At 72.6% G+C, this 57,671-nt stretch carries 42 protein-coding genes (1 of these 42 running past the window's edge); 23 read left to right on the top strand and 19 right to left on the bottom strand.

What is annotated here, in order from left to right; genetic code table 11:
• Window positions 1–91 precede the first annotated feature (91 nt).
• The gene (locus tag AB0I16_RS22605) at window positions 92–751 is read right to left on the bottom strand and encodes an ATP-dependent endonuclease (RefSeq protein WP_363251280.1); all 660 of its coding nucleotides are present in this window, start codon (window positions 749–751) and stop codon (window positions 92–94) included.
• A gap of 78 nt (window positions 752–829) precedes the next feature.
• Here AB0I16_RS22605 and AB0I16_RS22610 point away from each other — a divergent pair, with 78 nt between their 5' ends.
• The 4 genes from AB0I16_RS22610 to AB0I16_RS22625 all read left to right on the top strand — a co-directional run bounded on the left by AB0I16_RS22610 (window position 830) and on the right by AB0I16_RS22625 (window position 5,893).
• The gene (locus tag AB0I16_RS22610; protein WP_363251281.1) at window positions 830–1,459 is read left to right on the top strand and encodes an alpha-ketoglutarate-dependent dioxygenase AlkB; all 630 of its coding nucleotides are present in this window, start codon (window positions 830–832) and stop codon (window positions 1,457–1,459) included.
• Between the two features lie 78 nt (window positions 1,460–1,537).
• Window positions 1,538–2,320 (top strand): GAF and ANTAR domain-containing protein, encoded by a 783-nt coding sequence (locus tag AB0I16_RS22615; protein WP_363251282.1) that lies wholly within the window; start codon window positions 1,538–1,540, stop codon window positions 2,318–2,320.
• Between the two features lie 74 nt (window positions 2,321–2,394).
• Window positions 2,395–3,624 (top strand): cytochrome P450, encoded by a 1,230-nt coding sequence (locus AB0I16_RS22620; RefSeq protein ID WP_363251283.1) that lies wholly within the window; start codon window positions 2,395–2,397, stop codon window positions 3,622–3,624.
• Between the two features lie 136 nt (window positions 3,625–3,760).
• Window positions 3,761–5,893, top strand: a complete 2,133-nt coding sequence (locus AB0I16_RS22625) for a SpoIIE family protein phosphatase (protein ID WP_363251284.1) — start codon at window positions 3,761–3,763, stop codon at window positions 5,891–5,893.
• A 25-nt stretch (window positions 5,894–5,918) separates the two neighbouring features.
• Here AB0I16_RS22625 and AB0I16_RS22630 read toward each other — a convergent pair whose 3' ends face one another.
• Window positions 5,919–6,422, bottom strand: coding sequence for a MarR family transcriptional regulator (locus tag AB0I16_RS22630; RefSeq protein WP_363251285.1), 504 nt, complete (start codon window positions 6,420–6,422; stop codon window positions 5,919–5,921).
• Window positions 6,423–6,536: 114 nt separating this feature from the next.
• On the opposite strand from AB0I16_RS22630, the gene AB0I16_RS22635 reads away from it, so the two are divergent.
• Window positions 6,537–6,959, top strand: a complete 423-nt coding sequence (locus AB0I16_RS22635) for a Rid family hydrolase (protein WP_363251287.1) — start codon at window positions 6,537–6,539, stop codon at window positions 6,957–6,959.
• A gap of 102 nt (window positions 6,960–7,061) precedes the next feature.
• Here the strand turns inward: AB0I16_RS22635 and AB0I16_RS22640 are convergent, their stop codons facing one another.
• On the bottom strand, window positions 7,062–7,514 hold the full coding sequence (locus tag AB0I16_RS22640) for a MarR family transcriptional regulator (RefSeq protein WP_363251288.1): 453 nt from the start codon (window positions 7,512–7,514) through the stop codon (window positions 7,062–7,064).
• A gap of 165 nt (window positions 7,515–7,679) precedes the next feature.
• On the opposite strand from AB0I16_RS22640, the gene AB0I16_RS22645 reads away from it, so the two are divergent.
• Window positions 7,680–9,137 carry an MFS transporter gene (locus AB0I16_RS22645; RefSeq protein ID WP_363251289.1) on the top strand — a complete coding sequence of 486 codons (1,458 nt, stop codon included), beginning with the start codon at window positions 7,680–7,682 and terminating at the stop codon, window positions 9,135–9,137.
• Window positions 9,138–9,155: 18 nt separating this feature from the next.
• Here the strand turns inward: AB0I16_RS22645 and AB0I16_RS22650 are convergent, their stop codons facing one another.
• From AB0I16_RS22650 to AB0I16_RS22675, 6 genes are all read right to left on the bottom strand, one after another.
• The gene (locus tag AB0I16_RS22650) at window positions 9,156–9,557 is read right to left on the bottom strand and encodes a VOC family protein (RefSeq protein ID WP_363251290.1); all 402 of its coding nucleotides are present in this window, start codon (window positions 9,555–9,557) and stop codon (window positions 9,156–9,158) included.
• A 194-nt stretch (window positions 9,558–9,751) separates the two neighbouring features.
• Window positions 9,752–10,495, bottom strand: a complete 744-nt coding sequence (locus AB0I16_RS22655; RefSeq protein ID WP_363251291.1) for a phosphodiesterase — start codon at window positions 10,493–10,495, stop codon at window positions 9,752–9,754.
• Between the two features lie 63 nt (window positions 10,496–10,558).
• On the bottom strand, window positions 10,559–11,161 hold the full coding sequence (locus AB0I16_RS22660) for a hemerythrin domain-containing protein (RefSeq protein ID WP_363251292.1): 603 nt from the start codon (window positions 11,159–11,161) through the stop codon (window positions 10,559–10,561).
• 9 nt (window positions 11,162–11,170) lie between these two features.
• Window positions 11,171–12,370: a hypothetical protein gene (locus tag AB0I16_RS22665; protein WP_363251293.1), complete on the bottom strand. Its 1,200-nt coding sequence runs from the start codon at window positions 12,368–12,370 to the stop codon at window positions 11,171–11,173.
• Between the two features lie 214 nt (window positions 12,371–12,584).
• Window positions 12,585–13,169: a DUF1360 domain-containing protein gene (locus AB0I16_RS22670; protein ID WP_363251294.1), complete on the bottom strand. Its 585-nt coding sequence runs from the start codon at window positions 13,167–13,169 to the stop codon at window positions 12,585–12,587.
• 98 nt (window positions 13,170–13,267) lie between these two features.
• Window positions 13,268–14,680, bottom strand: a complete 1,413-nt coding sequence (locus tag AB0I16_RS22675) for an aminopeptidase P family protein (protein ID WP_363251295.1) — start codon at window positions 14,678–14,680, stop codon at window positions 13,268–13,270.
• 248 nt (window positions 14,681–14,928) lie between these two features.
• Between AB0I16_RS22675 and AB0I16_RS22680 the strand changes: the two genes are divergently transcribed.
• Complete coding sequence (locus tag AB0I16_RS22680; RefSeq protein WP_363251296.1) at window positions 14,929–15,912, top strand: LuxR family transcriptional regulator; 984 nt, start codon at window positions 14,929–14,931, stop codon at window positions 15,910–15,912.
• Between the two features lie 69 nt (window positions 15,913–15,981).
• Here the strand turns inward: AB0I16_RS22680 and AB0I16_RS22685 are convergent, their stop codons facing one another.
• Complete coding sequence (locus AB0I16_RS22685) at window positions 15,982–16,236, bottom strand: DUF6332 family protein (protein WP_363251297.1); 255 nt, start codon at window positions 16,234–16,236, stop codon at window positions 15,982–15,984.
• A 10-nt stretch (window positions 16,237–16,246) separates the two neighbouring features.
• Entirely contained in the window at window positions 16,247–17,122 is an 876-nt protein-coding gene (locus tag AB0I16_RS22690) for a restriction endonuclease (RefSeq protein ID WP_363251298.1), read from the bottom strand.
• A gap of 422 nt (window positions 17,123–17,544) precedes the next feature.
• Here AB0I16_RS22690 and AB0I16_RS22695 point away from each other — a divergent pair, with 422 nt between their 5' ends.
• Complete coding sequence (locus AB0I16_RS22695) at window positions 17,545–19,242, top strand: carbohydrate-binding module family 20 domain-containing protein (protein ID WP_363251299.1); 1,698 nt, start codon at window positions 17,545–17,547, stop codon at window positions 19,240–19,242.
• 80 nt (window positions 19,243–19,322) lie between these two features.
• Here the strand turns inward: AB0I16_RS22695 and AB0I16_RS22700 are convergent, their stop codons facing one another.
• Window positions 19,323–20,189, bottom strand: coding sequence for an alpha/beta fold hydrolase (locus AB0I16_RS22700; protein WP_363251300.1), 867 nt, complete (start codon window positions 20,187–20,189; stop codon window positions 19,323–19,325).
• 84 nt (window positions 20,190–20,273) lie between these two features.
• Here AB0I16_RS22700 and AB0I16_RS22705 point away from each other — a divergent pair, with 84 nt between their 5' ends.
• Complete coding sequence (locus tag AB0I16_RS22705; RefSeq protein WP_363251301.1) at window positions 20,274–20,726, top strand: MarR family transcriptional regulator; 453 nt, start codon at window positions 20,274–20,276, stop codon at window positions 20,724–20,726.
• Window positions 20,727–20,866: 140 nt separating this feature from the next.
• Window positions 20,867–22,246 (top strand): DEAD/DEAH box helicase, encoded by a 1,380-nt coding sequence (locus AB0I16_RS22710; RefSeq protein WP_363251302.1) that lies wholly within the window; start codon window positions 20,867–20,869, stop codon window positions 22,244–22,246.
• A 31-nt stretch (window positions 22,247–22,277) separates the two neighbouring features.
• On the opposite strand, the gene AB0I16_RS22715 is transcribed toward AB0I16_RS22710, so the two are convergent.
• Window positions 22,278–23,657 (bottom strand): MDR family MFS transporter, encoded by a 1,380-nt coding sequence (locus tag AB0I16_RS22715; protein ID WP_363251378.1) that lies wholly within the window; start codon window positions 23,655–23,657, stop codon window positions 22,278–22,280.
• Window positions 23,658–23,902: 245 nt separating this feature from the next.
• Between AB0I16_RS22715 and AB0I16_RS22720 the strand changes: the two genes are divergently transcribed.
• Genes AB0I16_RS22720 through AB0I16_RS22740 form a run of 5 tightly spaced genes read left to right on the top strand, consistent with a single transcriptional unit; the run spans window position 23,903 to window position 44,473 of the window.
• Window positions 23,903–28,921 (top strand): amino acid adenylation domain-containing protein, encoded by a 5,019-nt coding sequence (locus tag AB0I16_RS22720; RefSeq protein ID WP_363251303.1) that lies wholly within the window; start codon window positions 23,903–23,905, stop codon window positions 28,919–28,921.
• A 3-nt stretch (window positions 28,922–28,924) separates the two neighbouring features.
• A complete protein-coding gene (locus tag AB0I16_RS22725; protein ID WP_363251304.1) occupies window positions 28,925–33,979 on the top strand; it encodes a MupA/Atu3671 family FMN-dependent luciferase-like monooxygenase in 5,055 nt (1,684 codons plus the stop codon).
• Between the two features lie 23 nt (window positions 33,980–34,002).
• Window positions 34,003–37,164, top strand: a complete 3,162-nt coding sequence (locus AB0I16_RS22730) for a beta-ketoacyl synthase N-terminal-like domain-containing protein (RefSeq protein WP_363251305.1) — start codon at window positions 34,003–34,005, stop codon at window positions 37,162–37,164.
• The gene (locus AB0I16_RS22735; RefSeq protein WP_363251306.1) at window positions 37,161–39,779 is read left to right on the top strand and encodes a MupA/Atu3671 family FMN-dependent luciferase-like monooxygenase; all 2,619 of its coding nucleotides are present in this window, start codon (window positions 37,161–37,163) and stop codon (window positions 39,777–39,779) included. The genes AB0I16_RS22730 and AB0I16_RS22735 overlap by 4 nt, the downstream gene beginning before the upstream one ends.
• Before the next feature lie 11 nt (window positions 39,780–39,790).
• The gene (locus tag AB0I16_RS22740) at window positions 39,791–44,473 is read left to right on the top strand and encodes an amino acid adenylation domain-containing protein (protein WP_363251307.1); all 4,683 of its coding nucleotides are present in this window, start codon (window positions 39,791–39,793) and stop codon (window positions 44,471–44,473) included.
• A gap of 64 nt (window positions 44,474–44,537) precedes the next feature.
• Here the strand turns inward: AB0I16_RS22740 and AB0I16_RS22745 are convergent, their stop codons facing one another.
• Window positions 44,538–45,341: an alpha/beta fold hydrolase gene (locus tag AB0I16_RS22745; protein WP_363251308.1), complete on the bottom strand. Its 804-nt coding sequence runs from the start codon at window positions 45,339–45,341 to the stop codon at window positions 44,538–44,540.
• Between the two features lies 1 nt (window position 45,342).
• Window positions 45,343–45,546: an MbtH family NRPS accessory protein gene (locus AB0I16_RS22750; RefSeq protein WP_363251309.1), complete on the bottom strand. Its 204-nt coding sequence runs from the start codon at window positions 45,544–45,546 to the stop codon at window positions 45,343–45,345.
• Between the two features lie 224 nt (window positions 45,547–45,770).
• Here AB0I16_RS22750 and AB0I16_RS22755 point away from each other — a divergent pair, with 224 nt between their 5' ends.
• The 6 genes from AB0I16_RS22755 (at window position 45,771) to AB0I16_RS22780 (ending at window position 51,725) form a co-directional block, all read left to right on the top strand.
• Window positions 45,771–46,874: a DUF6421 family protein gene (locus tag AB0I16_RS22755; protein WP_363251310.1), complete on the top strand. Its 1,104-nt coding sequence runs from the start codon at window positions 45,771–45,773 to the stop codon at window positions 46,872–46,874.
• Window positions 46,875–46,877: 3 nt separating this feature from the next.
• Window positions 46,878–47,387 carry a flavin reductase family protein gene (locus tag AB0I16_RS22760; RefSeq protein WP_363251311.1) on the top strand — a complete coding sequence of 170 codons (510 nt, stop codon included), beginning with the start codon at window positions 46,878–46,880 and terminating at the stop codon, window positions 47,385–47,387.
• A gap of 70 nt (window positions 47,388–47,457) precedes the next feature.
• Complete coding sequence (locus AB0I16_RS22765) at window positions 47,458–48,678, top strand: cytochrome P450 (protein WP_363251312.1); 1,221 nt, start codon at window positions 47,458–47,460, stop codon at window positions 48,676–48,678.
• Window positions 48,679–48,784: 106 nt separating this feature from the next.
• Window positions 48,785–49,309, top strand: coding sequence for a response regulator (locus AB0I16_RS22770; protein WP_363251313.1), 525 nt, complete (start codon window positions 48,785–48,787; stop codon window positions 49,307–49,309).
• A 99-nt stretch (window positions 49,310–49,408) separates the two neighbouring features.
• Entirely contained in the window at window positions 49,409–50,452 is a 1,044-nt protein-coding gene (locus tag AB0I16_RS22775; RefSeq protein WP_363251314.1) for an aldo/keto reductase, read from the top strand.
• 583 nt (window positions 50,453–51,035) lie between these two features.
• Window positions 51,036–51,725, top strand: coding sequence for a hypothetical protein (locus AB0I16_RS22780; protein WP_363251315.1), 690 nt, complete (start codon window positions 51,036–51,038; stop codon window positions 51,723–51,725).
• 70 nt (window positions 51,726–51,795) lie between these two features.
• Here AB0I16_RS22780 and AB0I16_RS22785 read toward each other — a convergent pair whose 3' ends face one another.
• The gene (locus tag AB0I16_RS22785) at window positions 51,796–52,281 is read right to left on the bottom strand and encodes a GNAT family N-acetyltransferase (RefSeq protein WP_363251316.1); all 486 of its coding nucleotides are present in this window, start codon (window positions 52,279–52,281) and stop codon (window positions 51,796–51,798) included.
• A 240-nt stretch (window positions 52,282–52,521) separates the two neighbouring features.
• On the opposite strand from AB0I16_RS22785, the gene AB0I16_RS22790 reads away from it, so the two are divergent.
• A complete protein-coding gene (locus AB0I16_RS22790) occupies window positions 52,522–52,896 on the top strand; it encodes a hypothetical protein (protein WP_363251317.1) in 375 nt (124 codons plus the stop codon).
• Between the two features lie 45 nt (window positions 52,897–52,941).
• Here the strand turns inward: AB0I16_RS22790 and AB0I16_RS22795 are convergent, their stop codons facing one another.
• The 3 genes from AB0I16_RS22795 to AB0I16_RS22805 all read right to left on the bottom strand — a co-directional run bounded on the left by AB0I16_RS22795 (window position 52,942) and on the right by AB0I16_RS22805 (window position 56,930).
• Window positions 52,942–54,834, bottom strand: a complete 1,893-nt coding sequence (locus AB0I16_RS22795; protein ID WP_363251318.1) for an ATP-binding cassette domain-containing protein — start codon at window positions 54,832–54,834, stop codon at window positions 52,942–52,944.
• 347 nt (window positions 54,835–55,181) lie between these two features.
• Window positions 55,182–55,451 carry a twin-arginine translocase TatA/TatE family subunit gene (locus AB0I16_RS22800; RefSeq protein WP_363251319.1) on the bottom strand — a complete coding sequence of 90 codons (270 nt, stop codon included), beginning with the start codon at window positions 55,449–55,451 and terminating at the stop codon, window positions 55,182–55,184.
• A 438-nt stretch (window positions 55,452–55,889) separates the two neighbouring features.
• A complete protein-coding gene (locus AB0I16_RS22805; protein ID WP_363251320.1) occupies window positions 55,890–56,930 on the bottom strand; it encodes a sporulation protein in 1,041 nt (346 codons plus the stop codon).
• 369 nt (window positions 56,931–57,299) lie between these two features.
• Here AB0I16_RS22805 and AB0I16_RS22810 point away from each other — a divergent pair, with 369 nt between their 5' ends.
• On the top strand, window positions 57,300–57,671 hold the 5' end (the start) of the coding sequence (locus AB0I16_RS22810) for a hemolysin family protein (protein ID WP_363251321.1). It continues 990 nt past the right edge of the window; only the first 372 of its 1,362 coding nucleotides appear in the window; its start codon is at window positions 57,300–57,302; the stop codon falls past the right edge of the window.

The following is a 57,671-nucleotide window of genomic DNA, read 5'->3' on the forward strand; positions in this document are numbered from 1 at the left end:
ACATGACCGGGGACGCCGCACGCCGATCGCACGCACCGACCGCCGCTGCGCCCGCGCTCCGCGCGGACGACGGGGGTTCAAAGACAGGCTCTCAGACGTACGCGAGGAGGCCGTCCAGTGGGCGCGGCACGCGGCCGAGGTCGAGGTGGTCGACGAAGGCGCGCGCGTACAGCGCCTTGCGGCCGCTCCTGGTGCCCATGAAGCGCCGCAGTTGCTGCGGGAGGCCGCGGTCGCGCTGCGCGGGCTGCTTCTGGAAGGTGCGGAAGGAGCGCAGGTCGCCCTGTTCGCCGAGGATGCCGACGACGGTCTCGGCGCTCAGGCTGCGGATCAGCTCGTCCTCCAGGTCCGCCTCGCACACGAAGAAGCCGAGCGTCTCCAGGTCGGCGCGGGTGTGCTGCGGTCCCGCCCCCGTGCGTTCGAGGACGCGCCGGAAGTAGTGCGCCTCCCCCGCGTCGCACAGCCCCGCCACCGGGACGTCGAGCCCTCCGGGCCCGCACAGGGCGAGGAATCGTCCGATGCTCATCGCGCCGCCCAGCGGGAGGATCGAGACGCCCTCCGCGTCGAGGCTGCGTCCGCGGCGTTCCGCGAGCGCCTCCAGGGCCACGAGGTCGCTGTCCCCCTCGACGAGGACGACCCTGCGCACGCCGGCGTCGGCCGCCCGCGCCCGAGCCGCTTCGGCGGCGGACGCGCCGCCCTCCCCGCCGGCCGCCCACGCCACGGCGGCCCTTCGAAAACTCGTCGTCGCCTTCACGCGCCCAATATCGCAGCGCCGCCAGTCGCCCGGCACTCGAATTAGCTCGTACGTTCGATTGCGCGTTACGCTGGGCCCATGGCATCGCACCAGCTCCAGGGGTCGCTCTTCGATCAGAGCGACGACGTGCACCTGCGCCCGCTGACCGAGGCCCGCAGGACGGTACTCGGCGACGGTGCGTGGATCGACCTGCTGCCCGGCTGGCTGAGCGGCGCCCACGTGCTGTTCGAGCGGCTGGCCGTGGAGGTCCCGTGGAAGGCCGAACGCCGGCAGATGTACGAGCGGGTCGTGGACGTACCGCGCCTCCTGGCCTTCTACGGCGCGGGCGAACCGCTGCCCCACCCCGTCCTCGACGAGGCACGGCGGGCGCTCTCCGACCACTACGCCGAAGAGCTCGGCGAGGCCTTCACGACGGCGGGCCTGTGCCACTACCGCGACGGACGCGACAGCGTGGCCTGGCACGGCGACCGCATCGGCAGGGGCGCCCGCGAGGACACCATGGTCGCCATCCTCTCCGTGGGGGCGCCACGTGATCTGCTGCTCCGGCCCCGCCACGGGGGCGAGGGCGTCCGCCGCCCACTCGGCCACGGCGACCTGATCGTCATGGGCGGCTCCTGCCAGCGGACCTGGGAACACGCCGTCCCCAAGTCGACGCGGGCCACCGGGGGCCGCATCAGCATCCAGTTCCGACCCAACGGAGTTCGCTGACCCGTCACTCGGGCGCGCAAGCCGTGGACATAGGTTTCTGGTCAAAATTTATCCGCCCGCGGTCAACGGGTGCGGGCGGTGACCCCCGCGACTATCGTCGAGGTCGGTCTGGCTCGGCGGGAGGTCCGCACTGTGACCCTGCAGGACGAGGAACTCGCCGCGCTCTTCGCCCGGTTGATGAGGGTGGCCAGTCTCGACCCCCTCGACACACGAAGGTTGTTGGCGACGTGCGCGGAGAGCGGGCGACGCGTGTACGGCGCGCGGGGCGCGATCGTGCAGTACGCACCGCTGAGTTCCCCCGACATCACCACCGAGGGCACCGGCAGCGCCCTGCGCACCCTGGCGTCGGACGCCGTGTCGTGGAAGGAAGGACCCGGGTGTGACGCCCGTTCCACGGGTGCCGCCCTGATCGACGTGGACGTCACCACGCGTCCGGCCCGGGTGCGCTGGCCGGCCTGGACGCCGCGCGCGCTGGCGCTCGGCTTCAACCGGGTGACCGCGCTGCCCCTCAAGAGTTCGGACGGCATCCCGTTCGGCGCGCTGGTCCTGCTCGGCCCGCCCGCGGTGACCACGGACGGGAAGGCTCTCGCGCTGGCCCGCAGCCTGGCGGAGACGGCCGCTCACGCGCTCGCCCTGCAACGGCGGGCGTTCGAGAGCCGTGTCCTCGCCACCCAGTTGCAGACGGCGCTGAGCAGCCGGGTCGTCATCGAGCAGGCCAAGGGCATGCTCGCGGTCCGGCAGGGCCTCACCCTCGACGACGCCTTCGACCGGCTGCGCCGCCACGCCCGCGCCCACCGGCGCAAGGTGGCGGACGTGGCGCACGAGGTCACCGAGGGACGCGACGACATCCCGTCCCGCTGAGCGGGTTCCCCTCCGCTCCGTTCCCCGACCGCTCGATCGCTCGTGCCCCGTGAGTCCGCGAAGGGACCCGTACCGTGACGACCACGCCCACCACCCCGATCGTGCTCGACCCCACCGGCGCCCGCACGCACGACGAACACCTGCGGCTGCGTGCCCACGGGCCCGCCGTCCGCGTCGACGTCCTCGGCGTCACCGCCTGGTCCGTCACCGACCCCGGGCTGCTCAAGGAGTTGCTGAGGAGCCCGCAGGTCTCCAAGGACGCCCGCGCCCACTGGCCGGGGCTCGCCGAGGCCGAAGGGACGTGGCCGCTCGCCCTGTGGGTGACGGTGAACAACATGTTCACCGCCTTCGGCGCCGACCACCGCCGGCTGCGGCGGATGATCGCCCCGGCGTTCAGCGCGCGCCGCGTCGCCGCGCTGCGGGACGACATCACCGCCATCGTCACCGGTCTGCTCGACGACCTGGCGGCCCTGCCCGCCGAGGACCCCGTCGACCTGCGGGAGTCCTTCGCCTACCCGCTGCCGATAGCCGTCATCTGCCGGCTGATGGGCGTACCCGTCGAGCAGGCCCGCGGATTCCGCGGCCTCGTCGACGGCGTCTTCGACACCACCCTGACCGCCGCCGAGTCCGCGGCCAACACGGCCGCCCTGTACGAGGCGCTCGGCGACCTCATCGCCACCAGGCGCACCACTCCCGGCGACGACATGACCTCCCTCCTCATCGCCACCCGCGACGAGGAGGGGGACGGCGGCAGCCTCTCGGAGGCGGAGCTGCGCGACACCCTGCTGCTGATGATCTCCGCCGGTTACGAGACCACCGTCAACGTCATCGACCAGGCCGTCGCCCAGACCCTGGCCCACCCCGAGCAGCTGGCCCGCGTCCGGTCGGGTGAGGCCGGCTGGGACGATGTCGTCGAGGAGACGCTGCGCCTCGAACCGGCGATCAAACACCTCCCCCTGCGCTTCGCCGTCACCGACATCGAGCTGCCCGACGGGCAGGTCATCGCGGCGGGCGAGGCGATCCTGCCCTCCTACGCCGCGGCCAACCGGCACCCCGGCCGGCACGGGGACACCGCCGACGACTTCGACGTGACCCGCCCCGACAAGGAGCACCTCGCGTTCGGGCACGGCGTCCACTTCTGCCTCGGCGCGCCGCTGGCCCGCCTGGAGGTCGCCACGGCCCTGCGGATGCTCTTCGAGCGGTTCCCCCGGATCGAGCTCGCCGTGCCCGCCGCGGAGCTCGAACCGTACGGCTCGCTGATCAGCAACGGTCACCGGTCCCTCCCCGTCCGCCTCCGGCGGTAGGGACCGCCGAGCCGGTCCGGGCGCCGTCGCCCTGCCTCCGCCGCGTCCCGGGCGTACTGTCGAGAGATGAGTGACGGGTGAATCACCGTCGCAGCCGCCCATGGCCGCTGCCCGGTCGGCTGGAGGACATCGCGCGATGCTCGGTCACGGGGTTGACGACGGGGGTGCCGGTGCGCTGGACGCGGCGCTGGCCGACACCGTGCGCCGTACGGGGGCCTCGGCCGGGGGCGTCTACCTCCTGGACGAGGGCGCGCCCGTGCTCGGCCTCGTGGTGCTCTCCGGGATGCCGGAGGAGGTGGCGTGGCCGTGGCGGCGGGTGCCGCTCGACGCGGACGTGCCGGTGAGCGAGGCGGTGCGCGACGACCGGCTGGTCTGGGTGGGGTCGCAGGACGACATGGCCCGCGCCTATCCGCGCGCCGCGGCGAGCCTGCCGTACCGGTTCGCGCTGGCCGCCGCCCCGCTGCCGGGCGGCTCGCGGTGCCTGGGCGCGCTGTTCCTGCTGTGGCCCGCGAGTCACCCCGCCGAGGCCACCCGCCGCGAGCGGGGCCACATCAGCTCGGCCGCCCGGCGCATCGCCCGGGTCCTCGGCGACGCCTCCGTCCTGCCGCCGGTGCCCGAGCATCCGCGGCACATCCCGGTGGCCGCGGTCAGCCGTCCGCGCGGCGGTCAGCGGCTCCGGGCCGCGGCCGACTACATCGACCGGCTGCCCGAGGCGGCCATCGGCCTCGACCTGGAGGGCCGGATCACCTATCTGACCCCGGCCGCGGCGGAGCTGCTCGGGCTGGACGCCGGCCGGCTGATCGGCACCCGGCCCTGGCAGTCGCTGCCCTGGATGGACAACCGGGTCGTGGAGGACCACTACCGCACCGCCGTCATCAGCCGCGACCCGGTCACCTTCACCACTCTGCGGCCCCCGGACACCTGGCTGCGCTTCCAGCTCTACCCGGACGCCAGCGGCATCAGCGCCCGCGTCACCCGTGCGGGAACGCCGGAGGGCGACGTGCCCGAGCGCGCCGGTACGTACGCGGCGCGCGGCCCGGTGGCGGCGCCGCCCGCGCCGTCGGGGCGGCTGTACCAGCTGGTCCACCTGGCCGCCGCCCTCACCGAGACGGTGGCCGTACGCGATGTCGTCGACCTGGTGGCCGACCAGATCCTGCCCGCCTTCGGCGCCGACGGCCTGGTGCTGTCCGCCGCCGACGCGGGACGGCTGAAGATCACCGGGCACCACGGGTACGACCGGGCGACGATCGACCGGCTCGACGGCCTCCGCCTCGACACCGACGTCACTCCCGCGGGTGAGGTCCTGGCGAGCGGAGTCCCGTCCTTCTTCACCAGCCCCGACGAGCTGGCACGCCGCTTCCCGAAGGCGCCGCGGCTCAGTGACAAGCAGGCGTGGGCGTTCCTGCCGCTGGTCGTCTCCGGCCGGCCCGTCGGCTGCTGCATCCTCTCCTACGACCGGCCCCACGAGTTCAGCGCGGACGAGCGCGCCGTCCTCACCTCACTGGCCGGTCTGGTCGCGCAGGCCCTGGACCGCGCCCGCCTGTACGACGCCACCCGCGATCTCGCGCACGGACTCCAGCAGGCCCTGCTGCCGCGCAACCTGCCCGCCCTGCCGGGTCTCGACGCCGCCGCCCGCTATCTGCCCGCCAGCCGCGGCATGGACATCGGCGGCGACTTCTACGACGTCATCCGCATCGACGCCACCACCGCCGCGGCCGTGATCGGCGACGTCCAGGGGCACAACGTCTCCGCCGCGGCCCTCATGGGCCAGGTGCGCACCGCCATCCACGCCACCGTGGGCGCCCCGCCCGACCAGGTCCTCGCCCGCACCAACCGGGTCCTCTCGGAGCTGGAGACGGACCTGCTGGTCTCCTGTCTCTACGCGCACATCGACCTCGTGCGCCGGGAGGCCGTCGTGGCGAGCGCGGGTCATCCGCCGCCGCTCCTGCACCGCCCCGGCGGGCCGCCGGGCGTCATGGAGATCGAACCCGGCCCGCTGCTCGGCGTCGAGACCGCCTCTCGCTACCCCGCCACCGTCCTGCCGCTGACGCCGGGGACGACCTTCGCCCTGTACACCGACGGCCTGGTGGAGATCCCGGGCGCGGACCCGGACCGGGCCGCGCTGGGTCTGTCCAACTGCCTCGCGGAGTACAGCGGGCAGGACCTCGACCACCTCATCGACATCCTCCTGCGCCACGCCCGGCCCACCCCGCACTACACCGACGACATCGCCGTACTGCTGCTGCGCACGGCGCCGCCCCCGGCGTGAACGGCCGTTGCCGGGGCGGTCCGTATCAGGACGTCAGGTCGTCCGGCCGTACGCGCAGCTTCGCCGCGATGCGGGCCAGGGCCCTTCGGTCGGCCGCGGTGAGCGGGGTGAGGACGAGGTCGCGGACCGCCCGTACATGGGTGGGGGCGGTCTCGACGACCACTTCGTACCCCTCGTCGGTGAGGGCGGCCAGGGTGTACCGGCCGTCGTCGGGGTCGGGTGAGCGCTCGACCCAGCCGCGCTGCTCGAACCGCTTCACGACGTTCGACAGGCGGGAGAGGGAACCGCTGGCGAGGTAGGCCAGTTCACTCATCCGCAGGCGGCGCCCCGGGGCCTCCGAGATGTGGCTGAGGGTCAGGTACTCGAAGAGGGAGAGCCCGCTCTGCTGTTGCAGCGGCGCTTCGAGCTTGCCTGGCAGCAGCAGGACCAGCGAGATGAGTCCGGTCCAGGCTTCCTTCTCGTCCGCGTCCAGCCACAGTGCGTCGTCGGATGCGTCCTGACCTGGGTTCGAGTCGGCGGATTTGGCCATGGGGTCACCCTATCGAAAATCGATGACTTCACGCATGAAGCGAATTAGGGTAGGTTTCACTTCAAGCGTGAAGTGCTTTTACTTCACGTGTGAACCCCCAACGCAGGGAGCGCCATGAACGAGCCCCAGTTTTCCGTCACGCCCGGCTACGGCGACACGCTGCACGACCGGTTGCACTACAGCCAGGCCGTCCGCGTCGGCGACCGCGTCGAGATCTCGGGACAGGGAGGCTGGGACGAGGCGTTCACCTTTCCCGAGTCCCTGGAGGAGGAGATCGTCCGGGCCTTCGACAACGTCGAGAAGACCCTCGCCACGGCCGGGGCGGGCTGGCAGGACGTCATCGGCGTGCACTCGTACCACATTCCCGACTCCCCCGACTGGATCGGCGAGCTGCCCACCCGCGTCATGACGGAGCAGATGCGCGCGCGCATGGGTGAGCGCGCACCCATCTGGACGCAGATCGGCGTTCCGGCGCTCGGGGCGCCGGGGATGCGGGTGGAGATCAGGGTGACCGCCGTTGTCGGCCACGCGGGCTGAGCCCCTCGCCCTCTTCTCCCACTGTCCGGCCGTGGCGGTCCTCCGCCACGGCCGGTCGGCGTTCACACGGAGCGCAGGGAGGTCACACGGGACGTACGGAGGTCAGGAGCGCGGCCAGGGATGGCCGCTCAGCCGCTCCACGCTCGTGTTGAACCGCTGGAGGTAGCGGGCGAAGGTCTCCACGTCGTCGGCCGGCCAGTCCTCGAAGACCCGGTCGAGCTCCTTGATGTGCGCCTCCCGCTCGGCGTCCAGCCGCCGAGCGCCCTCCTCGGTGAGCCGGAACTTGCGGGCCATGCCGCCCGCGGGGTCGGGGATGCGTTCGAGCAGTCCGGACCGCACCGCGCCCGCCGTCTGCCGGTTGAGCGTGGAGGCGTCGAGCGTGAACGCCTCGCTGAGCTGTCCGATCGTCATCGGCCCCTGCACCCGGATGCGGCTGAGCAGGATGTACGTACTGCGTTCCAGGCGACCCTGCCGCTGGCGCAGCTTGGCGGTGCTCAACTGGTGCCGCCCGAGCACCATGTGCTCGAACTCGACCAGGTGCGATGGCTTCTCCATGTGCTGCGTCCTCCTACCGCGACCGTATCGCACCACGTGGCGGCGCCCACGCCCCCGCCCGGCGCACCGCCGCCCGTGCGTGTGCTCGATGCATGGCATGTGCCCCATGCACAGAGTATGTATAGTGCACATCCTTGCTCAGTGAACGAATCGAGGAGTGTCCCTATGGAAGCCCAGCAGTCGGGCGGCAGGACCGGCGGCATAGTCGCCACCCTGGCGCTCGCCGGTACGGTCGCCGCGATCATGCAGACGCTGGTGACGCCGCTCATCGCCGAGCTGCCGCAGATCCTGGACACGTCGTCCTCGAACGCCGCGTGGGTCATCACCGTGACCCTGCTCGTCGCGGGCGTCTGTGTGCCCGTCACCGGACGCCTGGGCGACCTGGTGGGCAAGCGCCGCATGATGCTGGTCTGCGTCGTGCCGCTGATCGTCGGCTCGGTGGTCTGCGCGCTCTCCTCGTCCGTCGTCCCGATGATCGTCGGACGCGGTCTGCAGGGCATGGGCATGGGCATGGTGCCGCTCGGCATCGCGCTCCTGCGGGACGTCGTGGCGCCCGAGAAGCTCAGCTCCTCCATCGCGCTCGTGAGCGCCTCCATGGGCATCGGCGGCGCCATCGGCCTGCCGATCGCCGCCGCCGTCGCGCAGTACGCCGACTGGCGCGTGCTGTTCTGGGGCTCGGCCGCCCTCGCACTGGCCATCGGCTTCCTGATCTTCGCCGTCGTGCCGGACGTCCCGGCCGCCGCGAAGGGCCAGCGCTTCGACGCCCCCGGAGCGGTCGGGCTCGCCATCGGCCTCGTCTCACTGCTGCTCGCCATCTCCAAGGGCGCCGACTGGGGCTGGGCCTCCGGCACCACGCTCGGCCTGTTCGCCCTGGCCGCCGTGGCGCTGGCCGTCTGGGGCCTCTGGGAGATGCGCACCCGCGACCCGCTGATCGACCTGCGCACCACCGTCCGGCCGCGCGTGCTGCTCACCAACGCCGCGTCCGTCCTCATCGGCGTCGGCATGTACGCCTTCATGCTGATCGCGCCGCAGCTCCTCCAGTTCCCCGAGGCCACCGGCTACGGCCTCGGCCAGTCGATGCTGGCGGCCGGTCTGTGGATCGCGCCCGGCGGCGTCATGATGATGCTGATCTCGCCGCTGGGCGGAAAGCTGATCAACACGCGCGGTCCGAAGCTCGCGCTGGTCTGCGGCGCCCTCGTGATCGCCGTCGGGTACGGGGCCGCGCTGCCGCTCATGGGCACCGCCTGGGGCATCATGGTCGCCGGCATCGTGATCAACAGCGGTGTCGCCCTCGCCTACGGCGCCATGCCCGCGCTCATCATGAGCTCGGTGCCGGTCGCGGAGACGGCTGCCGCCAACGGCTTCAACACCCTGATGCGCTCGCTCGGCACGACGATCGGCTCCGCCGTCATCGGCGTCGTCCTCGCCCAGATGACCATCGGCATGGGCGGCGTCACGATCCCCTCCGAGGACGGCTTCCGCACGGGCCTGCTGATCGGCTGCGGTGTCGCCCTCCTTTCCGCGGCCGTCGCGGCCCTCATCCCCGCGCTGCGCGAGGCAGACGGCGACGAAACTGCCGACGGGGCGCCCGCCGCGGCCGACCGGGCGGCGACCCGGGCCTGACCCGCGCCGCCCCGCCGGTCACTGCTCCGGCCGGCTCCCGCTGGGCGCGTGGCTCAGGTCGACGACGCAGAAGAGGTTGCCGTCCGGATCGGCCAGGACGACGAAGTCGGGGTCGGGCGGATACAGGTCCCACTCCACGGCCCGTGCGCCGAGCCCGATGAGCCGGCGGACCTCCGTCCGCTGCTCCTGCGCCGAGTCCGTGAAGAGGTCCAGGTGCAGCCGCGGGCGCTCCTGTGCGGGCGAGTCGCTGCGCATCAGCGCGAGGGCCCTGCCCGACCCGTCGGCATGGTCGAGCGTGCGCCAGGTCTCGCTCTCCCACTCCGGTGTCGCCATCAGGTCGAGTGCCGCCGTCCAGAAGGTCACCGCCCGGGCGACCGTGACACCGATGACGGGAATGCCGAGCCTCAGAGCCTGTGTCATAACCCCGGCCGGGCGTGCGACGCCTGGCACGCACTCCCCCACGCCTGAAGGGCGCGGGGGGACCCCCATGCGGTGTTGCCGAAACGCCCACGTGGCTCCGCCACGAGGACGCTCCGGCGCCTTGCGATCGCACGCACCAGACGCCGCACGCTGATCCGGCCGGGGTTATGACACAGGCTCTCAGCATGGTGACCTCACTTCCCCCGTACTTCTTCTGTCGCGCGCCTCCCCGCCCGGGAGGCGGCGTAGGCGGCCTCCCTCACTCCGCTGAACCTGTCCGTGGGGCGCAGGCCCGGAAGGCAGTGCTGATACGGGTCGTAGGAGAGGGTCTCGCCCGGCGGCAGGTCGAGGGGCGGCCCTGTCGTGAGCGTGCCCAGGTGCCACCACGCCCCGCCGGGCAGCGCGGCACAGAGGTGGAACGCCAGCGGCGCCCGCTCCAGCGCCGCCCGCAGCGCGGTCAGACCGCTGGGCACGTGGGGCGATGCGCCGGACGGGTGGGCGATCAGCAGCCCCTGGCGTGTGCCGATGCGATACGCGAGGAGCGTCGAGTACGGGCCGCTCGTCGCGTCCAGGCGCGGCAACGGCAGATGCCTGGTCACCCGGCCGCCGCCGCTGGTGGTCAGCAGCACGTCCAGGGGCCGGCCGGGTCCCCCCGCGTCGTGGACGCGCAGGGCGAGACCCAGCGCGTCCGGCAGCCGCCCGGGCAGCCCTGCGGCCCGTGACCAGCGCAGCAGGACCCGGTGGTCGCCGGGTTCGTCGAGCCAGGGCTCACCCCACGCGCCACCGGCCGGGCGCACGGCGAGGGTTGCCTCGGCGTGGACTCCGAAGGGGTGCAGCGCCGGGGCCCCGCGCCGGCGGGCGGCGGTGCGGGCCGCCCGCGCCACGAGCCCGGCGCCCGTGCGCGGACGTGCCGCTGGTGTCGTGGGCTCGGGACCCAACGCGCTGTCCTCCCTTCGGCCGAGGTACGCAGGTGCGTACCTCGGCATGGCGTCGCCCGTCGTTCAGCCGTCCTTGTTCGTGCCGTTCATGGCCTTGCGGACGGCGTCCTTGGTGCGGTCCATCAGCGCGGCGACGGGCCCGAGGGCCATGTTGGCCGCGCCCGACTGCACCCCGGGGTGGGGCCGGGTGGGGGCCATGGCCTCCGCGGCCTTGACCGCCTTGGCCATCGCCGCCAGGTTCGCGCTGTCGGTGCTGCGCCGGATGTGGGTGAACTCGTAGCGCTCCTCGGCGCGCGCGTGCTCCTGGACGTCCTTGCGGAGCTTGAGGAGCTGGGGCATGAACTTGGGGTCGTCGGTGTCGAAGTCGTCCAGTTCGGCCAGGGTCTCCTTGGCCGCCTTCTCCTCGGCGAGCCGGTCGTCCACGACGTCCTTGCCGCCCTTGAGCGTGCGCCGGGAGAACGGGTGGACGACCTCTTCCTCGGCCGTCTCGTGGACTGCGAGCAGCCGCACCAGACGGCGGAACGCCTCGCGGCGCTCCTCGCCGCTCGCGGCCTCCACCTCGTCGAAGAGGTTGCGGATGTCGCCGTGCTGACGCATCAGCAGCGACACCACGTCGGTGTCGGGCGCCATGTCGTCCCCTGCGTGCGGGGTCCGCAGCTCAGTCATCTGCCCGCCTCACTTCTCGCGCTGGGTGGGGTCGGGGTGCTCGCCCTCGGTCTGCACGCGGTACTCACGGCCGAACATGGCGTCGTGCTTGGCCATGACCCGGTCGCTCGGGGGCGCCTCGCCGCCGTGGATCTGCTCCTGCATCCGCTCGAACCGCTCGTGCGCCTCGCGCACGTAGCCCGCGCCCAGGGTGGTCAGGTCCATCTGGGTGTCGAGCAGCTCGCGCAGGTAGCCCTTGTTCGGCTCGAAGGTGAGGACGTTGGGCAGCGCGGGGGCGAGGACGGACGCGGGGTCGCGGCCGTCGTGCTTGCGCATCAGGTCACAGGCGATGTGCAGGTGCTCAAGCTCCATGTTCAGGTGCAGCTCCCAGATGGCCTTCACCCTCGGGTCGCTCTCCTGCTCCATGAAGGAGTAGTACAGGTAGCACTCGTTGTACTCGTGGTTGACCAGCTGCTCCCACCACGTCTCACCCGGGTCGACCAGCGACTCGTAGTGGGTGACGTGCTCTTCCTCGATGAGCCCGATCTCCTGGTACAGCTGGCGGGCGATCGGCTCCATGTAGGTGGGGCCGGTGTTCATGTAGAAGTTCATCGTCTGCTGCTCGGCCGACATGATCGTCAGTGCGTGCAGCTTGGACAGCGGGTTGGTCTCGTCCTTGGCGTACGGGTCGCGGACGTTGTCGACCGGGTCGCGGTGGTGGAACCGGGTGGGCCTGCCGGGCATGACCTCGGTGAGGCCGTCGACGATGGACTCCGCCTTGCGGTGCTCGATCATCTCGTACAGGTTCGCGTACCGGTACAGGTGGTCGAAGTCCTCAAGGACGCCGAACTGGTAGGCCTGCTTGAGGTACGGGTCCGGCTCCATCCGCGCCACCCACGCCGTCAGGTCCACGGCGACCTGCTCGTAGGCGATCGTCGTCTCCAGGACCGACGACACTCCCGGCAGCAGCCAGTTGACCACCTTCTGCTGCTGCGCCTCGATGTAGCGGGTGCGGGCAAGCAGCCGCTTGACCTCGGGGTCGACCGTGTTACGGGCGAGCTGGTGGCTGAACATGATCGCCTCGACCTCGATGCCGTTCATCGTGATGACGCGGCAGCGGGTGTACGGGTCGCAGTGGTCCGGGTCGATCGGGGCGACGTTCAGCTCACGCCAGTTGCGCAGCTGCTTGTCCAGCGGGATGCCACGCTGTTCGAGCGGGTTGAAGGTCACGGCAGTTCTCCTCGGTGAGAAACAGACGTCATCTCGACGAAGGACGACGAGTGGGCGGAGTACCCCGGCGGTCGCGTTCCATGTCCGCCGAGGCCGCGGGGCACCGAGAAGCCATGTTTCCCCCGCCCGGGGGTCCCCGCCATCGCACGCGACCCCCGCTCGGCAGGGGCACCCGGGTGGCGTAAGGCCGGGCGGGTTTTCCCGCCGGACGTACTCATTCGCCGTTCTTCTGTACGAGGCAGTCGTAACCGAGCTGCATCGCGTCGGCGGCCGCGAGTGCGGTCAGGCCGCCGGTCACGGTCCGCGTGGCGCCCGGCCACAGCAGGCGGGCACCCGTGATGGTGGTCGTCAGCCAGACGCTCAGGCAGAACGGGCAGGTGATGAGCTCCCCCACGGTCGACCTGACGAGGCCGCCGCGGGGGCTCTCGCTGACCTCCGCCGGTCCCGTCGCCGACTCGTAGCGCGTGAAGGGCGCCCTGAGCGGGCTGGTGACCGAGCCCTTGCTGAGCAGCCGGCTCAGCCGGAACGTGGCGGCCGCCGCGCACACGATGTCCCATGGCTCGGGACGCTCGGGGAGCTTCGCCCCGCGCAGGCCGACCGCCGCGCCCCACGCGGCCGTGTAGACGCCGAACGCGGCCACGGCGCCCGCGTGCCCGCCGAGGTGGCGCCGCTCTCCCGGGGAGTAGGCCCCGCCGATGCGCCGGAACACCTTCTTCACCCGCTGCCCGCGGGTGTCCTCCTCGCGCTCTTCTTCACGCTCTTCTTCGCGCTCTTCCTCGCGCTCGTCGCCGTGCTCCACGGTCGCCTCCGCTGGTTCGCCGCCGGTCCTGTCCGGTCGTGGACAACAGGTAACCGTTCGGCACCAGCGGAAACGCCTCGGCAGGGCATCCGGGGGCCTCAGCCGGCGAAGCGGGCCATCCACGCCTCGACGTCGTCCGCCGAACGGGGCAGGCCCGCCGACAGGTTCTCGTGACCGTCGGCGGTGACCAGCAGGTCGTCCTCGATGCGGACGCCGATGCCACGCCACTCCTCGGGGACGGTCAGGTCGTCCGGCTGGAAGTACAGGCCGGGCTCGACGGTGAGCACCATGCCGGGCTCCAGCGCGGCGTCGACGTACTCCTCGTTCCGTGCCTGTGCGCAGTCGTGGACGTCGAGGCCGAGCATGTGCCCGGTGCCCGCCATGGTGAAGCGACGCTGCAGGCCGAGTGCGTACGCGCGCTCCGCCGGGCCCTCGATGAAACCCCACTCCACCAGGCGTGCCGCCAGATGGCGCTGGGACGCCTCGTGGAAGTCACGGTAGGCCGCCCCCGGCTTCACGGCGGCCATGCCGGCCTCCTGCGCCTCGTACACCGCCTCGTAGACCCTGCGCTGCACGGGGGTGAACGTGCCGCTGATCGGGAGGGTGCGCGTGACGTCCGCTGTGTAGAGCGAGCGCGCCTCGACCCCGGCGTCGAGCAGGAGCAGCTCGCCGGGGCGCACCGGGCCGTCGTTCTCCGTCCAGTGCATGATCGTGGCGTGGTCGCCCGCCGCGCAGATCGAGCCGTAGCCGACGGCGTTGCCCTCCAGTCGCGCGCGGCGGAAGAACGTGCCCTCGATCCACCGCTCCGACGTCGCGACCGCCCGCGAGAGGTCGCCGACGACGTCGGTGAAGCCGCGCACGGTGGCGTCCACGGCCTTGCGCAGTTCGCCGATCTCCCAGTCGTCCTTGACGAGGCGCAGGTCGCTCAGCGCCTCCTCCAGCTCGTCGTCGCGCTCCTCGTCGGAGGTGACCGCGGCCTCCAGGGCGGCGTCGACGCCGCGCACGATCCGGGTCGGCCCGTCGAAACCGGCGGCCAGGTCGGCCGCGGCCGTGCGGACGTCGCGGCAGGGCAGGCCGAGCACGAGCTGTGACTCGGCGAGCGAGCGGCGCCTGCCCATCCACAGCTCCGCCGTGGGGCCGGTCCAGAACTCGTCGTCGTCCCTGCCGTCCCGCGGGAGCTGGTAGCAGTAGGCGTCGTGGCCGCCGTCCGCGCGGGGCTCCAGGACGAGGGCTCCGTCACGGGCCTGGTCGCTGGTCATGTGCACGTAGCCGGAGTAGGCCCGGAACGGATACGTGTCGTCGTTCGAGCGGACCTTGAGGTTGCCGGAGGGGATCACCAGGCGTTCGCCGGGGAAGCGGGCGGAGAGCGCGGCGCGGCGCCGGGCGGCGTACGGGGCCTGCTCGTCCGGGGTCAGGTCGTGCCGTTCGGTGTCCGCCCAGCCGGTCCGCATGAGGGCGGACAGCTCTTCGGATATGCCCGGGTAGAGCCGGTTCTTGCGGCCTTTCGCCATGGCGTACGCCTTTCTCTGGATCTTTCGGGCTTCTCCGGCTCCGCTTGGTTCGCCGGCTTCGCTGGGTTCGCCGGCTTCTCCGGGGCCTTCACTCGCGGTCCCCGCGGGCTGCGCACGGGGGCTCGCTGCCGCCCTCCGGAGCAGCGGCCGGATCGGAACGTACTCTGCGCCGCGGGCGTCCGGGGCCGGATCGTGCCACTGGCACGGATCGGCCACGGTCCCGGTCGGACGCCGCCGATAATGCCGCCATGACGAACGTGAGACTCGGCGAGGCCCTGCGGCTGCTCGGGCTCGGACCCGCCGCGGCCCGCGTCTACCTCGCCCTGCTGGAGCGGGCTCCGGCCCCGTTGAGTGCGATCGGCTCCGCGGCGGGACTCGCCGGCACGGAACTCGGCTCGGCCTACGAGGAGTTGGTGGACGCCGGTCTCGCCGGCGGCGTCGAGCGGGGCGGGGACGCGGTGGCCCCGGTACCGCCCGCCGCCGGTCTCGAAGTCCTCACCCGGCGGCGGGCCGCCGAGGTCGAGGAGTCGCGCGTAGCGGTCGGCGGCGCCTTCGACGCGTTCCGGCGGCAGCGGCTCGCCGCCTACGACGACCACCTCGTCGAGGTCGTCACCGGCGACGCCGTGGGCCCCAGGATTCGCCAGGCCTGGGCCAGTGCCCGCGAGCAGATCAGGCAGTTCGAGTCGCCGCCCTACTTCCCCCTGCCCGGCGCCACGGAGGACGCGCTCGCCACGCTCGCCAGGGGCGTGACGCAGCGCGTCGTGTACTCGCGGGAGTCCCTCGCGCACCCGGGCCACCTGACCGAGGTCATCGAGCCGTGCGTCAACGCGGGCGAGCAGGCCAGGGTGCTGCCCTCGGTGCCGGTCAAACTCGTCGTCATCGACGAGGCGTACGCACTCGTGTCCCTGTCGATCAAGGAGAGCGACGTGCACAACACCATGCTGGTCGTGCAGCCGTGCGGTCTGCTCTCGGCGCTCATCGCCCTGTTCGAGCAGTCCTGGGCCAACGCCCTGCCGTTCCACGGCCGCACCGCGGCCCCCGGCGGGCTGCCGCCGGCCGACCGCCGGCTGCTGTGGCTCCTCGCCGGAGGAGCCACCGACGAGGTCATCGCCCGGGAGCTGGGGATCAGCCGCCGCACGCTCTTCCGGCGCCTCCAGGTCCTGATGGCCCGGCTCGGCGCGGCGAACCGCTTCCAGATGGCGTTGCAGGCGCAGCGCTGCGGGTGGCTCTGAGCGGGGCGGGGGGCCGGTCCCGGGTGCCCCGGGGGCGTCGGAGCGTCGGGGCGTTCGCCGGGCCGGGCGTCAACGGCCCTGCCGCCGCCAGGCGTCGAAGCTGAGCAGGACCCGCACCAGGCGCCAGATCCCGGCGGCCACCCCCAGCACGGCACCCGCCGTGAGCACCGCCCTGCCCGCGGGCTCCGAGGCCCCGATGAGCACGGCGGGGACCAGTGAGAGGCCGAACACCGCCACGGCCAGCAGAGCCGCCGTCACCAGCGCGAAGACGATCTCCACCGTCATCGCGTCCTTCTCCCACCGCGACTCCCGCCCCTCATCCATGGGGTCAGTCTCACACGTCGGCTTCGACGAACGCCCGCTCCCACGGGCTCGGCCCCGTGCCGTCGCGCCAGGCGTCGAGCTCGGCCCCGTTCACGCACACGATGCCGCACTGCTCCGCGTACTCCAGGGCGGGGACGGTGAAGTCGCTCGTCGTGACGAGGACCGCGACATCGGCCTCGTGGACGGTGAAGCACGTGCCGCCGAAGCGCTGCAGATCCTGTGAACCGACCTTGTTGGTGTCGCCGTAGCGCTTGCACTGGATGATGATCCGCCGCCCGTCGGGGGTGACGGCCACGACGTCCGCCCCCAAGTCGCACGCGCCGCCCACGACCTCCACGTCCAGGCACGCGTCGCGGACGCACAGTTCGGCCACGGCCTGCTCGAAGCCGTCGGGGTCGAGGTCGGTGTAGTCGTCGGGGAAGGCGACGACGGTCGCCTCCTCCGTCCCGGGCACGGGCACGCCCGGCGCCGCCTGCGTCACGCCGGCCACGACGCCCTGCTCCACCGGGGCCGCCGGGGTCACCCGGGCCGTCTGGGCCGGGATCACGGGTGCGGCCGGCGGCACCCGCTCGCCCGCCGTCAGGTCGTCGAGGCTGTCGGAGGCCCGTTCGGCCGCCTCCTCCAGCACCTCGGCGGCCCGGCGCGCGCATCTCGCGGCGGAGAACCGGCGCCACCTCGCCCGGCACAAGTGCGCTGCCGCGACGGCCACCACGAGGAGCGAGACGGCCCACAGCGGGCGGCTCTCGACGATGTGCGCCGCGGTGCGCGCCAGGAACACCACCGCGCACAGGATGACCGCGAGCAGCACGAAGAACAGGGTGGTCACACGGAGGTCGAAGCGCCGCTCGCGGTTCATGCGTCGGACCGGGCGCGTGGGTGCGGTCATGGCCACTCTCTCTTCTCCGGACGACGGATGTCGGCGACGTGGAGCACGGGACAACGAAGATCACTTGGTCCTCCGAGTGCCCGAGATCGACGTCGGCAAAAGAGGTGCGTGGCCGTGAGACCGCCCGCCGCGGTCCGTCTCCCCGCCCGGGGCCAGGGCCGCGGACGCTGCCGGGAGGCGTTGAACCTACCAAGACTGCAAGCCCTTGCGTAAGTGGTTGCACAGAGAACTTCGCGATATTTCCGGGGTGTTAAGTCGTGACGCCGGAAGGGTTGACCTTGAATGAAGCGCCCCGTACGTTCTGGTCCCCGAAAGCTGCTGTCTTCTTGCAGCAAGTAACTGCAAGTTCCGCACCGGCACGGCGCGTTGCCACGCGGGGCCACCCCACGCCAGTTCCCCCTTCCCCACCCCCAGGAGAAACGATGGCTAGACGGTTCCTCGCCGCCTCTGTCGCCATGACGGCCGCGTCGGCGGCCCTCATCGCCCTGCCCCAGTCGGCCCAGGCCGCACCGCCCGGCGCCAAGGACGTCACCGCCGTGATGTTCGAGTGGCAGTTCGCCTCGGTCGCCAAAGCGTGTACCGACCGGCTCGGGCCCGACGGCTACGGATACGTGCAGGTCTCCCCACCCCAGGAGCGCCTGCGAGGCGAAGCCTGGTGGACCGCGTACCAGCCGGTCAGCTACAAGATCGACACGCGTCTGGGCAACCGTGACCAGTTCCGCGACATGGTCAAGACCTGCCACAGCGCCGGTGTGAAGGTGGTCGCCGACACGGTCATCAACCACATGGCCAACGCCCAGGGCACCGGGTCGGCCGGCACCGACTTCACCAAGTACAACTACCCCGGCCTCTACAGCGGCAACGACTTCGACGACTGCATGCGGGAGATCAAGAACTACCGCGACCGCTGGGAGAGCCAGCACTGCGAACTCGGCGGCCTCCCCGACCTCGACACCGGCGAGGAGTACGTCCGGGGCAAGATCGCGAACTACATGAACGACCTGCTCTCCCTCGGCGTCGACGGCTTCCGCGTCGACGCCGCCAAGCACATGGCGGTCGACGACCTCAAGGCCATCCGCTCCAAGCTCACGAACCAGAACGCCTACATCAAGCAGGAGACCCTCTACGGCGAGGGTGAGGACGTCTCGCCCAGCGAGTACCAGTCCGTCGGCGACGCCCAGGAGGTCCGCTACGGCTGGAACCTGAAGCGCGTCTTCAAGGACGAGAAGCTCGCCAACCTGAAGAACTACGGCGAGGGCTGGGGCTACATGCCCGGCGGCAAGTCCAGCGTCTTCGTCACCAACCACGACACCGAGCGCCACGGCCAGACGCTCAACTACAAGGACGGCGCCGACTACACCCTGGCCCACGTCTTCATGCTCGCCTGGCCCTACGGCTCACCCGACGTCCACTCCGGCTACGAGTTCTCCAGCGCGGACGCCGGCTCCCCCAACGGCGGCAAGGTCGACGCCTGCTTCTCCGGCGGCTGGAAGTGCCAGCACGCCTGGCGCGAGATCTCGTCCATGGTGAAGTTCCGCAACACCGCCGGCCGCGCGGGCGTCACCAACTGGTGGGACAACGGCGGCGACGCCATCGCCTTCGGCCGCGGCGACAAGGCGTTCGTGGCCATCAACCACGAAGGCTCCTCCCTGAACCGCACCTTCCAGACCTCGCTGCCCTCCGGCACCTACTGCGACGTGCAGAGCGGCAAGGCCGTCACGGTCAACGGCTCCGGACAGTTCACCGCGAACATCGGTGCCAACGCCGCCGTCGCCCTGCACGTCGGCGCGCGCAACTGCAAGGACGACGGCGGTGAGCCCCAGCCCGGTGACACCGGCGCCTCCTTCAAGGTCAACGCCACCACCCAGTGGGGTCAGAACATCTACGTCACCGGCAACCGGCCCGAACTGGGCAACTGGAACCCCGCCAACGCCAAGAAGCTCGACCCGTCCGCCTACCCCGTCTGGAACCTGGACGTCGACCTGCCCAAGGGCACCGCGTTCGAGTACAAGTACCTCCGCAAGGACGCAGCCGGCAAGGTCACCTGGGAGGGCGGCGCCAACCGCACCGCGACCGTCGACAACAACCGCATCTCCCTGAACGACACCTGGCGGAACTGACCTCCCCGACCGCACCGCACCTCCCCGACCGCATCTCCGGAGACCGCCCGGCGCCCACCGCGCCGGGCGGTCTCCGCTCGCTACGACGAGCGAGGGGCGATGAACCCACCGACGCGTGCGTTGACCCGCTCGGCGGCCAGATGCTGCAACCCGTGGTGGCCCACGCCCGGCAGGGTCTCGGTCTCCGCGCGCGGCAGCAGCTCCGCGGCCGTGGCCGCCACCCGGGCGGCGCGGTGCGGGCGGCTGCGGGCCGCGAGCAGGATCAGCACGGGGATGTCGAGCGCGCGCAGGGCGTCGGCGTCGGGGCGCGGCCCGGTGACCGGCCGGGCCTTCTCGAAGCCGGCCGCCGCCTCCTGGAGGCGCAGCCAGGCCGGGTCGAGCGGCGCGCCACCGCTCTCCCAGCGCAGGAAGGAGCGCACGCGCGCGGGGCTCGGCGCGAGCAGCATCGGCAGGGCCCGCAGGAGGTAACCCGGCCGGTAGCCGGAGAAGCAGCCGGTGGGGTCCAGCAGGGCGAGGCGCCGCACGCGGGGCGAGGCCAGGGCGTGGTGCAGGGCGATCCAGGCGCCGTAGGAGTGGCCCGCGAGGGCGACCCGTGCGATGCCGAGGCCGTCGAGGAGGGCGTCCAGCCAGCCGTTGAGGTCGGCGACGCGGGTGATCCGCCGCTCGGCGTCCGGCACACCGCGCCCGGCGTCGCCGATGAGGTCGGCGGCCAGCACGCGGTGGGTGCGGGCCCACACCGGGGCGTTGGCGAACCAGGAGGCCGAGGTGTCACCGCCGCCGGGCAGCAGGAGCAGCGGCGGGGCGTCGGGCGCGCCGAGGCCGTTGACGCGGGTGACGCCGTAGGGGGTGGGGACGTCGAGGCGGTCCACCCGCGGGCGGCCCCCGGCCTCCGGCTCCCATCGGCCGAGGAGTCCGTCGTAGGCCGCGAAGAACGTTTCGTACGCCATCAGGCGCCCCCATCCAGCACGTTTCCCGATATCTCTCGTACAGCGATACTCTCGCTGAGCGAGATACTAGGGGAAGAGGTCGGCATGGACACCGGCGGGACCGCGATGGACATCGTCCATCTGCTGCGCGAGACGACGACCGAACTGGCGCTCACGCACGGCGAGTTCGCCCGCGCCAACGGACTGCACACCACCGACGTACGCGCCCTGGTGTGCCTGCTCGACGGCGAGCGCACGGGGACCCCGCTCACCCCCGGCGAGCTGGGCACGCGGCTCGGTCTGAACTCGGCGGGCACCACAGCGGTCATCGACCGCCTGGAGCGCGCCGGATACGTGGGGCGCCTGCGGGACGCCCGGGACCGTCGCCGCGTCCGCCTCCAGGTGAGCGAGCAGGCCGTCGCTCTCGGCCGGCGGCACTTCGGTCCGCTGATCGCACGGGCCCTGGACCTGCTGGAGGGTTTCGAGGAGAGCGAGGTGCTCGCCGTACGGAGATTCCTGTGCGGCATGCGGGACGCGGCGCGGAGCAGCCGCTCGTAGGGGAGAAGGCGGTGGGCGTTCTCCTGTGTTAGCGTCAACCGTTTGCACGGGTGTGGCGGCCGGCGTTCTCGGGCCGTGCGGGTCCCGTCGTCCGTCTACCGGGCCTTCCTCGGTACGTACCGCCTGCGGGAGGCTCCCCCATGACCGATTCGGACCACTCCGAGACCCCCTCGGCGACGCCGCGGGGCGGCTCCTTCGCCGGTCTCGGGCTGCCGCCCGCCGTGCTGCGCGCGCTGGGCGAGCAGGGTGTCAGGACGCCCTTCCCGATCCAGGCGGCCACGGTGCCCGACGCCCTCGCGGGGCGTGACGTGCTGGGGCGCGGGCGCACCGGTTCCGGCAAGACGCTCGCCTTCGGGCTGCCGCTGCTCACACGGACCGCCGGGCGGCGCGCGGAGGCCAAGCAGCCCCTCGCCCTGGTCCTCGTGCCCACCCGGGAGCTGGCCCAGCAGGTCACCGAGGCCCTGGCCCCGTACGCGGAGGCGCTGGGCCTGCGGATGGCCGCGGTCGTCGGCGGCATGTCGATCGGGCGGCAGGTCGCCGCGCTGCGCGACGGCGCGGAGGTCGTCGTCGCCACGCCTGGCCGGCTGCACGACCTCATCGAGCGCAAGGCATGCCGACTGGGGCACGTGCGGACCACGGTCCTCGACGAGGCCGACCAGATGTGCGACATGGGCTTCCTGCCGCAGGTCACCGAGGCGCTGGACCAGGTGCGGCCGGAGGGTCAGCGGATGCTGTTCTCCGCGACCCTGGACCGTGACGTCGACGATCTCGTCTCGCGCTATCTGAAGGACCCGGTCGTGCACTCGGTCGACCCGTCCGCGGGCGCGGTGACGACGATGGAGCACCACGTGCTGGTCGTCCACGGGCCCGACCGGTACGCCGTCACCACGGAGATCGCCGCTCGCGACGGCCGCGTCCTGCTGTTCCTCGACACCCGGCACGGGGTCGACCTGCTCACCCGGCATCTGCGCGCCGGCGGGGTGCACGCCGCCGCGCTGCACAGCGGCAAGTCGCAGCCGCAGCGCACGAAGACGCTCGCGCAGTTCAGGGACGGTCACCTCACCGTGCTGGTGGCGACGAACGTGGCCGCCCGCGGTCTGCACGTCGACGACCTCGACCTGGTCGTCAACGTCGATCCGCCCACCGATCCCAAGGACTATCTGCACCGTGCGGGCCGCACCGCCCGCGCGGGCGAGTCCGGCGCCGTCGTCACGCTGGTCCTCTCGGGGCAGCGCCGCGAGATGAGCCGGCTCCTGGCCGAGGCGGGCGTCGAGGCGAAGGTCACCAAGGTGCGCTCGGGCGAGCAGGAGCTGAGCCGGATCACCGGGGCCAAGGCTCCTTCCGGTGTGCCGCTCGACGGGCCCGCGGCGCCCCGGGCGAAGAACACCAACGCGCCCTTCCGCGGCCTCGGCACCAGCAAGGACGCCTCCCGCGGCACCGGCGGCAAGTCCCGCAAGTCCGGTGAGGCGCGCAAGCTCGCCGAGGCCCGCAAGGCGGCCCGCGTCCGCCGCGGCTCCTGAGGGACCGCCCCTGCGGGCCCCGGCGCGCCGGTCAGTCGTCGGCCGCGGGGGCCTTGGCGTCGGCGGGTTTCGGGGCGTCCGCGGTGGCCGCGGGGTGGCCCTTGGGCAGCGTCAGGGTGAGGACGAGCGCGAGGACGACGAGACCGGCCACCCACCAGAAGGTGTGGCTGAAGTCCGCGGGCCCTGCGCTGTTCTGCTCCCCCGCCCGGCTCGTGAGGACCACGGCGAACAGCGCGGTGCCGAGTGAGCCGCCCACGCGCTGGAGGATGTTGATGGCGGTGGTGGCGCGCGGGATCGACGCCTTCGGCAGCCCGCCCTGGAAGACGGCGGCCATCAGCGGGCCCACGCAGAGCCCGACCCCCGCGCCGCGCACGGCGAGCGCGGCGAGCAGCAGCCACATCGGCGGGTCGGACGGCAGCTGGGTGTAGACCAGGGTCCCGAGCGCCAGCAGGCCGAGGCCGCCCAGCATCGCGGGCCGCGGGCCCAGCTTGTCGGCGAGCGAGCCGCCCAGGAAGAGCATCAGGAGCATGCCGATGCCCTGGGGCGCCACTTCGAGGCCGGCCTCCAGCGCGGTGTCTCCCCTGGCCTGCTGGAAGTAGAGCGGGAAGAGGTAGACCGCGCCGAAGAAGAAGCCTCCGTACACCAGCATGATCCCGGAGAGCGTCCTGAACCAGCGGGTGTTGAACAGCCGCAGGTCGATGACCGGCGGGTGCGGCGTGGTGCGGGCGTGCACCACGTACCCCGCGAGCAGCACGGCGCCCGCCGCGACGGGGACGAGTACCGCGGTCGCGCCGTCGGCCACCCGGGAGACGCCGAAGACGAGCAGGGCGAGGCCGGGTGAGAGCAGCAGCAGTCCCCTGAGATCGAGGCGGGCCGTGCGCTGCGGCTCGTCGCGCGGGAGCATCTTGGCGGCGAGGCCGCCCGCGATCAGGCAGATGGGCAGGTTGAGGTAGAAGATCCAGCGCCAGGTCGACGTCTCGACGAGGACGCCGCCCAGGGTCGGGCCGATGACCGAGGCGAACTGGGTGGGGATGGTGACCAGCGCCATGATCCGGCCCACCCTGGCGGTGCCCGCGGCGCGGGCCAGGACCGCCTGGGCGATCGGCACGATCATGCCGCCGCCGAACCCCTGAAGGACCCTGGAGACAATCAGCGAAGGCGCTGACCAAGCAATTCCGCACAGCAGTGAGGCGCCCAGGAAAATCCCCATGGCCGTCAGCCACATGGTCCGGGCGCCGAAACGGTCGACCGCCCACCCGGTGACAGGGATAACCGTGGCGATTCCCAGCAGATATCCCGTGATAATCCACTGGATCGTGTCAATCGGAGTGTTGAATTCCGAACGAATATCGTTCAGCGCCAGCGACACGATGGTCGCGTCCAGAGCCGCCGCGAACGTACCCGCGGCCATGAGGGCACCCAGGACAAGGAGCGGCCGATCTAGTCGTGTTTCCTCTTGTTCGGAAGTGTCCGCACTGGTCACACGCGTCCTCCTGGGTCGGATGTACGGCAATGGAGCTGGTACTCCGCCCCGTCTCGCCCGAGATCATGCATTGTTCGCGCCAGGAAGTCCAGATCTTGATCTTGCGAAGTCGCCCTGAAAACATCTGCGTTCAAACACCGACTGCTTCATGACCCCACGATCGGACGGATGTTATGTATCGGGCTCAACTGCCCACTCTCGCGGGGCTTTTCGAGAAACACGCCGATTTCGCACCAGAACGGACGGCTCTCGCCTTCGATACGCAGGAGTGGACTTACGCGGAGCTCGATGTCCGCGCGAATCGACTGGCGGCATATCTGCTCGGTCGGGGAGTCCGGGCAGGCGCTTTCGTCGGTGTGTGCACCGACCGGCGGTCCGACATGGTGGCGGCCACCCTCGCCGCGCTGAAGTGCGGGGCGGTCGTCGTCCCGCTGGACGTGTCGTACCCCGCGGAACGCCTCGCCTGGATGGCCGAGGACGCCGGGCTCGACCTGGTCGTCACCCGCAGGCCGCACGACAAGCTGCTGCCGCTCATGAGCGCCCCGGTGGTGCGCCTGGACGACGATGCCGAACAGATCGCGGCGTGCGGCGCGGAACGGCCCGGCCTTCAGTCGGCGGCGCAGCCCGCCTGCATGATGTACACCTCCGGTTCCACGGGGCGCCCCAAGGGAGTGCTCACCACCCAGAAGGCCGTCATCAGGCTGGTCGTGGACACCTGCTACCTGCGGCTCGGCCCCGAGGACCGGGTCGGCTTCGGCGGCAACCTCTCCTTCGACGCCAGCGTCCTGGAGATCTGGATGGGGCTGCTCAACGGCGCCGCCCTGGTGGCCATCGACCGGGAGGTGATGATCTCCCCGCGCCATCTGCGGCAGTTCGTCGAGGACCAGCGGCTCAGCACGGTGTTCGTCACCACCTCCCTGTTCAACGAGGTGGTCCGCAACGAGCCCGCGGCCTTCGCCACCGTGCCCCAGCTCGTGATCGGCGGCGAGGCGGCCGACCCCGGCAGCGTCCGGGCCGCCCGTGAGCACCTGCCGCCCGGCGGCCGGCTGCTGAGCGGCTACGGCCCCACCGAGGCGAGCACCTTCTCCGCCGTCTACGACACGGCCGCGCTGCCGCCCGACGCCGACGCCGTCCCCATCGGCACCGCCATCGACCAGACGCTGCTCTACGTGCTCGACGAGCGGCTGCGGCCCGTGCCCGACGGCACACCGGGCGAGCTGTACATCGGCGGCACCGGTGTCTCCTACGGCTACTGGCGCCGCCCCGACCGCACCGCGGGCTCCTTCCTGCCGGACCCCTTCGCGGGCGGCGGGGCGCGGATGTACCGCAGCGGGGACCGGGTGACCCGGCGCCCCGACGGCGTCATGGAGTTCGGCGGTCGGCTCGACGGCCAGGTGAAGATCCGCGGTTTCCGGATCGAACTGGGCGAGGTCGAGGAGGCCCTGCGCGCCCACCCCTGCGTGGTCGCGGCCGTCGCCACGGTGCGCGAGGACCGGCCCGGTGACAAGCGCCTCGTGGGCTACGTGGTCCCCGCGGGCGACGCGGCCGGACAGGACGAGGAACTGACGTCACGGATACGGGAGTTCGTCCGCGAGCGGCTGCCCGCCCAGCTGGTGCCCAGCGCCCTGGTCGTCCTCGACCGCGTCCCCCTCACCCCCAACGGCAAGGCCGACCGCGCCGCGCTGCCCGCCCCCGCCGCCCACGCCGCGGCCGAAGGACCGCGGGCCGAGCGCGACTCCACCGAGGAGTCGATCGCCGGGATCTGGGCCGACGCCCTGGGCGTCGACGACGTCGCCACCGACCGGAACTTCTTCGACCTCGGCGGCCACTCCCTGATCGCCACGCAGGTGGTCGCACGCATCCGGGCCGTCCACGGCGTCGAACTCCCGATGCGGCTGATGTTCGAGGGGCGTACGGTGGCCCAGCTCGCCGAGGCGGTGCGCGCCGCCGGCGCCGCGCCCGAGGACCACGCGGAGCTGCCGGCCGTGCCCCGGCGCGACGATCCGACGCGGGGCCTGCCCTCCTTCGGCGAGGAGCAGTTCCTCTTCCTCGACGAGCTGAAGCCCGGCAACACCGCGTACAACAACGCCTTCGCCTACCGGCTGCGCGGCCCCCTCGACACCGAGGCGCTGCGCCGTGCGGTGCGGGCCCTCGCGGCACGCCACGACGCGCTGCGCACCTCCTTCGACAGCACGGGCGAGACCCGGCTCGCGCTCGTGGCCGACGCGGTGGACCTTGAGTTGCGCACCGCACCCGCGCACCGCCCGGACGACGGGGCGGGGCTGCGGAGCACGCTCGACGAGGAGGCCTACCGCCCCTTCGACCTGGGCGCCGCGCCCCTGCTGCGGGTGCTGCTGGTGCCGCTGGGCGACGAGGACCACGTACTCCAGCTCACCGTGCACGAGATCGTCGCCGACGCCGCGTCGCTGCGCGTCCTCTTCGAGGACCTGAGCGCGCTGTACGCGGGCCGCGCGCTGCCCTCCGAGCCGCCGATCGGCTACCGCGACTTCGCGCAGTGGCAGCGCGGGCGACTCGATGGCGCGGGGGCCACCGAGGGGCTCACGGAACAACTGGCCTACTGGCGCGCGCAGTTGGCGGGCGCCCCCGAGGTGCTGCCGCTGCCCACCGACCGGCCCCGCCCCGCGGTGCAGTCCTTCCACGGCGCCACCCACCACTTCACCCTGCCCGCCGAGCTGGTCACCGGCCTGGACGAGCTGGCGCGGGAGCACGAGGCCAGCCTGTTCATGGTGCTGCTGAGCGGCGTCAAGGCGGTGCTGCACCGCTACACCGGTCTCGACGACCTCGTCATCGGCTCACCGGTGGCGGGGCGGCTGCGGCCGGAGCTCGACCGGGTGGTCGGCTTCCTGGTCAACACCCTGGCGCTGCGCACCTCACTGGCGGGCGACCCGGCCTTCACCGAACTCCTCGGCCGGGTACGGGAGACCTCGCTGTCCGCCTTCACCCACCAGGAGGTCCCCTTCGAGCGGCTCACCGCGGAGCTCGCGCCCTCCCGCGGCCTGAGCCACAGCCCGCTGGTCCAGGTGCTCTTCTCGCTGCACACCATGCCGGGCGAGGGGCTCTCGCTGCCCGGGGTGGAGCGCGAACCGCTGCCGTCGGACTTCTGCGCCACCCAGTTCGACCTGACGTTCACGCTGGAGCGGCGCCCCGACGGGAGCATCGCGGGCTCGGTCATCTACAGCACCGACCTCTTCGACGAGGGCACCGTCGACCGGCTGACCGGACACCTGACCACCCTGGTGCGCGGCGCGGTCGCCGCACCGGAGACCCCGCTCTCCGCGCTGCCGCTGCTGACCGCCCCTGAGCGGGAGGAGCTGCGGCGGCTCAACGACACCGCCGCCCGACTGGCGCCCGGTGCCCCGCGGCTGCTGCACGAGACGGTCGAGGAGCAGGCCCGGCGCACCCCCGGCGCCACCGCGCTCGTCCACGAGGGCGACCGGCTGACCTACGCCGAACTCAACGCGCGGGCCAACCGCCTCGCCCGCCACCTGCGGGAGCGCGGCGTCGGCCCGGAGCGGATCGTCGCCCTGTCGCTCGAACGCGGCCTCGACGTGCCCGTCGCGATCCTCGCCACCCTCAAGGCCGGCGGCGCCTACCTCCCGGTGGACCCCACCTATCCCGAGGAGCGGCGGCAGTTCATGCTGTCGCACTCCCGGGCGGCCGTGGTGCTCTCCGGGACGCTGCCGGACACCCGCGAGCACTCCGCCGAGGACCTGCACACCCCCGTCGACCCGCGGAACCCCGCGTACCTCATCTACACCTCGGGCTCCACGGGACGGCCCAAGGGCGTCCTCGTCCCGCACGCCGGGGTGGTCAACCTGATCACCGACCCGCACTACGACGCGCTGGTGCCCCGCGGCTGCCGGGCCGCGGTCTGGGCGAGCTTCAGCTTCGACGCCTCGGTCTACGCGATGTTCCCCGCGCTCGCCCGCGGCGCCGAGGTGCACCTGGCCCCCGAGCGGGCCCGCACCACGCCCGAGGACCACCTGGACTGGCTGGCCGAGCACCGCGTCGAGAGCACGTTCCTCGCCCCGTACATGGTCCCCGAGGCCGCCCGCCGGCCCCAGCCGGACCTGCGCGGCATCAGCGTCGGCGCGGAGGCGGTCTCCGTCGACGCCTGCCGGCGGCTCGCCGAACGGCTCCGCGAGGACTGCCTCGTCGTCAACGCCTACGGGCCGACCGAGGCGAGCGTCAGCGCCAGCATGTACGCCGTACCGCTCCCGCTGCCCGACGAGCTGTCCGCCGCGGAGAGCCTGCCGATCGGCCGGGCCCTGCGGAACGTACGGCTGCACGTGCTCGACGCGGCGGGTTCGCCCGTGCCCGCGGGGGTCACGGGAGAGCTGTGGATCGCCGGTGAGGGCCTGGCCCGCGGCTACCTCGGCGACCCGGCGCAGACCGCGGACCGCTTCCGCCCCGACCCGCTGGGGCCGCCGGGGACGCGGATGTACCGCACCGGCGACCTCGCCCACCGCAGGGCCGACGGGGAGCTGGTCTTCGCCGGCCGCGCCGACCAGCAGATCAAGCTGAACGGCCTGCGGGTGGAGCCCGGTGAGATCGAGGCGGTGGCCGAACGCCATCCCGCGGTCGGCGCCGCCCACGTCACGGTGTACGAGGGCGGCCTGGTCGGCTACCTGGAGGTGCCCGAAGCGGACGGCTTCGACCTCGAAGAGGTGCGCGCCTCGCTGACGGCGGCGCTGCCGCGGTCCCTGGTGCCCGGCCGCTTCGTGGTCCTGCCCGAGCTGCCGCTGTCACCCAACGGCAAGCTCGACGCCGCCCGGCTGCCTGCCCCCGGCGCACCGCACACCGCCCGTGGCCGTGCCCCGCGCACCGACACCGAGCGGCTGATCGCCGACCTTCTCGGTGAACTCCTCGACATCGGCGAACTGACCGTGGAGGACCGGTTCTTCGACCTCGGCGGTGACTCCCTGAAGGCGGCCAGGCTCGCCCGCAGGCTCGCCAAGGCCCGCGCCCTGCCCGTACCCACCCTGCTGCCGCTGGTCCTCCAGCAGGGCACGCTCGGCGACCTGGCGGCCGCCGTGGACGCCGCCCTGGTCGCCGCCGCCGGAGCCGTACCCGTGACGCGCACACCACTTTCCGGCGCCGCGCCGCTGCGCCCCGCGGCGCGCCGCACCCTGGCCGAGCTGCTCGACGAAGACAGAGCAGAGGAGAGCTGACGCATGTCGGAAACACGCAGTGCCCGAATGTCCTTCTCCCAGGAGCGCTTCTGGTTCCTGGCGCAGCTGGCGCCCGACGCGGCGCCACCGCTGGTGCACGTGGCGGTGCGGCTGCGCGGCGCGCTGGACGAGGCCGCGCTGACCTCGGCGATCGCGGCCGTGGTGGCCCGCCACGAGGCGCTCCGCACCCGCTTCGCCGAGGTGTCGGGCAACGCCTTCCAGGTGGTGGAGGACACCGCCGAAGCCGTCCTTGAGCACCTGGAGTCCACCGAGGACGAGCTGCCCTCGCTGCTGCGCGAGGTGGCCGCCCGCCCCTTCGACCTGGGCCGCGCGCCGCTGCTGCGGGCGGTGCTCGTCAGGATCGGCGCCGACGACCACGCCCTGCTCCTCGCCGTGCACCACATCGTCGCCGACGGGGCGTCGATGGAGCTGATCGCCGAGGAGGTGAGCACGCTCTACAGCGGCGGCCGGCTCCCCGACGAGCCCGCCCTGCACTACGCCGACTACTCGACGTGGCAGCGCGAGCAGCTCACGGACGAGGCCCTGGACGAGGGACTCGGCTTCTGGCGCGAGCACCTCGCGGGCGTCCCCGAACTCCTCGAACTCCCCGCCGACCACACCCGCCCCGCCGTGCAGAGCTACACGGGCGCCACCCACCGCTTCGACCTCGGCGAGGAACTGACCTCGGCCGTCGTGCGGTTCGGCGCGGAGCGCGGGGCCACCCCGTTCATGACCATGCTCGCCGGATTCCTGGCGTTCGTGCACCGCGCCACCGGGCGCGACGACCTGATCGTGGGCACCCCGGTCACCGACCGGCCCGACCCCGGCCTGGAGCGGGTGGTGGGCTCCTTCACCAACACCCTGCCCATCCGCGGCCGGGTGGACGGCGCGTGGTCGTTCGGCGAGCTCGTCGAGCGGGTGGGCGCGGACGCCCTCGCCTGCTACCCGTACGCCGAAGTGCCCTTCGAGAAGCTCGTCGACGACCTCCAGCCGTCCCGGCAGCTCAGCCACTCCCCCATCGTCCAGCTCATGTTCGCCTGGTACGAGAGCGAGGGGCGCACCCTGCGGCTGCCCGGTCTCGACGTCGAGCAGGTGCCGCTGGACCTCGGCACGGTCCCGCTCGACCTGATCCTCACGGTGGAGCGGCACGCCGCGGGCGCCACCGGGGTCATCGAGTACAACACCGACCTGTTCGACGCCGCCACCGTCGAGCGGTACGCCGACCAGTTCACGGCCCTGCTGGCCGGCGCCGTCGAGCGGCCCGGCACACCCGTCGCCCGGCTGCCGCTGGCCACCGCCGCCGATGCCGAGGCCGTCCGGCGCCTCAACGACACCGCGCGGGAGTTCCCCCGCACCGAACTGGTGCACGAGCGGATCGCCGAACAGGCCCGGCGCACCCCGGACGCCACCGCCGTGGTGCACGGCGACGTCCGGCTCAGCTACGCCGAACTCGACGCCCGCGCCGACCGGCTCGCCAGATCGCTGGCCGCGAGGGGCGCCGGTCCCGAGCAGTTGGTCGCCGTCGAGATGCGGCGCACCGAGGACCTGCCGGTCGCGCTGCTCGCGGTCCTCAAGACGGGCGCCGGGTACGTGCCGGTGGACCCCGACTACCCCGAGCGGCGCAGGCGGCAGATGCTCTCCGACTCCGGGGCCGCCATCGTGCTGACCGGCGCGGAGGCCCCGGACGGGGACGACGCCGCGGGGCAGGGGCCGGTGGCCTCCGCCGTGCTGCCGGAGAACCCGGCGTACGTCATCTACACCTCGGGCTCCACCGGCACCCCCAAGGGCGTCACGGTGCCGCACCGCGCCCTGACCAACTTCCTGTACGCGATGGACGAGCACATCACCGCGGCCGAGGGCTCGGTGTGGCTCGCGACCACCAGCGTCTCCTTCGACATCGCCGGGCTCGAACTGCTCTGGACGCTGGCGCGCGGCGTCACCGTCGTCATCCAGGGCGAGGAGCGGGCGGCGCCGCGCCCCGCGGTGGACTTCAGCCTGTTCTACTTCGCCAGCGCGGAGGGCGAGCAGGGCCCCGAGCCCTACCGGCTGCTCCTGGAGGGCGCCAGGTTCGCCGACGAGCACGGCTTCGCCGGGGTATGGACGCCCGAGCGGCACTTCAACCCCTTCGGCGGGCTGTACCCCAACCCGTCCGTGACCGGCGCCGCCGTCGCCGCGGTGACCTCGCGGATCGCCGTACGCGCGGGCAGCGTGGTGCTGCCGCTCCAGGACCCGCTGCGGGTGGCCGAGGAGTGGGCGGTGGTGGACGGTGTCTCCGGCGGACGCGCGGAGGTGTCCTTCGCCTCCGGCTGGCTGGCCGACGACTTCGTGCTCGCCCCCGACCGGCACGCCGACCGCAAGCGGCACCTCATGGAGGGCATGGACACCGTGCGCGCCCTGTGGCGCGGCGAGAAGGTCGAGCGGGTCAACGGGGCGGGGGCCACCATCCAGGTGGCGTCGTATCCGCGCCCGGCCCGCGGTGGGCTGCCCGTCTGGCTGACCTCCTCCGGTGACGTGGCCACCTTCGAGGCGGCGGGCCGCGCGGGCGTCAACCTCCTCACCCACCTGCTCGGCCAGAGCCTTGAGGAGCTGGCCGAGAAGGTCGCCCGCTACCGCGCGGCCTGGGACGCGGCGGGCCACCCCGGCAGGGGCCGGGTCGCGCTGATGGTGCACACGGCCGTCGGCGAGGACGCCCGAGCGGTGCGCGAGCGGGCCAGGAAGCCCTTCGTCGGCTATCTGCGCAGCTCGCTGGGGCTGGTGAAGCGGCTGCTCAGCGGCGAGGACGCGGCGGACATCGAGGCCCTCGCGCAGGAGGAGCTCGATGTGCTCCTTGAGCGCTACTACGACCGCTTCGCCGACGAGGCGGGCCTCATCGGCTCCCCCGCGTCCTGCGGGCCGATGGTCGAGCGCATCGCGGGCTCCGGGGTCGACGAGATCGCCTGCCTGATCGACTTCGGCATCGACCCGGAGCAGGTCCTCGCCTCCCTGCCCCAGCTCGACCGGCTGCGCGCCCAGTGGGCGAGCGCGGTCGGCGCGCGGGGCCCGGAGGAGGACCAGTCGGTCCTGGCCCAGCTCACCCGGCACGGCGCCACCCACTTGCAGTGCACGCCGTCCCTCGCGCTGGCGCTCGCCGAGACGGACGCCGGTCTCGCGACCCTCGGGAAGCTGGAGCAGCTGGTGATCGGCGGTGAGGCCTTCCCCGCCGCGCTGGCGGGGCGGCTCACCGAGGTGCTGATGGGCCGGGTGCTCAACATGTACGGGCCGACCGAGACCACCATCTGGTCGAGCACCCACCCGGTGACCGGGGACGGACCGCCGCCGATCGGGCGCCCCGTGGCCAACACCCGCTTCCACCTGGTGGACGCGCGGGGTGAGCCGGTGCCGGTCGGTACCCCCGGTGAGCTCCTGATCGGCGGTGACAGCGTGGTGCGCGGCTACTGGGGGCGCCCCGAGCTGACCGCGGAGCGCTTCGTGCCCGACCCGTTCGGGCCGCCGGGCGCCCGCCTGTACCGCACGGGCGACCTCGCGGTGCTGCGCCCCGACGGGACCCTGGAGTACCGCGGACGCCTCGACGACCAGGTCAAGCTGCGCGGCCGGCGCATCGAACTCGGGGAGATCGAGGCGCACATCGAGACCTTCCCCGGCGTGGACCGCGCCGTCGTCGGCGTGGTCGGCGAGGGTGACCGCGCGGCGCTCGCCGGGTGGATACGCCCCCGGGGCGCCGCGCTCACCGCGGCGGACGGCGACGACCCGGAGCTGATCCCGCTGCCGCTCGGCGGTGTGGTCGCCACCGGGGACCACCGGGCCGCCGCCGAGATCCACAAGGAGATCTTCGAGGACGGCGACTACCTCGGTGACGGCTTCCTGCGGCTGTGGGACGGCATGACCGTGCTCGACGCGGGCGCCAACGTGGGCGGCACCACGCTGTGGGTGCACCGCAGTTGCCGCCCCGCGCGGATCGTCTCCGTCGAGCCGATCCCGCCGACCTTCGACCGGCTGAGCCGTACCGTGCGGGCCAACGGCATCGACGCCGTCCTGGTCAACGCGGGCCTCTCCGACACCCCCGGCAGCGCGGAGTTCACCTACTACCCGGCACTGACCGGGCTCTCGGGCCGCTACGCCGACCCGGAGGCCGACCGCAGGCGGGCGGCGGTGCTCATGCCCGCGGCCGACGCCGCGGACGTCGAGGACTTCCTCGCCGACCAGTACCGCAACGAGCGGTTCACCTGCCGGCTGACCACCCTGCACGAGGTGATCGCCGAGCAGGGGCTCGCCGATGTGGACCTGCTGAAGGTCGACGTGGAGCGCGCCGAACTCGACGTGCTCGCCGGGCTCGACGACGCCGACTGGCGCCGGGTGCGGCAGGTCGCCGTGGAGATCGAGGGCGACGGCCGGCGCGACGAGGTCCTCGCCGTGCTGGAGGAGAACGGCTTCGAGACCGCGTCCCGCACGATCCTCGCCGAGCTGGAGGTGGGGATCGTCTACGGCCGCAGGCCCGGCCTCGCGGACGCCGGGCTGCCCGCGGCCACCCCGGTCGGCGACCCGCCCGACCCGGACCGGCTCCGCGAGCACCTGGCGCGCGCCCTGCCCGGCTACATGGTGCCCGAGCACCTCACCACCCTGACCGCCTTCCCGCTCACGCCGAACGGCAAGGTGGACCGCAGGGCGCTGGCCGCCGCGCCGGCGCGGCGGGAGACCGCGCGGGCGGCCGTCGCCGAGGTGCCGCCGCGCAACGAGCTCGAACAGCGCCTGGCCGCGGTGTGGTGCGCGGTGCTCGGCGTCGAGAGGATCGGCGTCCACGAGAACTTCTTCGACGCGGGAGGCAACTCCCTGCTGCTCATCCGGGTGCACGCGCGCCTCACCGGCCTCGGCGAGGGGATCGCCCCGCCGCGCCTGGTGGATCTCTTCGCACACCCGACGATCGCCGCGCTCGCCGCCCACATGGGCGAGGCGGGCGGGGCTCGGGACGGCCGGCGGGACCCGGCCGACGAGCGGGACAGGGACCAGCGGCGCAGCGCGCGGAGCCGGTTCCACCGGCGCAGGAAGGGCGGGGACAGATGACTGACGGGGGAGACATGGGAGAGATGACGGATCGGACGGACGCGGTGGGCGTCGACACCACGGACGCGACGGACACCGAGGACCTGATCGCGATCGTGGGCATGGCCGGTCGCTTCCCGGGCAGCGACAGCGTCCCCGCGTTCTGGCGGCGGGCCGTGGCGGGCACCGAGGCGCTCGTGGAGTACGGCCGCGACGAGCTGATCGCCGCGGGCGAGGACCCCGCGCTCGTCGACGACCCGGACTACGTACGGTCGGGCATGCCCCTGGAGGGTTACGACCGGTTCGACGCCAAGGCGTTCGGCTACACGCCGCGCGAGGCCCGTCTGATGGACCCGCAGGTCCGGATCTTCCTGGAGTGCGCCTGGGAGGCGCTGGAGGACGCGGGCTGCGACCCGGACCGCTACCGCGGGCGCGCCGCCGTGTTCGGCGCGGCCGGCATGACCCGCTACCTGTGGCTGAACGCGGTGCCCGCGCTCGGCGGTTCGCTCAACATGCTCGAAGGGCGCATCCTCAACGACAAGGACTTCCTCGCCACCGCCGCCAGTTACCGCCTCGGTCTGCGCGGTCCCGCGGTCAGCGTGCAAACTGCCTGCTCCGCGTCGCTGGTCGCCGTGCACCTGGCCGTGCAGAGCCTGCTCTCGCACGAGAGCGACATCGCGCTGGCGGGCGGTTCCACCGTCGAACTGCCCCACCGCGTCGGCTACCTCTACAAGGAAGGCAGCATCGGCTCCCCCGACGGGCACTGCCGCCCCTTCGACCACCGCGCCGAGGGCACCGTCGGCGGCAGCGGCGCGGGCGCGGTGCTGCTCCAGCGCTACGACGACGCCGTGGCCGAGGGCCGCAGGGTGTACGCGGTGATCCGCGGTTCGGCCATCAACAACGACGGCGCGGCCAAGGTCGGCTTCACCGCGCCCAGCGTCGAGGGCCAGGCCGCCGCGGTCCGCGACGCGATGGCGCTGGGCGACGTGGCGCCCCACACCGTCGGGTACGTCGAGACGCACGGCACCGGCACCCGGATCGGCGACCCCATCGAGATCGAGGCGCTGCGCAGCGCCTACGGCGTGACGGCGGGTGCCGACGACGGGGATCGGGCGGGCCGGCGGGTCGCGCTCGGCTCCGCGAAGGCCACCATCGGCCACCTGGACGCGGCGGCCGGTGTCGCCGGACTGATCCGCGCGGCATTGGCCGTGCGGGACGGCGTCATCCCGCCGAGCCCGTACTTCGAGAAGCCGAACCCGCTGCTTGAGCTGGAGGACTCCCCCTTCTACGTGCCGGCCGAGAGCACGGTGTGGCCGGCCGGGGACACCCCGCGGCGGGCCGGGGTCAGCTCCTTCGGGGTCGGCGGCACCAACGCCCACGTCGTCGTGGAGCAGGCCCCCGCCCCGGCCACCGGCACCCCGACGCCGCGCGGGCGTGAACTGCTCGTCCTCTCCGCGGTCGACGAGGATGCCCTCGAACGCTGGCGGCTGCGTGTCGCCGACGCGCTCGACGAGCCGGACGAGGCCACGGGCCGGCTGGCGGACGCGGCCCACACCCTGGCCACCGGGCGGCGGCTGCTTCCGCACCGGCTCGCCGTGGTCGCCGCCGACGCCGATGAGGCCGGGGCGCGCCTGCGGGACGTGGACACCCGGCGCGTCAGGGTCGCCGGTGAGCCGCCGTCGCCGGTGTTCCTCTTCCCCGGGCAGGGTGCCCAGCGGCCCGGCATGGCCGCGGGCCTGCACCAGGTGGCGCCGCGCTTCCGCCAGGAGCTCGACACCTGCCTGGAGCTGCTGCGCGGCGAGGGTGTGGAGCTGCGGGACCTCCTGCTCGACCCGGCCGCCGACGCGGACGCCCTGAACAGCACCGACAAGGCCCAGCCCGCGCTGTTCGCGTTCTCCTACGCGCTGGCCCGGCAGTGGCAGGAGTGGGGTCTCGCCCCGCGGGCGATGGCCGGGCACAGCATCGGCGAGTACGTCGCCGCCTGCCTGGCCGGTGTCTTCGACCTGCCCGAGGCGCTGCGCCTGGTGGCCGCCCGCGGCCGTTTGATGGCCGCGCTGCCGCGGGGGAGCATGCTCGCCGTGGCGCTGCCCGAGGACGAGGCCGCGGCGCAGGCGCGGGCCGGGGGCGTCGACCTCGCCGCGGTCAACGGGCCGCGCCAGTGCGTCCTCTCGGGGACGCGGGAGGCCATCGAGGAGCTGCGCGGCGGCCTGGTCGCGCGCGGCGTGCAGTGCAGGCTGCTGCACACCTCGCACGCCTTCCACTCGGCGATGCTCGACCCGATGCTGGCCGCGTTCGAGCGCGAGGTGCGCGCCGTGCGCCTGCGCGAGCCCGCGACGCCGTTCGTCTCCTGTCTGACGGGGAAGCCGATCACCGCCGAGCAGGCGTGCGACCCGGGGTACTGGTCGGCGCAGGCGCGCGGCACGGTCCGCTTCGGTGCCGGGGTGGACCTCATGGCCGCCCGGCAGGACACCCTCTTCGTGGAGGTCGGCGCGGGCAAGGGCATGTCGGAGCTGGCCCGCAGGCATCTGCGCACCCTGCGGCACGCGCCCATCGCCTCGCTCCCGCTGACCGGCGGCGCGGCGCCGGACGCCCAACTCCTCGGCGCGCTCGGCCAGGCGTGGGAGGCCGGTGCCGAGATCGACTGGGCCGCGTACTACGCCGGGGAGCGGCGCGGCCACGCCGAACTGCCCGGCTACCCCTTCGCCAGGGACCGCTACTGGCTCGACGCACCGGCCCGCGGGCAGGCGGCGGCCGTGTCCTCCGGCGCTGCCGACGCCACGGAGGCCGTCCCGGCTCCGCCGGAGCCGGCGGCGCCCACCGGGCCCGGCAGCCGTACCGAGGAGATCGTGCGGGCCGCCTTCGTCGAGGCCTTCGGCGTCGACGACATCGCCCTCGACGACGACTTCTTCGGCCTCGGCGGCACCTCGCTGCTCGCCGCGGAGCTCGTGCACCGGCTGCGCAAGCAGCTGAACAGCGACTTCCCCGTGCGCTACCTCTTCGAGGCGCCGCAGGTGTCCGAACTGGCCGCGCTCATCGACGGCGGCAGCCGGGGTGCCGCGGACGCCGCTCCCCCCGAGCCCGACGAACTCGACGGACTCGACGGACTCGACGGACTCGACGAACTGTTGGCCCAGCTGGAAGGGCTCCCGGAGGACGACCTCCTCGGGCTGCTCGGCACCGGCGGCGCGGAAGGAGTGACGGCATGACCCCGTCCGGACACGAGGACGCCAAGAGCGCGCTGCGGGACCGGCTCGCCGCCCTCTCGCCCGAACAGCGGGCCGCGCTCACCGAGCGGCTGCGCGCCCGTGCGGCCGCCGACGCGCCGCCCCGGCGCCCGCTGCGGTTCGGCCTCTTCTACTTCGCCAACACCGCGGGGGACAAGGAGCAGCCGTACCGCTTCCTGATGGAGACGGCACGCCAGGCCGACCGGCTCGGCTTCGCCGCGGTGTGGACGCCCGAGCGGCACTTCCACGACTTCGGCGGCATCTACCCCAACCCCTCCGTCCTGGGCGCCGCGCTGGCGTCCGCGACGGAGAACGTCCAGATCCGGGCCGGGAGCCTGGTGCTGCCGCTGCACCACCCGGTGCGCGTGGTCGAGGACTGGTCGGTCATCGACAACCTCTCCGGCGGCCGGGCCGGCATCTCCTTCGCCACCGGCTGGCACGGCACCGACTTCGTCATCGACCCGGAGAAGTACGCGGACCGCCGCCAGTACACCTGGGACACCATCCCGGTGGTGCAGAAGCTGTGGCGCGGTGAGGAGGTGTCGTTCCCCGGGCCCGAGGGCACGGAGATCACTCCCACCCTCTATCCGCGCCCGGTGACCCGTGAACTCCCCTTCTGGATCACCGCGTCCGGCAACGCCGACACCTACGCGCAGGCGGGCAGGCTCGGCGCGAACGTCCTGACCGGGCTCATCGGCACCGAGACCGACCGGCTGGCCGCCAACATCGCGCTGTACCGCGCGGAGCGCGCCGCCCACGGCCACGACCCCGGCGCCGGAATCGTCAGCGTCATGCTCCACACCTATCTGGAGGAGGACGCGACCGCCGCGCGCGAGCGCTGCCGTGAGCCGCTGCGCGAGTACCTGCGCGGCTACCTGGGGCAGCAGAGCGACATGATCGGCGGTTCCGGCGCGGAGGCGGGCGGTGCCGACATCGAGGCGCAGCTCGACTTCGCGTACGAGCGCTACGCCCACCAGACCGCGCTGATCGGCTCGCCGCGCACCGTGCGCCCGCTGCTCGACCGCCTCGCGGAGATCGGCGTCGACGAGGCGGCCTGCCTGGTGGACTTCGGCGTACCGCTCGAACAGGCGCAGCGGAGCATCGACCTGCTCGCGGGCGTGCAGGAGGCTTACGCGGCCGGGCCCGCCGCCGGCGCCGCCTCCCTCGTCGCCCCGTCCGTCACCTCCCCGGTCACCACCGCCCCGCTCGGCATCGACCAGGAGCGGATGCACCGGATGCAGAAGGCCCTGCCGCCGGGGCCCGCCAACTACGTGACCACCGGCCTGCGCATCCGCGGCCCGCTCAGGCCCGAGCTGCTCGAAGAGGCGCTGCGCACGGTGGTCGGCAGGCACGAGGTGCTGCGCACGGCCTTCGGTGAGTCGGCGGGCGGTGAGCCCTTCCAGCGGATCGGGGCGCCCGGCGAGTTCCCCGTGGTCCTGGAGCGGTACGACGTCACCGACGTGCCCCCGGCCGAGCGGGTGCGCGCGGCGCGTGCCGTGCGCACCGAACTGGCCCGGCGGCCCTTCGCCGACGGCCTGCCCCCGGTGCGGCTCGCGCTGATCGCGCTGGGCGCCGAGGAGTTCCAGCTCGCGGCGGTCAAGAACCACATGGTCACCGACTGGGTGTCGTTCACCGTCTTCCTCAAGGAGCTGTTCACCGTCTACGGGGCGCTGCTGCGGGGCCGCACCCCCGACCTGCCGCGGCCCGTCCCCTACCGCGTCTTCGCCGAGCAGGAGCGCGCCCGGCTGCGCGACGGGCTCCTGGACGACCAACTGGCGTACTGGGACAAGCAGCTCGCGGGCGCACCCGACCCGGCGACCTTCCCCCTGAAGGAGTCGCTGGGCGGTCAGCGCCCGGCCGTACCGACGTTCGAGGGCCACCGCGCCTGGATGCTGTTCCCCGACGAGACCACCGCTCGGCTCAACGCGCTCAGCAGGGCCGCGCGTGTCACGCCGTTCATGACGGCCTACACCGCGCTCGCCGCCTCGCTGGGACGGACGACGGGCGAGAGCGACCTGGTGCTCGGCTCCCCGACCGCCAACCGCGACCGCACGCCCGACAACCTGCTCGGGCTGCTGCTCCGGCCGATGCTGCTGCGCACCCGGCTGCGCCCCGAGCAGACCTTCCGCGACGCCCTCGCCGACGTGCGCCGGACGGTCTCGGGCGCGCTGTCCCACGCGGAGGCGCCCTACCAGTCGCTGATCGACCGGCTCGCCCCGCACCGCGACATCTCCTGGACCCCGCTGTTCCGGCTCCGCTACCTCTTCCTGCCCTGGAACGACCCGTTCGAGATGTCCGGGCTCCAGCTCAACCCCATCGACACCGACCCGCAGACCTCCCTGTACGACAGCACGCTGACGCTGTGGGACAGCAGGCTCGGCGCCTTCGGGCGGTTCGAGTACGCCACGGACCTGTTCGACCACGACACGGTCGTCGAGGGCATCGAGACGTTCGCCACCATGCTCGCCGCGGCCGTCGCCGACCCGGACACCCGCATCGGTGACCTCCCCGGCACCTCCGCCACCCGCTACCACGTCGACGTGGACCAGCTGGAGGCCCACCTCGGCTCCGAGGGCCCCCCGCAGGACCGCCGATGAGGAAGGACTCCATGGACACGCAGTCCACACCGCCCGGGTCCGCATCCGGCGGCACCGCGGACGCGGACGTCAGGGCCGCCGCCGTCAGCGCCTGGGAGAAGGAGCTGGGCACGACCGGGCTCGCCGAGGACGCCGACTTCTTCGAGCTGGGCGGCGACTCGGTCGGCGGCGCACGGCTCATGGCCGACCTGCGCGGCAGGTTCGGCGAGGAGCTGCCGCTCACGCTGCTCTTCTTCCATCCCGAGCTGGATGAGTTCAGCGACGCCCTGGTCGAGGCCGTGGCGAAGCTGCCCGCGCCGGCCGCGCACGCGGCGGAGGTGGAGGCGGAGGCCGTGCCGGAGGAGCTGCCGCTCTCCCCTGAGCAGGAGGCCCAGTGGGTCGCCGAGCAGGTCGCCCCGGGCAACCTCGCCTACACCGAGCTGCTCTCCCTGCGCCTGAGCGGGCCGCTGGACGCCGCGCGGCTCCAGTCGGCCGTCGACAGGATCGTGGAGCGGCACGAGGCGCTGCGCACCTGCTTCCCCGCCGGTCCCGACGGCCGCCCGTCCCAGGTGATCCGGCCCGCCGGCGCGGCGGCACCGCCGACGGTGGTGCGGTGTGACGCCGGGGACGAGGACGAGGTGCGCGCCTACGCCCTCGACCGGCTTGCCGAACCCTTCGACCTGGCCGCCGGTCCGCTGCTGCGCCCGCACCTCGTGCGGTTCTCCCCCACCGACCACGTCTTCCTGCTGTACTCCCACCACATCGTCGCCGACGGGCCGACGATGGAGGTGCTCTGCGCGGAGCTGGCCGACCTCTACGCGGACCGCGAGCCGCCGGGCGACGCCCCTTCGTACGCGCGGTACACCCTCCAGCAGCAGAGCCTGGACCTGGAGACGCAACTCGCCTATTGGCGCGATCAGCTGGCGGGTGCGTCCGATCTGGAGCTGCCGCTCGACCGGCCGCGGGCCGAGGTGCGCGACACCTCGGGGCGCAGGTTCCGCTTCTCCGTGCCCGCCGGGGTGCGGGACGGCCTCGACGCCCTGGCGCGCGAGCAGCGGGCGACGCGCTTCACGGTGCTGATGGCCGCGTTCCAGGTGCTCCTCGGCCGCTGGGCGGGGAGCGAGGACGTGGTGGTCGGTTCGCCGGTGACCTCGCGGTCGCGGCCCGGCCTCGAACGGATGGTGGGCGCGCTGGTCAACATGGTGCCCTTCCGCGGCGACCTCGGCGGCGACCCCACCTTCCGCGAACTGCTCGACCGCACCCGGCAGGCCGGGTTCGGCGCGATGGCGCACAGCGACGTGCCGTTCGGCCGGGTGCTCAGCGCACTGGACATCCGGCGGGACGGCTCACGGCCCCCGCTGTTCACCACCACGCTCGTCTCCCAGCCGACGCCGCCCGCCATCCGCGCCGACCTGGGCGAGGTCACGGGCGTCTACTTCCCGGTGCCGCGCCGGCACGCCACGTACGACTTCAGCCTGTACGTGTGGGAGGCGCCCGAGGAGCTGCTCGTGGACGTCGAGTACGCCACGGCCCTCTTCGACGAGGCGACGGTACGCCGCTTCGCGGACCGGTTCGGCACGCTGCTGAGCGCGGTGGCGACCGCCCCCGACCGCGCGCTCTCCGCCCTCGACACCGTCCCCGCGGCCGAGCTGCGGCAGGTGCTGCACGGCTGGAACGACACCGCGGCGGACCTCGGCCCCGACCTCTGCGTCCACGAGCTGTTCGAGGAGCGGGCCAGGGCGACGCCCGACCGCACCGCGGTCATCAGCGCCGGCCGCGGGATCAGCTACGCCGAGCTGGACGCCGCGGCGGAGGCGCTGGCCGCCGAGCTGCGCGACCTCGGCGCGGGCCCGGAGACCGTGGTCGCGGTCTGCCTCGAACGCTCGCCACGGCTCCTGACCACCCTGCTCGCCGTGCTGAAGGCGGGCGGCGCCTACCTTCCGCTCGGGCCCGACTGGCCGGACCGGCGCAGGGAGTTCATGGCGTCCGACGCGGGCGCGGCGCTCCTGGTGGACGCCGCGGGCGCCCGGCGCGTCGACGGCCGCCGGGTGGCGCCGGGAGCGGGCCGCGCCCGCCCCGGCAACCTCGCCTACGTCCTCTACACCTCCGGCTCCACCGGTACGCCCAAGGGCGTCATGGTCTCCCACCGCGCCGTCGTCAACCGGCTCCGCTGGATGCGGCGTGACTGCGGTCTCGGCGCCTCGGACGTGGTCCTCCAGAACGCCGTGCCCACCTTCGACTACGCGGTCTGGGAGCTGTTCGGTCCGCTGCACATGGGCGCGACGGTGGTGCTGCCGAGCGCGGAAGGGCACCGCGACTTCAGCGAGCTGACCCGGCTGATCACCGAACACGGCGTCACGGTGGCGCACTTCGTCCCCTCGCTGCTCCGGCACTTCGTCGAGGAGCCCGAGGCGGCGCGGTGCACCGGGCTGCGGGTGCTGTTCAGCGGCGGCGAGACGCTCGACCCGGCGCTGGCCGCGCGGGCGCGGCACGTCCTGCCGCGGGCACGGCTGTTCAACGCCTACGGGCCGACCGAGGCGGCCGTGGACGTCACGTGCTGGCCGGTGCCCGCGCGGCCGGCGTCCGTGGCCATCGGCGGGCCCGTGGCCAACACCACCTGCTACGTCCTGGACGAGCGGATGCGCCCCCAGCCGATCGGCGTCCCCGGCGAGCTGTACCTGGGCGGCGTCCAACTGGCCCGCGGCTACCGCGGGCGGCCCGGCACGACCGCCGAGCGGTTCGTCCCCGACCCCTTCGGCGCGGCGGGCGGGCGGCTCTACCGCACCGGCGACCGGGCGCGCTGGCGGCCCGACGGCGCCCTGGAGTACGTGGACCGCGTCGACCGGCAGGTCAAGATCCGGGGCGTCCGGGTGGAGCCGGGCGAGGCGGAGGCCGCGCTGCTGGCCCACCCCGCGGTCCGCGAGGCGGCGGTCGTGACGGCCGAGGGCAACGGCGGGCCGCGGCTCGTCGCGTACTACAGCGGCGGCCCGGCGGGCGGCGAACGGGAGCTGCGGGACCATCTCGCGGCCCGGCTGCCCGAGTTCGCGGTGCCCACCGCGTACGTGGAACTGCCCGGCGGTCTGCCGACGCTGTCCAGCGGCAAGCTGGACCGGGGCGCCCTGCCCGCGCCGGAGCGGCCGCGGCCCGCGGCGGGGGACTCCGCCGGCGCGACGCCGCCGCTCGGGGCGCGTGAGCTGATGCTCGCGGCCACCTGGGCCGAGGTGCTCGGCGTCGACCGCATTCACCGCGAGGACAGCTTCTTCGAGCTGGGCGGCGACTCCATCCTGGGCATCCAGATGGTCGCGCGGGCGCGCAGGGCGGGCATCGAGGTGACGGTCCCCGAGCTGTTCCGGCACCCGACGCTCGCCGCGCTCGCGGCCACGGCCGCCGCCCAGAAGGACGGCGGGAGCGGTCCGGCGCCCGTGCCCGCGGGCAGCCGCAGCCGCTTCCCGCTGACGCCGCTCCAGCGCGAGATGCTGCGCGAGGCGGCGCTGGCCCCCGGCCGCGGCGCGTACATCGTGCCCGCCGAGCTGCTCGTCGAGGGCGACCTCGACCCGGCGGCGATGCGCACCGCCTTCCGGCACCTGGTCGAACGCAACCCGGTGCTCCGGACCTCGGTCACGCTGCACGAACTGCCGGAGCGGTGCGAGCAGACGGTGCATCCCGCGGCCGAGCCGTCCTTCCGCCACGAGGACTGGAGCGCGTACTCCGCAAAGGAGCAGGAGCGCGGGCGCCGCGAACTGCTGGAAGCGGAGTGGCGCACGGGCTTCCCGCCCGAGGCGGAGCAGTTGAGCCGCATGACGGTCCTGAAGCTCGGCGAGCGCCGCTGGGCCCTGGTGTGGACCCGGCACAACGTGCTGCTCGACGGCTGGAGCTTCGCCCAGCTCTACGACGAGCTGCTCGACCTGCACGCGGCGGTACGCGACGACCGCCCCGAGCCGCGGGACGAGCCCCGCGAGTGCTTCAGCAGCTACGTCGACTGGCTCGCCGCCCGGCAGCGGGCGTCGGCGGAGCTGCTGTGGGAGGAACAGCTGAGCGGGCTGTCCCCGAGGACGGTGTTCCCACCGGAGGTGGGGCCGTCCCCTGAGCCGTACCGGGAGCTGCGCTTCCCGCTCCCGCAGCGGGCCGAGGCGTTCGCGCGGGAGCGCGGCCTGACGCTCGGCACGCTGATGGAGGCGGCGTGGGCGACCGTGCTCGCACGGCGTACGGGCACCCACGACGTCAGGTACGGCCAGGTCTTCTCCGCCCGCGAGGCCGAGGTCCACGGGGTGGAGCGGATGCTGGGCCTGATGATCAGCACGCTGCCGTCCGGGCTCCGGCTCGACCCCGGGCAGCCGGTGTCCGACTGGCTGGCGGAGCTTCAGCGGCGGGGCGCCCGGAGCAAGGAGCTGTCCACGGCCGACCTGGGGGTCCTCCAGGAGCGGGCCGGAGGGCCCGGTGCCCTCTGGGACACCCTGCTGATCATCCACAACTACCCGCACAAGTTCCAGGACGTGCCGGCGGGCGGGCTGCGGGTGGTCGGAACGGCCGGGTTCTCCAGGACGGGTGCCGCGCTCATCGCCTCGGTGGACGTCAAGCCGTTGCGGCTCGCCATGATCTATGACGAGGCGCGGGCCGATGAGCCGGTGGTGCGGGAGCTGGCGGCCGAACTGGCGACGGCCCTCGACCGGTTGACGGGGAGCGAGGACCGGAAGGTGGGCGATCTCCTCGGCTAGCGCGGACGGCGCCGGGGCCGGTGGGAGGGGCCGCGTGCCTCTCCCACCGGCCGGGGCGGCCGTCTCAGGACTGCCGGGCGGCCCGCAGGTCGCTCTCGACGCCCGCGGTGATCAGCGGGAAGGACTCCGGCTCGAAGAACGCCTCCTCGCCGCTCGGCAGCATCCGCAACCGGAACCGGTCGCTGGTGTGCTGCTTCCAGCCGGCCACGGACTCCGGCGGGACGACCTCGTCGTACTCGCCGGTGAACGCGGAGATCGGGCAGCTCACCGAGGTGTGGCTCTCCCTGGCGGCGTAGCGCTCGACGAGCCTGCAGTCCGCCCGGTAGCTCGGCAGCATCAGTTCGAGGAAGAGCGGGTCGGTCCTGAGCGGGCTGTTCTCCCGCACACGCGTCGGATCGGCGAGGAACTGCTCGTCGGTGAGCTGTTCGTCGGTGACCTCTGGAGGGACGAGAAGATGCGGGGCACTCTCCGCCGACACGAAGAGGGCGACCGGCCCGGGAAGCCCCGGTTCGGTCCGCTCCAGGCGGGCCGCGAGCTCGAAGGCGACCAGCGAGCCCATGCTGTGCCCGAAGAGCGCGAACGGCACGTCGAGGTGGCCGCGGAGCGCGGTGGCGAGCTGGGTCACCAGCGCGTCGATGTCGTCCACGGCCGGTTCGGCGAGGCGGTTCTCGCGGCCCGGGGTCTGCAGCAGGACGGGCTCGACCTCGGGGCCGAAGCTGTCCGCGATCTCCCGGTAGCCGGACGCGCCCTTGCCGGCGTAGGGCAGGAAGAACAGCCGGGTGGCCGACTCGCTCCCCGCACGCCGGTAGGCGATCAGCCGGTCCTTCTTGGCCTTCTTGTCTTTTCTGTCTTTCGCGGTGCCCTCCATGTCACTGGCCCTGCGTCTCCATCGCGCGGCGCAGGCTCAGCGGCCGCATGTCGGTCCACACCTCCGCGATGTGACCGAGGCATTCTTCCTTCGTGCCGGTCTTGCCCTCCGCGCGCCAGCCGTCCGGTATATCCTTGCCGTGCGGCCAGACCGAATACTGTTCCTCGTCATTGAGCACCACGGAAAACAGGTCCTGCTCGCTCATATGAGCCTCCAGTTAGACCAGGGATTCGGCCGCCAAACGCAGCCGATCTTGGGCTAGAAGCTAACAGCGCCGTCCTCGATCGGCAAGGCTCCGCGGGCAGTCCGCACACATTTCCACGGGTCCTCGAAGTGCTGTCCGAAATTCATTGAGATCGGGCCGGTCGATCCTTAGACTCACACCGGCACTCCGCCCTGCTGCACCACACCAACGAGGGGACGAAAGAAATGGACGAGGTATTCTCCGAGGTCCACGAGATCCGGGAGACCCTCCCGGAGCGTGCGCTCTTCCGGGACGGACGGACCCTTGCGGAGCTCGCCGCGAAGCTGGGGAGCAGCCGCACCCTGCGTGGTCTTCCCGCAGTTCAGGCACTGTTGGAGGACATACGCTCCTTCAAGGAGGGGAACCGCCTCGAAGCCGTCAAGGAGCACATCAACACCCGCAGGGACAACCACATATTCTCGCTCTTCGACGCCTCCTACTTCCCCAGACTGAGCCTGGACTACCTGACCTACGAAACACTGCCGACCGATCCTTACCTGGCCGACAGGTACGCGAGCAACACCATGCCCGTGAACATCGCGGGGGCGACCAAGGGATTCCATTCACGAGTGGTCGTCGCGCTCTTCCCCGAAAACCACATCGACGGCATCCAGAAACCGGAAGACCTCATCTTCTACTTCGTGGACAAGTTCGTCGAGCGGCACAATCGAATAACCCGCAAAATGATTGACGCCGTCATGGAACCCGGCAGTTTCCCGCGTATGCAGGGGGCTTCCGACGCAAAGGTGGAACAGGCCGCGTCCTGGTGGGTGCGACTGCACGAATACCACCACCGGCAGGGCGACATGCCCATTCCCGACTTCCTCTCTTCGAAGAAGATGAAGCCGCTCGCGGGGCTTGAGGAGCTGCGCGTCGACGTATCGGGAATGCTCGCCTGCCTGCACGACGAGAACCTGCCGCGCGCCGAGGCCATGGCGGCCTACGAGTTCATCCTCGCGGAGCGGCTGCTCCGCTACGCCGTCGAGGGAATCCCCCGCCCCAACTACGACGCGGTGGCCTCACAGCTCCTGTTCAACTACCTCTCGGAGCACAAGGGAATCCGTCTCTCCGGCGGACGGATCACCCTCACCGCCGACCTGCCCGTCGTGCTGGCCGCCTTCCTTGAGGAGATCCAGGCCATCGAGAGCCGCATCCACACCGAACCCGTGGACGCGGTCAAGAAGCAGCTCCTCGAATTCACCAACGCCTACACGGTCTTCGACAGCGAGGCGGGCGACTACCAGCACATCCCGTACTTCGCCGAGATCAAGCAGCGGCTCGGTGTGTGACTCGTGACGGTGCCCGCACAGCGACGTACAGCAGTCAGCGCGCAGGACTACCGCGAGGCGATGTCCCTGCTCGCGGTGCCGGTCTGCGTCGTCACCACGCGCGCGGACGGCGAGAACCGGGGGCTCACCGCGAGCACCGTGACCGGCGTGTCCCTGGACCCGCCGCTCGTCTCGGTGGCCGTGGCCAGGACGTCGAGCTGCCACGGCGCGCTGACCCGCGCCCCGCAGTTCGTCATCAACGTCCTCGGCGACGACCAGCACCACCTCGCCACGCGCTTCTCCACCCGCGACATCGACCGCTTCGCGGGTGAGGGGATCTCCACGCTGCCGGGCTCCGAACTGCCCGTGATCACCGACGCGCACGCGCTGTACCGGTGCACGCGCCGGCAGGTGATACCGGTCGGCGACCACGACCTGCTCATCGGCGAGCTGACGGACGTCAGGCTCCGGCCGGAGGCACGTCCGCTGACCTGGTACCGCCGCGCCTTCCACCGTCCCCAACCGTACGGCTGAGCCCCGCCCGTCCCGCGGCGCCGGCACAGCATCCCGAGCAGAGGCAGCAGAGGTAGCAGAGGTGGTCGAAGTGAGTCGAGCGAGCACAGCCCCCACCGGGTGCCCGTACCAGGGGGGCACCGGAACCACGACCGATCCATGCCGTGACTACCTCGGGCTGCGCGAGGACGAGCCGGTCCGCTGGGACGAGGACCTGGAGCTGTGGTTCGTCACCGGTTTCCGCGAGGCGACCTCGCTGCTGCACCATCCGTCACTGTCGTCCGCGTGGCCCGAGCGGGGCAGCACTCCGCTGCACGCGGCGGCCGGCGGCGGCAGCGGTGACGGGGCGCGCACGTCGGGGCTCGTGCGCAAGTGGTTCATGTTCAACGACAATCCCTCGCACCGCAGGGCCCGGCGGCTGGTCGCGCCGCTGTTCTCGGCCGACCGCGTCGCCGGGCACCAGCCCTTCATCCAGGAGGTCGTCGAGGAGCTGCTGTCCAAGGACCGCGACTCCCTGGACGTCATGGGGGACCTCGCCGTCCCCCTCTCCGGCCGGGTCGTCTGCCGCGTCCTCGGCCTGGACGCGGCCCTGGCCCCGCACCTGGAGCCGTGGGCCCTGGACGTGGCGGCGCTGCTGGTGGCGGACTACATGCCCGACGTGGTCACCCGGGGGCACGCCGCCCTTGAGGACATGACCGGCCTCATCGACCAGGCCCTCGAAGGCGACCTGCCCGAGGGGTCGGCGCTGCACCTGCTGCGGACCGCCCTGCGGAACGGCGAGATCGAGCTCCAGGACGTCTGGGCCACGGCGTCCTTCCTCGTCTACGCGGGCTTCGAGACGACGTCGTCCTTCATCGGCAAGGCCGTGCGGTCGCTCCTGCACTCCGGCTCCTGGGAGCGGCTGCGCGAGGCCGACCTCGGCGCCGCCGTGGAGGAACTGCTCCGCTTCGACACGTCGGTCCAGCAGGTGGCGCGGCTGGCGACGGACACCATCGAGATCGCGGGCGAGCGCATCTCGGCCGGGGACCTGGTCCTCATCATGCTCGGCACCGCCAACCGCGATCCGGAGGTCTTCGACCGCCCCGACCACCTCGACCACGGGCGCCGCATCACCCGGCACCTCGGCTTCGGCCACGGCGCCCACTACTGCCTGGGGGCGGGCCTCGCCCGCCTGGAGACGCAGCTCGCCCTCGAAGGGCTGCGGGAGAAGTGGCCGACCCTGCGTTTCGTGGAGCCGCCCAGAACGCGGTCGCACTACGGGATCACCGTGCTGGAGCACCTGGTGGTCGGAAGCGGAGACCCGGCGCCCTGAGCTGGGACGGTGTGCCACAGGCCCCTCGGACGTGATCGGAGCACTGTCCGAGGGGTTCCCCAACCGCCGCCTCAGTAAGATGGTTTACCGGGGAGAGGGGGGCAGCATGCGGCCGGATCCGAGGATTCTCGTCGTCGACGACCATGAGGACACCTTGTTCGCGCTGGAGAGTTCACTGGCTTCGCTCAAAGTGGACATCGTCCGGGCCACCAGCGGCGAGGAGGCGTTGAAGGAGGTGCTGCGCGGCAATGTCGGGCTGGTCCTGCTCGACCTGCGCATGCCCGGCGTCAGCGGCCTCGACGTGGTGCGCTACATGCGGCGCCTCGAACAGATGCAGCACATCCCCATCGTACTGATCACGGGTTTCGGTCTGATCCGCGAGGTCTCCCTGGCCGCGTTCGAACTCGGCGTCGCCGACATCGTCATGAAACCGGTCGACCCCCTCGTCCTGCGCACCAAGGTGAACTACCTCTACACCACGCACGTGCGGCTCCTGGAGATGCAGCGGGAACTGAAGTCCCTGCGCACCCACCTGAAGACCGAACACCGCGCCCTGGACATGGACCGCTGGCGCAAGGGCCAGCACCCCACGGAACCACCGGCGCCCACGGGTACGGCGCGGGAGGCGTAGGGGCAGACGCGGAAGCGCGGGGTGGGACCCCTTGCCCTGGAGTGGACTCCAGCTCGTACAGTCGGCGCGTTCGGTCGGTCCACGGGTCAGGAGAGTCGGATGCGTCAGCGTGTTCTGGGTGGGACCGGGATCGAGGTCAGTCCGTACTGCCTCGGCACCATGATGTTCGGGGCGGTCGGCAACACCGATCACCGGGAGTGCGTGCGCATCATCCATGCCGCGCTGGACGAGGGGGTCAACTTCGTCGACACCGCCGACATGTACTCGGCGGGTGAGTCCGAGACGATCGTCGGCAAGGCGCTGAAGGACCGCCGCGACGACGTCGTTCTCGCGACCAAGGTCCACTTCCCCATGGGCGAGGGGCCCAACCGCGGGGGCAACTCGCGGCGTTGGATCATCAAGGAGGTGGAGGAGAGCCTGCGGCGCCTCGACACGGACTGGATCGACCTGTACCAGGTGCACCGGCCCGACCACACCACCGACATCGAGGAGACGCTGTCCGCGCTGACCGACCTCGTGCGGCAGGGGAAGATCAGGGCGTTCGGCTGTTCCACCTTCCCGGCCGAGGAGATCGTCGAGGCGCACCATGTCGCCGTGCGCCGCGGGCTCCAGCGGTTCCGCACCGAGCAGCCGCCCTACTCGCTGCTGGCCCGGGGTGTCGAGCGGCACGTGCTGCCCACGGCCCAGCGCCTCGGCATGGGGGTGCTGACCTGGTCCCCGCTGGCGTCGGGGTTCCTCACCGGCCGCTACCGCAAGGGGCGGGCCCTCGACCTGAGCAGCGGGCGCCCCCAGCTCAACCCGGCCCGCTTCGACCCGTCGGCGCCGCTCACCGAGGCGAAGCTCGACGCCGTCGAGCAACTGGTCGCCGTGGCCGACGGCCTCGGCTGCACGCTGCCCGAGCTGGCGATCGCCTTCCCCCTCGTCCACCCGGCCGTGACCTCGGTCATCATCGGCCCGCGCACGATGGATCAGCTCACGAACACGCTCAAGGGCGCGTCCGTGCGGCTCGACGACGCCGCCCTCGACCGGATCGACGAGATCGTGGCACCCGGGACCGACGTGTACCCGCCCGACGGGGTGTGGGCTCCGCCCGCGCTCACCACACCGGCCCTCAGGCGCCGCCCCGCCGACGACAGGTCCTGACCCCGGCCGAACCGCGTTCGTCACCGCAGCCGAGACAGTCCGGCCGTGCCCTGAGGGGGGCACGGCCGGACTGATGTGCGTACGGGTGGGCATATGCGTGACCCAGGTGGCATGAGGTGAGGTTGCCCTGCAGTGGGCGTTCACCACCGCGTCCGGGTGGTGAGGGTGACTTTTCTTCCCGCGTCCCACGACACGGTCACCTCCTCGGTCACCCTGCTCGACACCACGCCCACCGGCACGAAGTGACCGCACCCAACTCCCTGGCCCACATGCGGAGTTGGGTAAAGGCACCGGCGGCGAACTCACCCGCCGGGGCACACCGGAACACCCCTCCGGCGGCCCCGACGGAGTCATCCACCGCCACTCCCCCGGGAATTCCCTCTGCCGGTTCGACCACCGAATACCGCATTGAGCCTTACTATTCCCACCCTGACTCCACACACGGACAATCACCGTTGCGAGGCAGTTGCGATATTCCGTGGGTGAGCCGGGCAAGGGTACGGAAGCACAGATTCCTCATCTGGGCGTACGATCCCAACCGCCACTCGCACGCCCCCGCGTGCGCTGACGAAAGGTCACTGCCATGTCGGAAGTTCCCGCCAACGCCGCCGGAGTACAAGGGCAGTACGCCGCCCAGGTAGCCGCCGATCTTGAGGCCAACCGCAAGGAACAGGAGCGCATCAGTGCCGAGGTCACGGCGCTGACGGAGCAGCTCCAGGTACTGGAGAGCGACCACGCGCTGCTGGTCAGCATGCAGCAGGCGCTGGGTACCAACGGCACGGGCGGCGCTCCGGCCGGCGCCGCGAAGAAGGAGACCTCCCGCGCGAAGGCGGCCCCCAAGTCGCAGCGCGCGAAGAAGGCGAGCACTCCGCGCAAGAAGAAGTCCGCGACCCCGGCGACGCCGCCGGCCAAGGCCGCGGGCAAGTCCGCCATCAAGTCCACCGCCACCGCCACCGCCACCAAGTCCGCCGCCGCCAAGGCCACCCCGAAGGTGCCCGCGGCCAGGACGCCGGAGCCGACGCTGGGTGAGCTGATCCGCGACCACCTGGCCGGGCAGAGCGAGCCGCGCTCGTCCGCCGAGATCGCCTCCGCGCTCGCCGATGCCCACCCCGAGCGCACCATCAAGACCACGGTCGTCCGCACCACCGTGGAGAAGCTGGTCGCCAAGTCGCAGGTGCAGCGCACCCGCCAGGGTTCGTCCGTCTTCTACAGCGCCGCCGCGCCGGCGGAGAAGCCCGCCGCACCGGCGCAGCCGGAACCCGCCGCGAGCTGAGATCCGCGCTACGTGGGGCCGTACGGCACCGACGCCTGCCGCACTGCCCCACTGGCGGCCCTCACCGACGTCACACCCCCTGTGGCCCGGTGAGGTCACACCCGGCGAGGTCGACCGGTCGCTCGTGGCGGAAGACGGCCATGGGGCGGCCGGGCCCGTTGTAGTCGGCGACTACCTCGACGTCGAAGCCGAGGCCGCGGTGGAAGGCGATCGAGCCGGAGTTCGCGACGGAGGTGACTGCTTTCAGTCGCTGTGCGCCATGCCGGACGGCCGCCGCGGCGAACTCCGCGTACAGCCGGCGCCCCAGACCGGAGCCGCGGGTGTCGTCCCGCGTGGCGATCAGGTGCACGTATCCGGTGCCGCCCGGGGTGACGAACCCGAACACGTACCCGCGGATGCCGTCATCGGCGCGGGCGACCAGGCAGGTGGGTCCGAACTCCTGTACCAGAGCCACCAGGTGCAGCGACCGGAGGTCGCGGTCACCCCAGTAGCGGGGATGGTCGGCCAGGACCCGGTGGAAGTCTGTGATGCGGGCGGGCTCGATGTGTATGGCCATGCGGCAGATCATGGCAGCCCAGTCTCCTCCGGCCACCATGATCGACGCCACGGTGGTCCGGCGTGACGCGGGCCCGGCATGAATAACGCGTCAAGACTGCCGGAATCCGGCAGTGCCCCGTACGGGCCTCCCGGGCCAGGATGGGTCCGGCAGGAACGGGGGGCCCGGTCCCGATGCCGGAGAGCGGAAGCGCTGTCCGGCATCGGGACCTGAGTCGCCGACGCGGGCAGGGGGTGACTGGTGCAGGAGATACTGCGGGCCGCCGCGGGCTTTCCCGCCGTTCTCTTCAGCTCCGCCCTGGTGGTGGTCATCGGCTTCTGGCTGCTCGTCCTGGTCGGCGCCCTCGCGGCGGCCGACTTCGACGCGGACATGGACCTCGGCCCGGCGGGACTCGGCGCGGTGCCGGTCAGCGTGGCCCTCTCGACGGCGGTCGTGGTGGCCTGGCTCAGCACCCTCACCGGTTCCGTGCTCATCGACCACCTCGGACTGACCCGCCTCACCCACGCGGCGGCCGAACTCGGCCTGCTGCTCGCCTCACTGCCGCTCGCCTGGTGTGCGACGGTCGCCGTCACCCGGCCGGTCAGCAGCCCCGGGCCGGCCACCGACCGGGGGTGACCACCGCGCCGCCGCTGACCGGGCGGGGCGGCCCCGGGGCCCGGGTCACCTCGCCCGGGCGAGTTCGAGCAGTTCGGCGAAGAGCCCGCCCCCGGCGGCCAGTTCCTCGTAGCGGCCCTGTTCGGTGATGCGGCCCTCCTCCATCACGATGACCCGGTCGGCGACGCGGGTGTTCTCCAGCTGGTGGGTGACGATGACGGTGATCCGGTCGGCGGCGATGCGCTTGATCTCCTCGAAGATGCGGTGCTCACCCCGGGGGTCCATCTGGGAGGTGGGTTCGTCCAGGATCAGCAGCTCAGGCCGCCGGTAGAGCGCCCGTGAACAGGCGAGACGCTGCCACTGGCCACCGGAGAGCTCCGCACCGCCCCAGATCTCGCGGGCCAGGAGGGTGTCGAGGCCGTCGGGCAGTTCCTCGATCGCCGCGCGCATGCCGACCGCGCCCACTGCGTCCCACACCGGCGCGTCGTCGTGGGTCATCGGCTGGCCGAGCGTGACGTTCTCGCGGGCGCGCAGCGGCCACTGCGCGAAGATCTGCGGCACCAGTCCCGCGCACGACCACACCGAGGCCGGGTCCACGTGCGCGAGGTCGGAGCCGTTCCACGTGACGCGGCCCCCGTCGGCCAGGTAGATGCCGGTGAGCAGCCGGGTGAGCGTGGACTTGCCCGAGCCGTTCTCGCCGACGACGGCGAGGATCTCCCCGCGGCGCAGCGTCAGCGAGACGCCGTCCACGGCCGGGCGGTCCTTGCCGGGGTAGCGGAAGGTGACGTCGTCGAGACGGATCTCCTCGACGGGCGGCGTGATCCGCGCAGTACCCCGGTGGGAGGCGCGGGCGTCGCTGTCGGTGAGGAACGTCCGCATGTCGGCCAGGTACAGGCTGGTGTGGAAGCAGGCGGCGCCGTTCATGACGACCTGGGAGAGCGCCGCCAGGGCCGTCTGCACGGCGACCACGGCGGTGGCGGCCACGGCCAGGGGGACGCGTCCCGTGGTGGCAAGCCAGGCGAGCCCCACCCAGGTGCCGGTCAGGAAGAGGCCGCCGATCAGGGAGGTGCCGAGGTTGATGCGCAGGACGCGGGGGGCCGCGTCGAGGGTGCGCCGGTCGATCCGTTCGGACAGGCACCGGTACCAGAACAGCAGGTAGTCGGTCATGCCGTTGGCGCGGACCTCGTCGGTGTACTTGGGTGTCGTGGCCCACCAGCGTGTCATCTGCCGCACGTTGCGGTCGGACACGTTGGCGTAGTGGATCTCGTAGTCGACCCTGGCCATCAGGACGGCTCCGACGCCCGAGGGCAGGACGGCCAGGGCCAGCAGCGGCAGCATCATCCAGTGCAGTACGGAGAGCACACCGCACGCGGTGACCATCTTGACCAGGGCCGACAGGAACCGCTGCGCGTCGGTGATCATGACGTGCGTACGGGCCACACCCATCTCGGCGGCCTCTTGGCGGTCGGCGAAGCCCTCGCCCGCGTAGGCGGCGGCCTCGACGCGGAGGACTCCCCCGACCAGGGCGGTATCGGCGTCCGTGGTGACCAGTGGCGTCAGACGCCGCTCCGCGTACTGCGCGAGCGCGGAACCCACCCGCCCCAGCGACGCCGCGCCCGCGACGACCAGCAGCGCGGGAAGCGCCTCGCGCAGACGGTGCGGCACGGTGCCGCCGCCGAGGACGGCCTGCATGGCGTGTGCGGTTCCCGTGAGCAGCACGGCCGCGACGACGCCCGTGACGAGCTGGCAGGTCACGAGCAGGAGGACGGACGCGCGGTCGGCCCGCCACGCCATGCGGGCGATGCCGGCGAGTACGGCCGGCAGCCGCGAGCAGAGTTCACGGAACGAGGTGCCGCCCAGCGGGTCGACGGCGTGCCGGCCACTGAATCTGATCTGCGCCGGGAGCGGTGGCGCGGGTGGCCCTGCGGTGCTTGCGCTCGTGGCGTCGGCTGAGGTCAACTGCCTGCCTCCTACACGGTGGTGGCGAACTCACTGTCGTCGTGGGGACAACGAGGCGAGTCACCCTCTCGAACACACGTGTTTGAGACGGGGCCGTACGGCGGACATTCCCGGGCCGCGCTCGACGGGGCCATACACCCACCCTTGACACACGGGACCCGGCGCCCGGCCGACGGGTGGCCGAAACGCCGGGGGGCCGATGCCTGTGTGGCGGGCGGGGTTTGAGGTCTGCCGCTGCGGGGGGGGTGGGGCGGGGTTGAGGTCTGCCGCTGCCGGGATGCCGGGGTTGAGGTCTGCCGCTGCGGGAGGGGGCGGGTTTGAGGTCCGCCGCAGCGGGGGGCGGGGCCTCAGACCTGCCGCGGCGGTTCGTCCGGGTCCGGCGTACGTGTCGGCGGCGCGGTGGGCGGCGGGACGACCTCCCCGTGGAGGACCCGGGGCGGCTGCCCGGCCGCCTTCCTGGCCTCCTCCCGCTCCTTCTCCGCCCGCATCTCCCTGGCCTCGGCCTTGAGGATGCGCGCCGACTTGCCCGCCGAGCGGGCGAGGCCGGGGAGCTTCTTGGCGCCGAGGACGAAGACGACGACGATGAGGATGATCGCGATTTCGCTCAGTCCGAACACTGCGGTCCCTGTCTGCTGCTCGGCCCGGGCCGTTGTCGGCGCGGACGTGACGGAATTGCTGCGGCTACGGGCGGGCACGGGCCCGCCGCCCGCCGCGGGCCCGCACTGAATCTACAGCACTGTAGAGCGAGTGTGCGCGCGAACTCGTGGCCTCCGACGCCGAATCGGCCACATGAACACACTGGAGCACCGCGACCGGGCTGGGCTGGGCTGGGCTGGGCTGGGCTGCGCGGGGTTCGCCGAGGTGAAGCCACCCGCCCTGCTCGACGGCCCACGCCCCCGCTCGGGACGGCTCAACACCACCCCACCTCGACGGCTCAACGCCACGGCCCCGCACGGCTCAACGCCACCGCTCTCAACGGCTCAGCGCCACTCCGCCCTGGACGGCTCAGCGCCACCCCGCCCTACACGACCCAGCGCCCCTCCCCTCTGGACCGCTCAGCCCTCGTCCTCCTCCTCGTCGCCCTCGAAGAAGTCGCCCACCTCGTCGACGACTTCGGCCGCGACCATGCCGCCGACCACACCGACCGCGAGACCGGCGGCACCCGCGGCCACCACGGTGCCCATGCCGGGGCCCGAGCGCTGCCCGCCACCGTGCCCGTGGTGGTGATCGCCGTGGTCATGCCCGTGCCCGTACCCGGAGGCGTACGGGTCGCCGTGCGCGTACGGGGCCTGCGCACCGTACGGGGCCTGCGCGCCGTACGCGGCGCGGTGCTCGACCAGTTGCCTGACCCAGCCGTCGACCAGGGCGTTCCAGTCCTGGTGGGCGACATCGTCGTGGCCGACGGCGAAGCGGGTCACCGCGTCGTGCCCGCCGGAGAGGAAGCCGCCGCGCCTGTCCGCTTCCAGGACGACCTCCATGCCGCCCGGGTGGGCGAGGAAGGTCACCTCGATCTCGTTGACGGCGTGCGCGTACCGCGGCGCCGGGGTGAGTTCGATCTCCTGGTAGAACGGCAGTTGCTGCCCGGTGCCGCCGATGTGCCCGTACTCCAGGTCGGCCGACTTGAACCCGAAGCCCGTCTGCCCGAACGCCTCCAGGATCGCCTCCTGGACCGGCAGCGGGCGTACCGCCAGCGGGTCGAGGTCACCCTTGTCCCTGGCGCCCGCGACGGACAGCTCGGTGCGCACACCGAGCACGACGCCGAGGCCCTGGCCGTACAGTTCGGTGATCGGCGTCTCCCACGGCAGCGCCACCGTGAAGGGCACGCCGCGCTCCTCGCCCTCGGCGAGCCGGAAGCCGCCGCCGACGGTGAACCGCTCGAAGACGGCGACGCCCTCGCTCTCGCCGTGCTCGTGCTCGGCCTCCACCCGGGCGACCAGTTCGAGCGAGATGTGCTCGATGGTGTGGTCGGTGCTGCCGCCCTTGAGATGGACCTGCCCGGTCAACGTGGAGCCGGGCAGGGCGGCGCCCGGGTCGAGAACGGTGTCGACGGTGGGTCCGCCCACGCCGAGCGAGCCGAGCAGTCGTTTGAACACCATGGTGGCGTCCACCCCTCATGTGCGTGTCCCCGCGCGTGCGCGGGGACGTGTGCCGTTCGTGTCGCGGGGGCGTCGCCCTGCCGCGCCGGCCTCGCGGAAAAACTCCGCGGAGACCGGGAACACCGGCGGACGCCCTCACGTTCTTCACGTGCAAGTAGCCTTCTACAAGCGCGTAGAAGCATAGAGCCTGCGTCATGGCTCAAGGCCGCGAGCCGGTGGCCGTGACGTGAAAGTCCGAAAACAGCCCCGGCCCTCGACCGGCCCGGACACCGACCGAGAAGGATGACGACCCGCAATGGGTGAGCCTCCCAGTACCAGCCGTGCCAACCCCCGTCGGCACCCCGCCCATGAGGGCGCGGAGGCGGCGCGATGACCGAGATCCTGCTGCTGTTCCTCGCCCTGCTCCTCACGCTGGCCTGCGCCCTCTTCGTGGCCGCCGAGTTCTCCCTGACCACGGTGGAGCGCGGCGCGCTGGAGCGGGCCGCCGAGGCCGGGGAGCGGGGCGCGGGAGGCGCGCTGCGTGCCGTGCGGCGCCTCACGTTCCAGCTGTCCGGGGCGCAGCTCGGCATCACCGTCACCTCGCTGCTCATCGGCATGCTCGCCGAGCCGTCCCTCGCGGCGCTGCTGCGCGGGCCGCTGGAGAGCGGCGGGCTCGGCGGCGCCGCCTCCTCGGTGGCGAGCGTCCTCGGCGTGGTGCTCTCCACCGTGGTCCTCATGGTCGTCGGCGAACTGGTGCCGAAG

Source organism: Streptomyces sp. NPDC050703 (genome assembly GCF_040654435.1).
Lineage (GTDB): Bacteria > Actinomycetota > Actinomycetes > Streptomycetales > Streptomycetaceae > Streptomyces.

Bases quoted from the DNA above. Each gene is read 5' to 3' on its own strand.
- AB0I16_RS22705 (WP_363251301.1), top strand. From the start codon at position 20,274: ATGGACACCGGCGGGACCGCGATGGACATCGTCCATCTGCTGCGCGAG.
- AB0I16_RS22770 (WP_363251313.1), top strand. From the start codon at position 48,785: ATGCGGCCGGATCCGAGGATTCTCGTCGTCGACGACCATGAGGACACC.
- AB0I16_RS22785 (WP_363251316.1), bottom strand. From the start codon at position 52,281: ATGGCCATACACATCGAGCCCGCCCGCATCACAGACTTCCACCGGGTC.
- AB0I16_RS22715 (WP_363251378.1), bottom strand. From the start codon at position 23,657: ATGGCCGCGGGTACGTTCGCGGCGGCTCTGGACGCGACCATCGTGTCG.
- AB0I16_RS22755 (WP_363251310.1), top strand. From the start codon at position 45,771: ATGGACGAGGTATTCTCCGAGGTCCACGAGATCCGGGAGACCCTCCCG.
- AB0I16_RS22675 (WP_363251295.1), bottom strand. From the start codon at position 14,680: ATGGCGAAAGGCCGCAAGAACCGGCTCTACCCGGGCATATCCGAAGAG.
- AB0I16_RS22780 (WP_363251315.1), top strand. From the start codon at position 51,036: ATGTCGGAAGTTCCCGCCAACGCCGCCGGAGTACAAGGGCAGTACGCC.
- AB0I16_RS22695 (WP_363251299.1), top strand. From the start codon at position 17,545: ATGGCTAGACGGTTCCTCGCCGCCTCTGTCGCCATGACGGCCGCGTCG.
- AB0I16_RS22805 (WP_363251320.1), bottom strand. From the start codon at position 56,930: ATGGTGTTCAAACGACTGCTCGGCTCGCTCGGCGTGGGCGGACCCACC.
- AB0I16_RS22775 (WP_363251314.1), top strand. From the start codon at position 49,409: ATGCGTCAGCGTGTTCTGGGTGGGACCGGGATCGAGGTCAGTCCGTAC.
- AB0I16_RS22740 (WP_363251307.1), top strand. From the start codon at position 39,791: ATGGACACGCAGTCCACACCGCCCGGGTCCGCATCCGGCGGCACCGCG.
- AB0I16_RS22645 (WP_363251289.1), top strand. From the start codon at position 7,680: ATGGAAGCCCAGCAGTCGGGCGGCAGGACCGGCGGCATAGTCGCCACC.
- AB0I16_RS22725 (WP_363251304.1), top strand. From the start codon at position 28,925: ATGTCGGAAACACGCAGTGCCCGAATGTCCTTCTCCCAGGAGCGCTTC.
- AB0I16_RS22680 (WP_363251296.1), top strand. From the start codon at position 14,929: ATGACGAACGTGAGACTCGGCGAGGCCCTGCGGCTGCTCGGGCTCGGA.
- AB0I16_RS22700 (WP_363251300.1), bottom strand. From the start codon at position 20,189: ATGGCGTACGAAACGTTCTTCGCGGCCTACGACGGACTCCTCGGCCGA.
- AB0I16_RS22660 (WP_363251292.1), bottom strand. From the start codon at position 11,161: ATGACTGAGCTGCGGACCCCGCACGCAGGGGACGACATGGCGCCCGAC.
- AB0I16_RS22750 (WP_363251309.1), bottom strand. From the start codon at position 45,546: ATGAGCGAGCAGGACCTGTTTTCCGTGGTGCTCAATGACGAGGAACAG.
- AB0I16_RS22710 (WP_363251302.1), top strand. From the start codon at position 20,867: ATGACCGATTCGGACCACTCCGAGACCCCCTCGGCGACGCCGCGGGGC.
- AB0I16_RS22610 (WP_363251281.1), top strand. From the start codon at position 830: ATGGCATCGCACCAGCTCCAGGGGTCGCTCTTCGATCAGAGCGACGAC.
- AB0I16_RS22625 (WP_363251284.1), top strand. From the start codon at position 3,761: ATGCTCGGTCACGGGGTTGACGACGGGGGTGCCGGTGCGCTGGACGCG.
- AB0I16_RS22735 (WP_363251306.1), top strand. From the start codon at position 37,161: ATGACCCCGTCCGGACACGAGGACGCCAAGAGCGCGCTGCGGGACCGG.
- AB0I16_RS22685 (WP_363251297.1), bottom strand. From the start codon at position 16,236: ATGGATGAGGGGCGGGAGTCGCGGTGGGAGAAGGACGCGATGACGGTG.
- AB0I16_RS22650 (WP_363251290.1), bottom strand. From the start codon at position 9,557: ATGACACAGGCTCTGAGGCTCGGCATTCCCGTCATCGGTGTCACGGTC.
- AB0I16_RS22640 (WP_363251288.1), bottom strand. From the start codon at position 7,514: ATGGAGAAGCCATCGCACCTGGTCGAGTTCGAGCACATGGTGCTCGGG.
- AB0I16_RS22745 (WP_363251308.1), bottom strand. From the start codon at position 45,341: ATGGAGGGCACCGCGAAAGACAGAAAAGACAAGAAGGCCAAGAAGGAC.
- AB0I16_RS22635 (WP_363251287.1), top strand. From the start codon at position 6,537: ATGAACGAGCCCCAGTTTTCCGTCACGCCCGGCTACGGCGACACGCTG.
- AB0I16_RS22720 (WP_363251303.1), top strand. From the start codon at position 23,903: ATGTATCGGGCTCAACTGCCCACTCTCGCGGGGCTTTTCGAGAAACAC.
- AB0I16_RS22690 (WP_363251298.1), bottom strand. From the start codon at position 17,122: ATGACCGCACCCACGCGCCCGGTCCGACGCATGAACCGCGAGCGGCGC.
- AB0I16_RS22730 (WP_363251305.1), top strand. From the start codon at position 34,003: ATGACGGATCGGACGGACGCGGTGGGCGTCGACACCACGGACGCGACG.
- AB0I16_RS22630 (WP_363251285.1), bottom strand. From the start codon at position 6,422: ATGGCCAAATCCGCCGACTCGAACCCAGGTCAGGACGCATCCGACGAC.